The sequence below is a fragment of the Barnesiella sp. An55 genome (assembly GCF_002161555.1).
In the GTDB taxonomy this organism is placed as follows: domain Bacteria; phylum Bacteroidota; class Bacteroidia; order Bacteroidales; family Barnesiellaceae; genus Barnesiella; species Barnesiella merdipullorum.
Window position 1 is genome coordinate 1 of the sequence record NZ_NFHZ01000004.1, and the last position, 57,671, is coordinate 57,671.

The 57,671-nt window shown below is 49.8% G+C and carries 39 protein-coding genes and 1 pseudogene (1 of these 40 running past the window's edge); 33 read left to right on the forward strand and 7 right to left on the reverse strand.

What is annotated here, in order from left to right; all coding sequences use genetic code 11:
• The 17 genes and pseudogenes from B5G10_RS03350 to B5G10_RS03435 all read left to right on the forward strand — a co-directional run.
• Positions 1-1,080, forward strand: a pseudogene (locus tag B5G10_RS03350) (hypothetical protein); the annotation flags it as partial.
• A 4-nt stretch (positions 1,081-1,084) separates the two neighbouring features.
• Positions 1,085-4,255, forward strand: a complete 3,171-nt coding sequence (locus tag B5G10_RS03355; protein ID WP_087423344.1) for a S8 family serine peptidase — start codon at positions 1,085-1,087, stop codon at positions 4,253-4,255.
• 20 nt (positions 4,256-4,275) lie between these two features.
• On the forward strand, positions 4,276-5,454 hold the full coding sequence (locus tag B5G10_RS03360; RefSeq protein WP_087423345.1) for a hypothetical protein: 1,179 nt from the start codon (positions 4,276-4,278) through the stop codon (positions 5,452-5,454).
• Between the two features lie 22 nt (positions 5,455-5,476).
• On the forward strand, positions 5,477-7,261 hold the full coding sequence (locus B5G10_RS03365) for a hypothetical protein (RefSeq protein ID WP_087423346.1): 1,785 nt from the start codon (positions 5,477-5,479) through the stop codon (positions 7,259-7,261).
• Positions 7,262-7,266: 5 nt separating this feature from the next.
• Positions 7,267-9,129, forward strand: coding sequence for a hypothetical protein (locus B5G10_RS03370; protein ID WP_087423347.1), 1,863 nt, complete (start codon positions 7,267-7,269; stop codon positions 9,127-9,129).
• Between the two features lie 13 nt (positions 9,130-9,142).
• Positions 9,143-10,174, forward strand: coding sequence for a hypothetical protein (locus B5G10_RS03375; protein ID WP_087423348.1), 1,032 nt, complete (start codon positions 9,143-9,145; stop codon positions 10,172-10,174).
• Between the two features lie 15 nt (positions 10,175-10,189).
• The gene (locus B5G10_RS03380) at positions 10,190-10,996 is read left to right on the forward strand and encodes a hypothetical protein (RefSeq protein WP_087423349.1); all 807 of its coding nucleotides are present in this window, start codon (positions 10,190-10,192) and stop codon (positions 10,994-10,996) included.
• A gap of 4 nt (positions 10,997-11,000) precedes the next feature.
• Entirely contained in the window at positions 11,001-11,375 is a 375-nt protein-coding gene (locus tag B5G10_RS03385) for a hypothetical protein (RefSeq protein WP_087423350.1), read from the forward strand.
• Positions 11,376-11,387: 12 nt separating this feature from the next.
• Complete coding sequence (locus B5G10_RS03390) at positions 11,388-11,672, forward strand: DUF1294 domain-containing protein (RefSeq protein WP_087423351.1); 285 nt, start codon at positions 11,388-11,390, stop codon at positions 11,670-11,672.
• A gap of 13 nt (positions 11,673-11,685) precedes the next feature.
• Positions 11,686-12,255: a hypothetical protein gene (locus B5G10_RS03395; protein ID WP_087423352.1), complete on the forward strand. Its 570-nt coding sequence runs from the start codon at positions 11,686-11,688 to the stop codon at positions 12,253-12,255.
• Between the two features lie 27 nt (positions 12,256-12,282).
• The gene (locus B5G10_RS03400; protein ID WP_087423353.1) at positions 12,283-13,512 is read left to right on the forward strand and encodes a PrsW family glutamic-type intramembrane protease; all 1,230 of its coding nucleotides are present in this window, start codon (positions 12,283-12,285) and stop codon (positions 13,510-13,512) included.
• Position 13,513: 1 nt separating this feature from the next.
• Positions 13,514-14,404 (forward strand): BACON domain-containing carbohydrate-binding protein, encoded by an 891-nt coding sequence (locus tag B5G10_RS03405; protein WP_087423354.1) that lies wholly within the window; start codon positions 13,514-13,516, stop codon positions 14,402-14,404.
• Positions 14,401-15,000 carry a sigma-70 family RNA polymerase sigma factor gene (locus B5G10_RS03410; RefSeq protein ID WP_087423355.1) on the forward strand — a complete coding sequence of 200 codons (600 nt, stop codon included), beginning with the start codon at positions 14,401-14,403 and terminating at the stop codon, positions 14,998-15,000. Before B5G10_RS03405 ends, B5G10_RS03410 begins: the two co-directional genes overlap by 4 nt.
• A 161-nt stretch (positions 15,001-15,161) precedes the next feature.
• Entirely contained in the window at positions 15,162-15,467 is a 306-nt protein-coding gene (locus tag B5G10_RS03420; protein ID WP_087423357.1) for a hypothetical protein, read from the forward strand.
• 44 nt (positions 15,468-15,511) lie between these two features.
• Positions 15,512-16,870: a M48 family metallopeptidase gene (locus B5G10_RS03425; protein ID WP_158098764.1), complete on the forward strand. Its 1,359-nt coding sequence runs from the start codon at positions 15,512-15,514 to the stop codon at positions 16,868-16,870.
• Positions 16,871-16,921: 51 nt separating this feature from the next.
• On the forward strand, positions 16,922-17,269 hold the full coding sequence (locus tag B5G10_RS03430; RefSeq protein WP_087423359.1) for a hypothetical protein: 348 nt from the start codon (positions 16,922-16,924) through the stop codon (positions 17,267-17,269).
• Between the two features lie 245 nt (positions 17,270-17,514).
• Positions 17,515-18,666, forward strand: a complete 1,152-nt coding sequence (locus tag B5G10_RS03435; RefSeq protein ID WP_158098765.1) for a WG repeat-containing protein — start codon at positions 17,515-17,517, stop codon at positions 18,664-18,666.
• A 41-nt stretch (positions 18,667-18,707) separates the two neighbouring features.
• Here B5G10_RS03435 and B5G10_RS03440 read toward each other — a convergent pair whose 3' ends face one another.
• The gene (locus B5G10_RS03440) at positions 18,708-19,898 is read right to left on the reverse strand and encodes a Gfo/Idh/MocA family oxidoreductase (RefSeq protein ID WP_087423361.1); all 1,191 of its coding nucleotides are present in this window, start codon (positions 19,896-19,898) and stop codon (positions 18,708-18,710) included.
• A gap of 280 nt (positions 19,899-20,178) precedes the next feature.
• On the opposite strand from B5G10_RS03440, the gene B5G10_RS03445 reads away from it, so the two are divergent.
• The 3 genes from B5G10_RS03445 (at position 20,179) to B5G10_RS03455 (ending at position 21,445) form a co-directional block, all read left to right on the forward strand.
• Positions 20,179-20,493, forward strand: a complete 315-nt coding sequence (locus B5G10_RS03445; protein WP_087423494.1) for a type II toxin-antitoxin system RelE/ParE family toxin — start codon at positions 20,179-20,181, stop codon at positions 20,491-20,493.
• Positions 20,494-20,500: 7 nt separating this feature from the next.
• Entirely contained in the window at positions 20,501-20,842 is a 342-nt protein-coding gene (locus B5G10_RS03450; RefSeq protein ID WP_087423495.1) for a HigA family addiction module antitoxin, read from the forward strand.
• Between the two features lie 90 nt (positions 20,843-20,932).
• Positions 20,933-21,445 carry a ferritin-like domain-containing protein gene (locus B5G10_RS03455; protein ID WP_087423362.1) on the forward strand — a complete coding sequence of 171 codons (513 nt, stop codon included), beginning with the start codon at positions 20,933-20,935 and terminating at the stop codon, positions 21,443-21,445.
• 94 nt (positions 21,446-21,539) lie between these two features.
• On the opposite strand, the gene B5G10_RS03460 is transcribed toward B5G10_RS03455, so the two are convergent.
• Positions 21,540-23,462: a hypothetical protein gene (locus tag B5G10_RS03460; protein WP_206396543.1), complete on the reverse strand. Its 1,923-nt coding sequence runs from the start codon at positions 23,460-23,462 to the stop codon at positions 21,540-21,542.
• Between the two features lie 308 nt (positions 23,463-23,770).
• On the opposite strand from B5G10_RS03460, the gene B5G10_RS03465 reads away from it, so the two are divergent.
• Positions 23,771-24,373 carry a porin family protein gene (locus tag B5G10_RS03465; protein ID WP_143241042.1) on the forward strand — a complete coding sequence of 201 codons (603 nt, stop codon included), beginning with the start codon at positions 23,771-23,773 and terminating at the stop codon, positions 24,371-24,373.
• A gap of 71 nt (positions 24,374-24,444) precedes the next feature.
• Here the strand turns inward: B5G10_RS03465 and miaA are convergent, their stop codons facing one another.
• The 3 genes from miaA to B5G10_RS03480 are packed head-to-tail and all read right to left on the reverse strand — an operon-like array spanning position 24,445 to position 28,862.
• Positions 24,445-25,362, reverse strand: a complete 918-nt coding sequence (gene miaA / locus B5G10_RS03470; RefSeq protein WP_087423364.1) for a tRNA (adenosine(37)-N6)-dimethylallyltransferase MiaA — start codon at positions 25,360-25,362, stop codon at positions 24,445-24,447.
• Entirely contained in the window at positions 25,355-26,662 is a 1,308-nt protein-coding gene (locus B5G10_RS03475; protein ID WP_087423365.1) for a hypothetical protein, read from the reverse strand. The genes miaA and B5G10_RS03475 overlap by 8 nt, the downstream gene beginning before the upstream one ends.
• 22 nt (positions 26,663-26,684) lie before the next feature.
• Positions 26,685-28,862 (reverse strand): S9 family peptidase, encoded by a 2,178-nt coding sequence (locus tag B5G10_RS03480; protein ID WP_087423366.1) that lies wholly within the window; start codon positions 28,860-28,862, stop codon positions 26,685-26,687.
• Positions 28,863-29,258: 396 nt separating this feature from the next.
• Between B5G10_RS03480 and ruvA the strand changes: the two genes are divergently transcribed.
• Together ruvA and sprA are read left to right on the forward strand one after the other, a co-directional pair.
• Positions 29,259-29,840: a Holliday junction branch migration protein RuvA gene (ruvA, locus tag B5G10_RS03485; RefSeq protein ID WP_087423367.1), complete on the forward strand. Its 582-nt coding sequence runs from the start codon at positions 29,259-29,261 to the stop codon at positions 29,838-29,840.
• 58 nt (positions 29,841-29,898) lie between these two features.
• On the forward strand, positions 29,899-37,341 hold the full coding sequence (gene sprA, locus B5G10_RS03490; protein ID WP_087423368.1) for a cell surface protein SprA: 7,443 nt from the start codon (positions 29,899-29,901) through the stop codon (positions 37,339-37,341).
• Positions 37,342-37,403: 62 nt separating this feature from the next.
• On the opposite strand, the gene B5G10_RS03495 is transcribed toward sprA, so the two are convergent.
• Positions 37,404-39,989 carry a hypothetical protein gene (locus B5G10_RS03495; RefSeq protein ID WP_087423369.1) on the reverse strand — a complete coding sequence of 862 codons (2,586 nt, stop codon included), beginning with the start codon at positions 39,987-39,989 and terminating at the stop codon, positions 37,404-37,406.
• Between the two features lie 349 nt (positions 39,990-40,338).
• Here B5G10_RS03495 and B5G10_RS03500 point away from each other — a divergent pair, with 349 nt between their 5' ends.
• Positions 40,339-41,238 (forward strand): exopolyphosphatase, encoded by a 900-nt coding sequence (locus B5G10_RS03500; RefSeq protein WP_087423370.1) that lies wholly within the window; start codon positions 40,339-40,341, stop codon positions 41,236-41,238.
• An 8-nt stretch (positions 41,239-41,246) separates the two neighbouring features.
• Here B5G10_RS03500 and B5G10_RS03505 read toward each other — a convergent pair whose 3' ends face one another.
• A complete protein-coding gene (locus B5G10_RS03505) occupies positions 41,247-41,897 on the reverse strand; it encodes a cytidylate kinase-like family protein (RefSeq protein ID WP_087423371.1) in 651 nt (216 codons plus the stop codon).
• A gap of 181 nt (positions 41,898-42,078) precedes the next feature.
• Between B5G10_RS03505 and B5G10_RS03510 the strand changes: the two genes are divergently transcribed.
• From B5G10_RS03510 to B5G10_RS03550, 9 genes are all read left to right on the forward strand, one after another.
• Positions 42,079-42,456 carry a hypothetical protein gene (locus tag B5G10_RS03510; protein WP_087423372.1) on the forward strand — a complete coding sequence of 126 codons (378 nt, stop codon included), beginning with the start codon at positions 42,079-42,081 and terminating at the stop codon, positions 42,454-42,456.
• A gap of 448 nt (positions 42,457-42,904) precedes the next feature.
• The gene (locus B5G10_RS03515; RefSeq protein WP_087423373.1) at positions 42,905-46,570 is read left to right on the forward strand and encodes a choice-of-anchor J domain-containing protein; all 3,666 of its coding nucleotides are present in this window, start codon (positions 42,905-42,907) and stop codon (positions 46,568-46,570) included.
• A 19-nt stretch (positions 46,571-46,589) separates the two neighbouring features.
• Positions 46,590-49,172 (forward strand): choice-of-anchor J domain-containing protein, encoded by a 2,583-nt coding sequence (locus B5G10_RS03520; RefSeq protein WP_158098766.1) that lies wholly within the window; start codon positions 46,590-46,592, stop codon positions 49,170-49,172.
• 125 nt (positions 49,173-49,297) lie between these two features.
• The gene (locus B5G10_RS03525; RefSeq protein WP_087423375.1) at positions 49,298-51,883 is read left to right on the forward strand and encodes a choice-of-anchor J domain-containing protein; all 2,586 of its coding nucleotides are present in this window, start codon (positions 49,298-49,300) and stop codon (positions 51,881-51,883) included.
• A gap of 369 nt (positions 51,884-52,252) precedes the next feature.
• Positions 52,253-53,026, forward strand: coding sequence for a peptidylprolyl isomerase (locus tag B5G10_RS03530; RefSeq protein WP_087423376.1), 774 nt, complete (start codon positions 52,253-52,255; stop codon positions 53,024-53,026).
• 2 nt (positions 53,027-53,028) lie between these two features.
• Positions 53,029-54,282, forward strand: a complete 1,254-nt coding sequence (locus B5G10_RS03535) for a pitrilysin family protein (protein ID WP_087423377.1) — start codon at positions 53,029-53,031, stop codon at positions 54,280-54,282.
• 26 nt (positions 54,283-54,308) lie between these two features.
• Entirely contained in the window at positions 54,309-55,151 is an 843-nt protein-coding gene (gene cas6 / locus B5G10_RS03540) for a CRISPR-associated endoribonuclease Cas6 (RefSeq protein ID WP_087423378.1), read from the forward strand.
• Between the two features lie 82 nt (positions 55,152-55,233).
• Complete coding sequence (locus B5G10_RS03545; protein ID WP_087423379.1) at positions 55,234-57,036, forward strand: DUF349 domain-containing protein; 1,803 nt, start codon at positions 55,234-55,236, stop codon at positions 57,034-57,036.
• Between the two features lie 134 nt (positions 57,037-57,170).
• On the forward strand, positions 57,171-57,671 hold the start of the coding sequence (locus B5G10_RS03550; protein ID WP_087423380.1) for an undecaprenyl-phosphate glucose phosphotransferase. Its footprint extends 882 nt past the window's final position; only the first 501 of its 1,383 coding nucleotides appear in the window; its start codon is at positions 57,171-57,173; its stop codon lies beyond the right edge, outside the window.

Genomic DNA, 57,671 nt, shown 5'->3' on the forward strand with positions numbered 1-57,671 from the left:
ACCCATCTCAGCGAGCTTAGGGTTTTGATGTATCTGGAAGAACTAAGAACTATTAAAAAAGAGATACAGGACACGTTGAATGGGTATTATGAGCCAGACTCCGATGAGGATAAATTGAAACGGACACAGTTGGTGATGAACCGGGTTCGGGCCAGGATGCTCCTCAATATGGCAAGTGACCCTCAAGTATTTGGGAAGATTCTTGATTGCCTGATGATATCGCCTCGTGAAATTCGTAAGATAGCCAAAGACATCATCGTTCTCAAAAAAGATATCCCCAAGGATATCCCGGGCATTAACCTTATTCGGTTTACCGTGGGTATAACCCCCGACGATAGCAAAGAGGTTCGACTGCAAAAACTCTTGGCGTATAATGCCATGTCAACGAAAGAAGAGTTGGACGAAGAGTATGCCGATAAAGATTATAGTGTTGATGACATCATATCGGGCGAAGAGGAGTTTTGTGCAACGGTCTCGGATGTGTTGACAAAACATATTATTGAGTTCTGGATAGATTATTTGAACTCTTCTATCTCGGCTCTTGGGAAATACCTTCCGTTTACCGAAGAGATTGTACTTATGTATCAAACCCTTTTGCAAAAGTTGGGTGTCAAGAAACGGATATCGGAGAATATTGCCCGGTATGATAAGATGTTTGAAACCAAAGAACGACTCAATGCAATTGCCGACTATGCTTCACTTGAACTGAACAATTTTATATCGACTGTTGGCCGCAGGTATATGTCGGAAGAAAATTTGAAAGAGATTTCAGAGAAGGCATTGAGATGCAATGTAAACCTTGATCTTACAGCCCAAGGCATTGAAGCTACGCGTAAGAAACAACCGGTTGTAGATGCATTGAATGCTTTGGATGAGTCTTTTGATATCATGCGCAAGCCGGGCTTTAACGAGTCCGATATGCAAACCTTGCGGCGTTTGCCTTTGTGGGATAATTTCCAGCGTTGGCAGAACCTTTTGTTGATAGGCCTGCTTCTGGCCAGTGGAGTCTCTACCAAAGATCCTGCCGAGAATCAAGCCGTGAAAGAATTGATAGAAAAAATAAATTTGTTATATTCATAATGTCATGATAGCAGGGAAAAAGAAACTGTGTTATGTCGAGGTGTCGGACTTTACCAACATTCAAGGGGTTGGAAATGATCCGATGTATAAGAGATACAACAGTGTATATGCAATTGTCAAGCAGCATATAGATGAGCCTTATCATTCGTTCCTGGCCGAGCCTGAATATTCGGCCGAGGATGATCGAGTCTATTGGTACACCGAGGAGTGGGGATATGATCTTGCACCGATCAAGATAACCGATCTGGATCCTGAGGCACGTCAAATGGCCGAACGAAAGTTGACAAACATTGTCAATCACTATAAACAGGCGATAGCTTCGCTTTCGGGCGAAACGAAACGGATACTCGAATCGGCCATCAAGTTTGTAAATGTCGATTTCGTATATTGCATTGGCGATAGGTTGGTACTTGCCGTATGGGGTATGGAGCCCGATATTCATCGGCACAATGCCACGGGTGTTATCATGCATGAACTGGATTTGACCGAGTATCACACTATCGTTTTTGATCCCGGTAAGCATGGAGCATTGATAAATAAGTTCGACGCCAAGGTGAAAAGGCGTAAGGGCGGTAAGTTGACGTCCAAAGACTTGCCTAAAATCAAGGCTCAGGAAGGGTTTGAACTTGAAGGGTGGAACCCCGATCCCATAGGTGTGTTGGTAAACGAGGATTTGACTTTCGTGGCCCGTTACCGCGAGATAGAAAAACCCAAATGCAACGTATGTTTTGTAGCTGGCGAGAATTGTACCATAACGGGTACTGATACTTTACAGGTAGAGCGGGGTACTATCTTGTCGGAAGACCAAATACCTCAGGTTACGGCTCGCGAAGGATTCGAGTTTACCGGGTGGGACCGGGATCCTCATGAGGCAATTGACGAGGATACTACGTTCCATGCCGTTTGCCGAGAGAGTACATCGCACACATGCCACATTCGGTTTATATCGGATGGCAATTGCGAACTTATGGGGCCGCTCGATTTCGATATTCCGCAAGGCGGGTTTATATCCAGTGAGCAGATTCCCGATATTCAATGTAATCCCGGCTATCGATTTGCCGGATGGTCGGCCGATATTACTGCTGCGGTTACAGGCGATATGCAGATATATGCCAAGTGCGAAGCGTTGGAAGAGGATAATATTCATGTCAATTTTGATGCTGGAGACTACGGCACGATGGAGGGGACCTCGTCCTATTTGTTGCCTCGAGGCTCAAAGCTCCTGAACTCCCAAGTCCCGCAAGTGAAACCCTATTCGGGATATAAGTTTGTAGGGTGGGATATCAATCCTTTGGAATCGGCTTTGGACAATGATATCACTTTCCAAGCTGTTTATAAAGAGCGACGTCCCTGGTGGAAGGGGCTGTGGCCCTTGTCGTGGGGCTGCTTGTGGAAGTTCCTCTTGTTCCTGCTCCTCTTGTTGTTATTCTTATACCTCTTGTCGTTGTTGAGAGGATGCGATGGTTCGGTACTTTCGCCTGGCGATGTAGAGAATGGTCCGGCCTTGGTAGATATTGGCGACTCTACAAGTGATCAGTTCAGGGATAATCCCGGTTTTGCCGATGACGGGCAGATAGGCGACGTTCCCTCCACGCCAATCGATGAGCCCGATTTGGGTGAGGATGTCGATCCCGGTAATGGCGATAGCGAGTATCATGTGGGCATATTGCCTGCCGATCCTTCGATACCGCCAATCGACAATCCCGACAATCCTCAGGGACCGCAGATTATACCCAATATAATCAATGTCTTTTTTACCGACGATAATGCCAATTTGAATGCGTTTGCCAAAGATTTCAGAAGCATCTATCCCGATACGCAGAAGTACAAGCTCGATTATGACGACCTGGTAAAACGCGTCAGCATCATGATGCCGGTCGAGGAGCGTGAGGCCATGAAGCGGGAGATTGAGCGGCGATTGGGAGAAAAGTATTCATTTTTCATTGTCGATGAGTATGCGATACAGCAAAATGCGGCGGTAGTGAAGCGCACCTCTGAGGCTGATGCCGGTTGGCATTTGTTGGCTGTAAATGCGCCCAAAGCCTGGACCATCACTATAGGGAATCCCGAGATTACGGTTGCCGTGGTCGATGATGGTTTCGATACTACCCATGATGCACTCAAAGACAAGATTGTCTCACCGTATAACGTTTATACCAAATCACGGGAACTCACCAATGGTTCGGGACATGGTACCCATACTGCCGGACTGGCCGTGGGACTGGTGCGTGAGGATGGTAAGGCCGGTGGCCTGGCTCCCGGTTGTAAGTTGATGCCGGTCCAGGTGTTCGATGGAGAGACCAGTTCCCTCTCGGCCGAGATAAGTGGCATTGCTTATGCCATTCACAATGGAGCCGATGTAGTGAACATCTCGATGGGGTGCAGTTATGCCGGGTACCGCGATGTCCCGGCCGAAGAGCAGCTCGAGATTGCCAAGCAAAAGGGCAAGGTAGAGGAGCTTCTTTGGAAGCGCGTTTTCAGAATGGCTCAAGAGAGAAAGACCATACTGGTTTTCTCGGCCGGAAACGACAACGTAGTCTCGTACCTGAATCCGCAGAACCGACATGACAGCCTCATTATTGTTACAGCCGTGGATAAAAATCTGAATAAGTCGATCTTCAACAACGATGGCGCAGGTTCCAACTACGGGTTGGGCTCCAAAGTGGCTGCTCCGGGGTCCGAGATATACAGCACTGTTCCCGTCAATGACTATGCCATGATGCAGGGCACCTCGATGGCTGCACCTATCGTGACAGGAGTAGTAGCGTTGCTCAAGAGTATAAACCCCGATATTACGGGAGGTGAAGCTATCGATATACTCAAGCGATCGGGCCGACGATTGTCCGATTCCTCGTTAGGTCCCTTGGTGCAAGCCGATCGGGCGTTGGCCCTCTTGCAGTCTGGCTCTTTGCCTGGCGACGGCGATAGCGATAGTGGTATCGGAAGCGGGGGCGATGACAGAAGCGGAGGTGATGACAGAAGCGGAGGCGATAGAGGAAGTGGAAATGAGAATGATTGGGGCAGTGACCCTGCTAATCGGGATGACGGGCATTCCGGAGGCGGAGATACAGCAAAAGACTACTCGGATATCTTCCGGCAAATAGCCGAACACCAACGGGCAATTGTCGATTTAATCAAGAAACTACCCCCCGAAGAACAGGAAAAATACAAATAGGATCATATAAAGCAGAGATTATGTATAAAAACTTAAAATTCTCGTGGGCGCACATTGTGGCCTTTTTAGCCTTGATAGGTATAGGCTATGTCTCTTTTGTTGGGCTAACATATGCTATCGACGATGGATTTCTCAAGCCGATGCTTGGTACATTGGCTATTTTGATTGTCTTGATACTTTGGTTTATCGGGGCACAACAATTGAAAGGTATTGATAATGATTTCGATTTCGGCAAATGCATTTGGTGGGAACGTTTTTTGGTATTCACTTCACCGTTGATACTTGTGGCCTGCCTCATTCCCTTCAATCATGCCATGAATGTGGCCAGCGAAAGCAAGCGGATAGAAGAGACGTTCAAGCGAGCCATTGATTCTTCTACAAAATTGTTTGATGATTATGATGCCTATGCCGAACAGCGCATCGACAATTATGCCGATTTTCTGAAGCGGGTCAAACAAAATAAAGATATACAGCCTACCCTGTATCAAGAGATCGGTTTCGACGGGACCAGCGACAATAAAAAGGTTGCGATGGAGGTAGAAGCTCTCACCTTGCAATTGACGGCAAATTATGACAGCCTGAATGTGGTAGCGCGAGAGTGGATTGACCGAGCCAATCAAAAGACCAGTGTATGGAATGTCTTCCTGGTGGGTAACATCAAGGAGATCGAGGCTTCGATTTTGGAGTGGAGCTCCAGCCTCAACAAATTCTCGAGTGTAATCCTATCGACCGAAAAGATGGAGGAGACTGAGGTGCGACCCTTCGATGCCGATGAGACACACCTCCGTGCAATTATCGGCGATTTGGACAGCTTGAGCAATATCTATAAGCCCGAGAATCGAGAGTTCACGATCAATTACTATATCATTATATGGGCAGTGGTGTTCTATCTGTTGTTGATGTTCCCATATTTCATTCAGGAGCGTAATGGCGTGAGTACCTATACCTTGTTTGGCCGTCGATTTATGGATATAGGCATCGATACTTCCCGGGGAAAAGGTCCCAAATCTTTTGACCCGATAGAAAAGAAGCATGAGGTTACTCATATTGAAATAGATATGTCTTCTCCCATATCAGGCGAGACCCATTCGGAAGATACCCCGTATGAAGTTGATGAGTCGGCATTGACCAAAGAGGAACGGCGTCGGCGCCGAGAAGAAAGACGAGCTGCCAGAAATAAGGAGAATGAATCTTTGTAAATGATAAATATTATATACACACATGGATAAACAGAACATATTTGACAACATAGAGCAATACTCTCCCGAGGATATTGTCCGTTTGATCAAACAAGGAGTTGTGACCCAAGAGGAGTTGAAGAATCCTGACAATACCGGGGGATACTATTCGGCCGAGGTCAGGAATAAAGTTGATGTACTGCTTCGTAGTGCAGAGCCTAATGACTGGGCTGCAGCGCAACAGGCGGGTACGGTAGAGGCTTATCAGCGTTATCTGGAAGCCTATCCTGCCGGGGCACATAGAAAGGAAGCCGAGGAAGCTATTCTTCGTTGTCGTCAAGATAACGAGGATCAGGTTTGGAAAAAGATTGTAGCAACCAATACAATAGAGGCTTATCAGCGTTATTTGGATGACTATCCCGATGGGGAGCATCGGGATGAAGCCCGGGATAAAAAGGAGAAATTGAGAGAAGCTGCGTCGTCGGCCGAAGATAAACGGGTTTGGGATGCGGTCGATAAAGACGATATTGATGCGGTGCGAAAGTTCATGAAGAACAATCCCCAAAATATCTATTGCAAGGAAGCTCAGGAGCTAATCAACGACAGCATCAATAGCAGTTATTTCGATTATACCGTAGAGGAGCTGTTGCACGATATTGATCAAGTGGTGACCGATAAGACGATTTCAGATCCTCAGCTGCGTATGTATGAGCTGATTAAAAAGGCGTTGGACGATAAGAAGGGCAAGATTGAGGTTGACGATATACTCGATATCATAGAACTTGACAATAATCGGCTCCCTTCGTTGGTTATAAGCCGTCTGATACAGGATAGTTATTTCTCTTATGAGGATTTGGAGGATCTGGGTATCAGTCGAGAGTTCGTTCGGCAGTTGGCAAAAAATACCCAGGGAGCCAAGTTTGAAGCATCGGATAGCCCGTTGAATATCGATCGGGTATCGACCGAGCTGTATTTTTGGGGTATCCCGTCGTCGGGCAAGACGTGTGCCTTGGGTGCTATCCTGCGAGTGGCCGGTAGTGGTACCGTGGCCAGAACGATGATGATGGATCCCAACTGTCAGGGGTATGATTATATGAACAGGCTTCCCCAGTGTTTCGATTCCTTTAATGGAGTAGCGATTCTTCCGGGAGGAACTCCGGTTGCTTCGTCATACGAGATGGGATTTGATCTGATCGATGACAAGCATAAACGGCATCCGATTACCTGCATCGACTTTGCCGGTGAGTTGATTCGGTGTATGTACAAGAAAATAAGTGGAAAACCTCTGACCATCCAGGAACAAAAAGCTTTACAGGATTTAACGGATGTACTGGGAGGTAAAGATGAGAACGGGAATACGATGGGAAACCGCACGAAAAACCGCAAAATCCATTTCTTTGTGGTGGAGTATGGTGCCGAGAACCGGATGTACGAGGGGCTGCCTCAGCGAAATTATTTGGATGCTACCTTACAATATATCGATCAGATGGGTATATTCAAGACCAATACCGACGCCATCTTTCTTATTGTGACGAAGGTCGATAAGATAAAGGCTCGCAATGACGAGGAGCGTAACCGCTTGTTACTCCAATATATTAAGGAAAAGTATGCGGCGTTTTATGGTGGTCTTGAGCAGATATGCATCACCAATCGTATTAACGGCGGTATCGTACGGGTTTTGCCCTTTTCGGTAGGAACGGTATGTTTCCAGGACCTGTGCAAGTTTGATGCCCGGTATGCAGAATCGATAGTCGATATAATTCTAAAGCGCAGTCATGGAGAAGCAACTGGGAAAATTGGTTTTTTGAGTAGAATATTTAAAGGATAATCGAGATGGAACAGATTGGGAAAATAGGTATGATGGTAGGACGTGTGAGTGCAGGGGCCGAACTCTTGCATGCTACACCTTCGGCCAAACGGTGGGAAAATTATTTTATGGACCCGCGAAATGATCTTAAGGAGATTCAGGCTACAGCAAAAGATGGCGTCTATTTTGTCGATTTTATCTGCTATGGCGACAAGGTGGCCCTGTATGTGATTTGCCGAGTGATTGCCGGGCGTGCAGGCGATTGTGTGATGGCCATGATAACGATACCTTGTAACGTGGCTATTCCGGGGGAGGAGTTGGCCTATATTATTGACAAGACCAAGGAAGAGTTGGGTAAGACTCAACTCGATTTTAAGGCGTTTGACCAATTGTGCGATACGGAATATAAGCTATTGACTGCACCTCCTTATGTGAATAGTAGTTCGTTTAGCCGTCAGCAGTATGCCTACCAGTTGTATGGTCGAGGTACCGACTATCAGTTGAAAGAGATTCTCTCCAAGAATCTGTTCAATCCTTGCTACAATGGCTATAAGGCTGTGTTCTTGATAGACAAAGCCAGTTTGGATGTAATGACTCCCGTGGAAGGTGTTGTAGAATTGCAACAGAGTCAGGTGGGGCGGTATGCTGTCTTGAAATACCCCGTGGGCTACCGTTATAAGTTGACGATTAATGGGCAGGCGTTCACCGCCGATTATCCTGCAAAGTTGGGCGATACCGTTACGATAACGGCCTCGCGGGAAAGTTTTGTAGCCCAATCGATTTCGGTAACCATCAACTCGCAGAGTGAAGACCCCACGTCGCAACTCAATGCGATTAAATGGAAAACCATCATTAAATTATCTATGTTTGAGGTATTGGATCAGGAAAAAGGTACCCCATTAAAAGATATTCAGGTTCGGATTGGTGATACTGAAATAAAGCCCGAGGGCACTCCTGTTCTCGAAAGTGTGTTGCAGAATAACCCCACTGTAACAATCGAGTGTAAGGGATATAATACCGGGACGTTCTTTTATAATACCTTGAGAGAGAACCAGCAAAGAGGACGGAAGATAAAACTTACCCGGGCTCCCAAGACCTATACCTATGTGGTCGATAACCGATTGGAAGAGGGGCGCAAGATAACATTTGCCATAGAGGATGCCCGTTTTGATATTAAGCGTTCGCCTTTGGCTTACTATGAGGTAGAACCCTCGACTCTCAATAGCGAAAAGATTTATCTGAGGCGGAGAAAACAGCGGTTGACCAAATCGCAACTGTATGTAATCTTGCTGATATCGATAGTAGTCTTCCTTTTGGGCGGCTGGGCCGGTTGGGGCCTCAGCGGAGTGATAGCTAAATACCAACAACGAGAGACTGTTGAAACCTATGCTGTAAAGACTCAATCCAATGATCCTGCTCGTGCCGAGAAGTCGGGAAGTTCCACCTCTGATGCAGAAAAAGAGCAGGCAGATACAAAACAAAAGATTAAGGAGTTGCTGAAAAATACTCTATGGAGCAGATCTGAATTTAAGGAAGCTGGCTATGAAAACCTCTATGATGCATTGAATGGATATGATTTTACAATTGTATTGGCGATATACAATTCTTTGGGCGTTGACCCTGATTCTGTGGGCAAGACTTGGCGTAGCATCATAGAGAACATGACAGAAATAAATGCTAAAGGCATTAACGTGACTCGTGATCCCATAGGAAATGCGGGGGCAATCGATCTAATTCAGTATAATAATATTTTGAAAGATATTTTGAAAGCTAAGCCTAAGCCATCCACTGGTGGCAGTTCTTCCAAGAAAGATGGAGCTAAGAATTCTCCTGCTAAGCCCGTGAAACCTGAGACTCCGCAGAAGAAAGAAATAGGTGGCCTTGAATAACGAAAGGACAATTATGAATAAGACATTGATAAAGACGGCTATTCTGATATTTTCGGTGGCCTTGTGCGTATATGGGGTGCTTCATTGGAAGCATACGGTGGTAGATCCGCCCCGGGAACTCGAGTTTGAAAATGCTCACGACCAGGCCTTGCAATCTTCGATAGAAGAGATGGAGCAATCCAGCGATTTTGAGTCGGTGTATAACGAGTGCCTCTACAAGCTCAGGCGTTATGAGCAAGAGTCGTTGATAAGTGACGATATGCGTATTCGCAGAACCGAAGATCTGCTCAATGCCTATCTGCCCAAGTTTATGCTTCGATGCGGTAAGGCTTTTGAGAGATCGGAGTGGGATGAACCCGATTGGAGCCACCGTTTCATGCGGCAGAGAATTGCTTCGATAAAGGAGATGAAAAAGAGTGATGGCAGTCCTATCATAGAACCGTCGTCGAAGTTTGTCTCGCAGATGGATGGTGTGCTCAAGATTCTCGACAAGTACGATGCAGCTTGGGCGGTTGCCCGGCAAACCTCGTTCTACTCGATCGCTCGCACCAAGGACCTTGTCAGTCAAGCCAATATATATAAGAGCGATTCGCATTTGAAGAATTGTAGTGCCTTGATGTCGGCTCTTGATGAGCTGCCGGTCCAAATCAAAACCAGTCATTTGCACTATCTGGATTACTCGGCCCGGAATCTCTCTTGTGCGGGATTGGAGTATTACGACAATTTTAGTCAAAAGTTATCCAATCTCTACAATGTCAAGATCAGGGAGTATGAGACCTATTACAACTCCACTTCCGAAACGGCTGCTGTGAGATCGATTCTGCTCGACAAGCAGTATAGCTATCTGAAAACCTATTCGGAGTATGTGATGAATGTATTCCACTTCGATTCGTGGGATGAGTATGTGGCACAAAATGAAAAGGTATATAGCTATTTTGATAAATGTGTGGGTAACGATGGCCGGATAGACAACTTGAAAAGCACTCAAAGACAGGCTCTGAAGGACCAGTCGGACTTTGATGCGGCAAGATACCGGTATTATTAAAAAAAAGAGATTGTTATGAAGAAGATATTTGTGATATGCTTGTGTATTGTCCTTTGTGCAGGAACCCGTACGATGGCCAAAAAGGATAAAGTTACGGTTAATGTTCCTATTGAAAAGTGGGATGGGCTGCGCAATGAAAAGGAGGCTTTGCTCGATTCGGTAACCCGGTTGAACGATACGATTGCCAGTTACCGGCAACAACTGTTGGTCGATGCCGATAAGATGGCCCAATTGAGTGCCGATGCCGATTCGATGAGTCGTGTTATCGACAAGTTGCAGTTGTTGGAGTCGAGGCGGGTGAACGACTCGATTGCATTTGTCGAGGATAGCCTGCGGTTGCACCAGCAATACCAAAAGCGGGAAGCCGAAGTAGCTGAACAGCTGCATCAGGCCGAATTGAAATCGGCCAGGGCCGATACGATTGCCATTCAGATGATGATTACCTATCTCGACCTCAAGTGCAAAGAGTCGCGGGTGATTGCTCTGCGTCAGAACTTCCAGAGCATAGCCAACGATACTCTCAAGCGGGATTATAAGGAGATAGACAATATTCTGGCTCTATATACCGAGACTTATCAGAAGGTGAAGTCGTTGGCGCAAGACGAGTTGAAGACAAAGAAAATAGCCTCGGCCACATCGTCACTGACCCGGGATATTGCCATCGATGATTATAAAAAGAGTCTTGATGATCTCGATTATGTGAAGAAATACTATCGCAATCAGGAGAATACGAGTCCCTATTTGAATCAGATGCTGGATATTTCGTATAAGGCCTTGAAGGAAAAGGATATTGAGCTGCTGAATAAGATTCTGGAACTGTGACGGTATGACAACGGATTCGAAAGACTGGATATTGATTGTCAATGGGGAACCAAAGCCTTGGCCCATAAAGGATTATCTCGATCGTGAGATAACAATCGATCTCAACTGGGGCATCGATACAACCATTTACAAATCGGAACCGCTTACCTTTTGTGTGTCGAGACTATTGGACGGAGTTAAGGTTGAGGGGGTTACTGTCGATATGGAAAATCGTGTCGTCAAGTGCGAAATCCCCATAGAGGAACGCTCGAAAGATGTGAAGGTCATTGTCGATTGGAGTGCACTGAAAAAGAGTATAAAGAGCGACCTTAAGGCGGAGGTGGACGGCAAACCGATGCCTGTGAAGAAGGAAGCAAGAAAAATTGGAGGTTTAGAATAAATGTAGAAGAATATGATAAACATAGATATAGACTTACAGATTTTATTTATAGCCAACGTAGTAACCTTTATTCTGTATGGGCTTGACAAACGCCTGGCAGAATGTGGCAGATGGCGTATTCCCGAGTTCATACTGCTCCTGTTTGCCTTCTTGGGTGGAGCGTTTGGTGCCTTGTGCGGCATGATTCTCTTCAGGCACAAAACGAAGCATAAGGTTTTCAAGATATGTGTGCCTCTGTTCCTGTGCATACAGCTTGCGATAGAGATCTTGTATCGAACGCAGTTGTTTGGCTTTTAATGGAATAAAGGGTATGAAGTTTTTAAAGGCTGTATTGATCTCGGTATATGTCATACTGCTTTTGTTGGTTCTTTTACCCCGCCTGGATAATTATTGGGGACGGAGCCAACATGCGCGTGTGTTTGAAGAACTTGTCGAAGATCCTACTAAAGATCCTGCTGAAGATCCTGCTGAAGATCCTGCTGAAGACGATCTCATCGATCGGGCTGAGGATATTGGCGGCCGAGGTGCGTTGAAGGTAACTTTGCTTTGGAATTTCTCCGCCGACTTGGATTTGCATGTGATAGAACCCAATGGAACAGAAATTTATTTCCGTAATAAGAAAGATATTGAGACCGGCGGCTATCTCGACGTGGACAACATGGACGGAGGTAGAGGTTCGGCCGAGAATATTTACTGGGAGAATCCACCGGCTGGGGAATATATGGTGGAGGTGGAATACTATAAGGCAAAGGAGAATGTCGTGCGGAAGGGCCCGTGCCAGGTGGTTGTTTTTAAGGGCAACGAAGAGCCCGTTGTATATAATCTTGAAATGAAAACTGTCGGGCAGAGAGAGCTGGTTGCACGAATCGAGATAGAGTGATGTTTTTATAATCAAAGGATAAATAAAATGAAGTATTGTGGTATTTGTGGTCATGGCAACGACGATGATGCCAAGTTTTGCGGTGGTTGTGGTCGTCCCTTGCGGTCGGTCCCGAAGGTAGGAGGTGATCTCTTGCCGGGGATTGATGCCGATAGCAGCAACAGCACTTCGACTCGTATCGGGGGTGAGGAGAGTAACGGCACGCCTCCTCCACGAATTGAAGTTGAGAATAACAGTAGTAATACTTCATCGCATGGCAATGCAGGGGAGAGGCCAGGTAGTTCTTCGTCGTGGGTTGATCATATCAACGAGTATATGGGCAACGACCGTCCGGCCGATTTGAATTGGCGAGTCTTGTTTACCGATGTGTTCAAGAGGCATACCAAGGATGAGGCCGAGGAGATTTTTATTTGCGGGACTCGCACCACGACTCCCAGTCTCGAAGATGTGTCGCAGCGATGGCCACATCCGTGGCTTTATAGCCGGGTGTTTTTGTTGTTTATGTTGGCATTTGTATTGCTGTATATCTGTTGCACCTCTTTTGATAACGAAAAAGCACTTCCCGGTTTGATGGTGGTGGGGTCGTTTACCGTACCACTCACAGGGGTAATCCTGTTCCTTGAGCTCAATGCGTTTCGCAACATCAGTCTCTATGATATTGCCCTGATATTTTTGGTGGGAGGGTGTGCCTCGCTGGTGGTTACTCTCACACTGTATTCGCTGGTAGTTATTGACGATTTGGACTATTGGGGTGCCTTACTTGTGGGTATTGTAGAAGAGACGGGCAAAGCTGTCATTATTTATTATTTTATTAAGAAATTGGGCAAAATGAACATACTCCCGGGTTTGCTGATAGGTGCTGCCGTGGGTGCGGGTTTTGCAGCGTTCGAGTCGTCGGGGTATGCGATGTCATATTTGCTGATAGGTGGCTGGGATGGGATGATGGATGTCATTCAGGTAAGAGGAGTACTTACTCCCGGTGGCCACATTGCCTGGTCGGCCATAACCGGTGCGGCCATGGTTATTGCATCCAAGGAGTATGGCCGTGTGTGCGTCAATATGCTTGCCAGTAAAAAATTTCTCAGACTTTTTATCATACCCGTTCTGTTGCACATGCTGTGGGACTCGCCGTTGACGAATATAGGGGCGGAGATTTATTTGGGTCAAATCGTATTGACTTTGCTGGTGTGGATTGTGGTATTGATTCTCATAAACATGGGGTTGTCTGAAATAGCCAAGTATAAAAGTAAGTATTGATATGAAATATTGTAAACATTGTGCAAAGGATTACCCCGACTCGATGAACTTTTGTACAGAGTGCGGGGCTGCGTTGGAACGTAAGGAGGCCGAAGTGCCGCCGGTGAACGTGGCTGGTGGTAACGCTCCCGTTCGTCGGGTCAAGAAGCGCCGGCCTGTTTGGAAGGTGGTACTGATTGTCTTGGCCGCTTTGGTGGGAGGCTTTTTTATCTTGTTGAATTACCTGAACAATGTCGCGACCTACTTGCGTATGGAGCCCGACCATCTGATTGCTCCTAAGGTTGGTGGCAGCACGACGGTCGATATCGATTATGACGGGTATATCTGGCATATCAACCATGTGCCCGATTGGGTCGATGTGGTCGAGGATGAAGATAAAATAGGTGTAGAGGTACGTAAGAACACGACCGGTGTGCCTCGGGAGGGGAGTATAACGGTACAGAGTGGGAAATGTCTGGCTCAGGTGATTATCACTCAGGCAGGAGTCGCTTCGTATATCAGCCCGTCACAAAGGGTAATCCATTTCGACAAAGGTGGAGGAAGTCGTGATGTGTCTATCGATACCGACGGGGGCGATTATCAAATTGACCGTCCTGACTTTGTTTCGGTTTCGGAAGATGACGATAGTGAAATATCGATAAGAACTGGTCGCAACACGGGTGAATACCGGTCGGGGTATGTGCGTATCAAAGAGGATGGCGTAACGGCTTCGATTTATGTGTCACAAGGCGGAAAGTGCAACGATTGCCACGGCTCGGGCACCCAGTTGTGTCCGCAGTGCATGGGCCAAGGCGGCTGGGGGTATGGCATGTTCTATACCAAGTGCTGGGGCTGTGATGGCAATGGCCGTATAAAATGTGGAACTTGTAATGGCTCTGGAGAGCGAGAATGATGATGACAGATGAGGAGATTGTAGCAGGCTTGATTGCCTCGGATGCGCGGGTGATTCAAGAGTTTTTCTTTGTGCGGTGTCGCCCGGCCTTGAGCTATATAGGCCAATATTTTTGCCACGACAGGTTTACTCCCGAGGAACTTATCGGTGAGTTTTATGAGTTTCTTGCTGCCGATGATTGGCGCAAGTTGCGTATCTTTAGATTCACGTGCTCGTTGAATTCATATATTACGATTATTGCATCGAGGTATTTCCAGCACAAACGCGAGAAGGAGTTGTTGCCACTGGACGACAATATTGCCGTGGTCAAGGGGTTGCAGGACGACAGCCGCAGCGACACCTTCGTGATGGAAGATTTGCATAAGATTATGAACCGGTTACAGCCGTTTGATAGATTCTTGATACAGCGTATTCTTATAGATGGAGAGAAGCCGGGCGATATACTCGATGAGGCCAAGGCTTTTATGGAGAAGGATAAAACCTTGAATACCGAGGCTCAGAACAAAGCTCAGTTTGCCGGGTATGTCTATACAAGATACAACCGGGTAAAGAAAAATTTACAAAAACAAATGGTCGCGATAGGATATGGGCAATAATACAATTTGTAACTTTGAACTGCTCGGACGCGTACTTGACGGACGGGCAACCGACAGAGACCGAAAGATTGTGCTGCGTGGCTTGACCGATTCGGTTTTTGAAGAGTGTATTCTGGTGGCTCTCAAGGCATCGGTGTTATATAACGAAAATGGCAAGGTGTATGAAACAGTTCAATAAAATATCAGACGAGGAGTTGGCAGCTTATCTCGAGGGAATGCTCTCGAAGCAGGAGGCTTCGCGGGTAGATGAGTCGATGGATATCGATACACTCGAGGTGTTGAGTGTGTCGCGCAAGGCATTGGAGCAGTTCCCTGCCGACAATGTCGTGCCTCTTCCATCCTGGGATCATGTCGAGGCTGCATCGACGAGGCCCTTGTATGAGCCTTTGGCTATGGCTGGTTTTTTGGGAGAGAGTAATGTGGATGATAATCCGGAAGAGGAATCGAACGACGATAACGAACAATGAGCGAGGAGGTAGAGTCGCTGAAACGAAAAATCAACAGGTCGGTTATGATTTACATAATCGGGAGCTTGGGTTTTGTCTTGCTGGCTCTGGCTTCTCTGTGGTTGGGCTATTATGTGATTCGGTATCACGAAGAGCATGACTGGCCTACCCAACTGACTATTTTTTCGTTGGGAGGAGTTTGGCTTTTGGGGGAGATGGTGAAGGCGTTTCGTTTCAAAGCGACGATTCCCGCTACATTCAAAAAGATAACCGAGCAGGATGCACCCGCCTTGTTCAGGCTCATCAATGAAGTAACCCAAGACTTGGGTCTGTCGCCCATTCGCGACGTCTATATATCGCCCGATGCCATAGCGGCTGTATTCATCCAGCCGCAAATGCGCAATTTCTTGAGCGGACCTAAACGCGACCTGGTCATGGGTCTTGGCTTTTTGACCCAGATGGACGATGACGAGATACGGGCGATACTCTATCACGAGTTTGGCCACTATGTACAGGACGAGATGAAAAACTCTATCTCGGTCTATACGATTGGGCAGTTTTCCAAATCGTTTGTGGCCATCAAGGAACTTAAGAAGTTGGGCGCTATTGAGACTCAAATGAAAAGCCAGTTGCTGTTTTTTACCTATTTTGCCATATGGATATGCAATCGCATCAACAGTGCATATTCCCGGTTGGCCAAGCAAATGGAGTATGATGCCGATGATGTGGCTGTGAAGCATGTGGGAGCCCCGTTGTTGCAAAGGGCCTTGATTCATGCCGCTTGTGTGCGATACAACTACAACGTGGTCATGTGGGGGGCACAGCAATTGAAATCGAACGATACACGAGTCGATGATATCTATCGGGCCCTTCGGTTGGTAGGACGGTATTCACGTCCCTCCCGGCAGTTTCTGTCGGCCGAGGTGCTTAGGCGGGTCGAGCGGCTGGGGCGGCTGGAACAGGAGATAAAGGTGGGCACCGATGACATTCGCCAATCGGCTGTTGCTTGGTGTGAACCAATGGATCAAGGGGCTTCGCGCACTTGCTCGGCTGCGCAATTCGCCAATTGGTTGCGCGAGGGTTTTGCCCTCTATGCCCAGCATCAGTTGTTGGCTACATCGGTATCCCTGGAAATTCATCTGGCGAAGAGGCGGCACAAGCTGCCGTTGGTCGATGTCAAGTATAAGATCTTGCTCGACGGGAGGATAATAGGATCTGGAAACTTCCTCAAAGGTTATACGCTCAAGCATCGCATCTCGCCCGGGAAGCACACGATTTCGGCCTATGCCCCGGCGGGACTTATATCGACCCCGTTTGAGTTTGTCGTGGAGAAAGATAGGTCGTATCGGGTCGAGATGGATTATAAGCTCTATTTCAGGCACGGTATCTATGATGTCTTTGGTGAAAAGATAGCCCCGATATGATAGATTTCGTATCGAGCCATATTCTTTAATAGAAAAGAAATTATGGCTGTTATGAAACAAATTCTGTTGCTGTTGTTATTGACATTGTCGGCCTTGGCATTTGCTCAAGACGATTACTACATGAAAAAGGCCGAGAGCTACCAGCGCGAAGCTGAGTATTACCAGAAAAAAGCCGAAGGCTATCGCCGCGAAGCTGCCTACTATCTGAAAAAAGCCGAGGGCTACCAACGCGAGGCGGCTTATTATTCCAAGCGGGGCGATCTCGACCGGTCCCGAACATACATGCGTTATGCCGAGGATGCCATGGACCGGTATAAAACTCAATTGAAGTATGCCTCTGATGCCGATGATCGGGCGGCGATGTATTTGCGTTGGGCGTCTGATGCGTTGCGACGATAGCTTTTCGTAGAGAATAGCGATTCGGTTTTTCCCGTAACTCTCGGGGGCCCTTGGCCGAATACTGAAAATAGGTGGAGAGTCTGGGGGATAGCTCTACCGGATAATGCATGATGCGAATTTTTTGATGAATCTGCCTGTTGGGTGATCACAGGCAGATTTTTTTTTGCGCCATGATAGAACGTGCCATGGGCTTTACTCTTATTGTGAAACAATCAAATGTATCAAGTAATAATTGTAGAACGACTATGAAATGGTTGACTCGGATTTTTCAGGCTCTGCTGGGAGTAGTAGCCTTGTTGTGTACATCGCTTGTCGTTATGGGACGTTGGGCGTGGAGTGTGTTGAAACGGTGGTGGAGACGGTGCTCTCGATGGGTGCGCTTCTCGATAGCAACTGCTTTTCTCTTGATCGGTATAGGGTTTGCAACGCTTGTCGGATATATCATGTATGACGATTCTTTCGGGCGAACTCATTGGGGCGACGACCAGATATCGGAAGCCGTGGTTGTTCACCTCTTCCGGGACGACACCTATCGGGTATATAACCAGTTAACAGGCCGATACACTACCCCTAAGCTCAACTGGGTATCGGTACCTCCCGAAAGAGATACGTTGGCCGTTATTGCCCGTGCAGGAAAGAGAGGCTTTATCAGTATCAATACCGGCGATATGATTATCGAGCCTCAGTATCAAAAGGCCTGGGTATTTTCCGAAGGATTGGGGGCGGTTGTCTCTAATGGAAAAATCGGCTTTATCAATGCCCGTAACGAGGTGGTTATACCTTTTCAGTATGACTATGTCGCATCACGAGACCAAGACATAGACTACCTCTTCCGCAACGGCTATTGTACCATGACCGACTCGAAAGGACGTTGTGGCCTTATCGATACAACGGGCCGTTGGGTAGTGACACCGGCGTATGACCAGGTTTGGACTCCGCATTGCACTGGGTACCGCATTGTCATCAACGATTGTAAATATGGCTTGCTTGATCCCTCGGGTCGCCTCGTTTATCCAGCCGAATATGATCATATCGATCTTGCCGACGAGGGCACGGGCATCATCTTGGCCAAAGACGGGAAGAAGTGGCAAGTCGATTTCGATGGCCATGTTGTGCAACCTTTTATGTATGACGAGTCCATTTTACTGGATTATCCGGTTGGTTACTCCGAGAGTGGTGAGGTGCTTTATGCCCATTCCAATTACTTGATTTATGAGGTCTCCTTGATGTATGGCATCATGAACAGTATCACAGGGCAGCCTATTACCCCGGCTATTTATCTGAATGTCGCCATGTTGTCGCCCACCCTGTTTGAGGTGGAAGACGCTCGCCACGACAAGCATTTGTTGGATACTCACGGGAATGTAGTCGCTAAAGAGATAGCGACTACTCGATAAATAGGGATGGGAACGATCGCCTCGGACTGGAGGCGGTCGTTCTACTGGTCATACCGGGGGAAGGGCAGGGTGCGCTGTTGTCGTATCGACTCTTTGGAGTAGGGCGATACAGCTGCCCAGATAGCCATGTCGATGAGAGTAGCCGGGTAGGTTTCGCGACCGAGCAGCGCTTCGCCCAACACCCGTAGCATGATGTAGTCCATGCCTTGGTGATGGGCATCATATCGAAGGGCTTCGGATTCCCATTGCTGCCAGTACCGGTGTTTGTACCGGGCTATGTAGCCGTTCTCGGGCTCCCACTCTTCGGCCGGGCTCTTCCCTTCGATGTAAACAGAGTGCTTGTCGGCATTCCAGACTCCGCCGGTTCCCTCCACTTCGTAGTTGAGTGAGCGGGGGCGGGGCAGGGTGGTGTCGTGCAGCAGAGTGATTTGTGCTCCCGACTCGGCTTGTAGAATCGAGGTGACTACGTCGCCCATCTCGAAGGTGCGATTTATCTGGTCGGGGTTGATGCCTTTTCGCCGGGCGATGCAGGAGCGTAGCCCCAGTCCCGGGGTAGTGGCAAATGAGGTGATGCTTTTGATGTGGTCGGTGCGGTTTATGCCGAGGAAAAGACAGAGGGGGGCCAGTCCGTGGGTGGGGTAGAGATCGCCGTTTTGGGTCTCGTAGTAGTGCGATCGCCACTCGGCCTCGGTGCCGTTGTGAGCCCCGAAGTTTCCCTCTTCGTCGATGAGTATGTGGGTGAGGTCGTGCCGGTAGCCGCCTTGCAGGAATACCAGTTGACCGAACAGTCCCGCCTGCACCATGTTGTAGATGGCCAGTATGTCGTCCATGAACAGGGTATTTTCGAGAGGAAATACCTGTCGGCCGCATTGTTGGCTTTGTCGGATGAGTTCGGGGTATTCATCGGCCGTGAGAGCCCCTTTGACCTCCAGGGCCACATGGCTGCCCGCTTGTAGTGCATAGAGCGCCTGTGCTTTGTGCAGATGCCAGGGCGAAGCGACAATCGTGAGATCGGGGTGCTGCTCGTCGAGCATGCGACGATAGTCGTCGGCTCCCGTATTGTAAACCGGAGGAATAGGTTGTTCGGTAAAAAGCGTGGCGAGGGTCGCGGGCAGACGGGGCGACAGGTCGCTCACGCCTACGATTTCGAATACTGCGATATGTTGCAGTAGAGATATCAGGTACCGTCCTCGATAACCGGCACCGATAACGACAGTGCGTATCTTTTTCATGGCACGATAAAATTGCGTATGTGTGTGAATTCTTTACAAAGGATAAGTTCATCATGGACAAACTTTATCCTATCTTTTTCAAAGATACGAAAAGAAGAGTGTAGAGACAAATGAGAAATGAAGTTTTTAACATAGGTTTGTTCTTCTGTTCTTGTGTCGAAACTAAAAAGTAAGAGAATAGTGGGGAGCTCCCGTTAGAGATCCTTTATATAATATATATTCGCTTTTTTTGCGAATTTTCCGAAAACTATTGTATCTTTGTTGTTGTAAAATGATGATGATGGAAGTTAATTTTAAGGAAGAGTATTTGAAACGATTATATACCGAAGGGAAATCGGATAAGAAGCATCGCTATCAACCTCATGTTATTCGTAAGTATATACGTGTAATTGCCTTGATGATAGAGTTGCCCGATGTACTGTCTCTATCGACGTATAATTCGTTGAGATATGAACGATTGAAAGGAGATAAAGCGGGTCTTTCATCGGTGCGGGTTAATGACCAATATCGAATAGAATTTGAAGAATTTACCAAAGATGGAGAAACTATTGCAACCATATGTTGTATAACTGATTTGTCGAACCACTATGAATAGGATGATTATGAATACTGAAAAGAATAATATTGAAATGTGTGCGAATAAATTGATTCCTGCCTATCCTACTCATCCGGGTGAAATATTAAAGGAAGAGATTGAGTACAGAGGGATTTCACAACGTAAATTGGCTTCACAAATGGGGATGCAGTATTCGGTCTTGAACGAGATTCTCAATGCCCATCGTCCGCTGACAGAGAAAACTGCTTTATTGTTTGAGGCCGCATTGGGGGTGGATGCCGAGCCATTGATGCAGTTGCAGCTAAAATATAATATGCAGGCGACCAAAAAAGATAAATCGTTTATGAAGAGGTTGGCCCAGGTTCGTGAGGTCGCTGCGATTCTTTAGATTTTAGACCTTTCTATTGAGATAGTGGCCGTGAACTAATGGCGACAGTCGATTGTTATAGGTGGAGTTTAATCTAAAAAAAGAAGAACTATGGCAAAAGAAAGTGTCGCTATTTTGAAAGGAAAGATTGATGTGGTAGAGGTCCTCGCTGAGTTGAACGCGGCTCTGTCGGAGGAGTGGTTGGCATTTTATCAATACTGGGTTGGTGCCTTGGTGGTGAAGGGAGCGATGCGGGGCGATGTGCAACGCGAGTTTCAGGAACACGCTTTGGAGGAGTTTGAACATGCCAAGTTGTTGGCTGACCGCATTGTCGAACTCGAGGGGATGCCGGTGCTCGACCCCAAGCAGTGGTTCGAGTTGGCCAAGTGTCCCTATACTGCGCCTACCGATACCGATGTTGTCAAGGTGTTGAAACAGAATGTGGCAGCCGAGCGTTGCGCCATATTGCGCTACCAAACGATTGCGACCTTGACCGATGGTAAGGATTTCACGACGTGTGATATGGCCAAGCATATCCTGGCCGAGGAGGAAGATCACGAACAGGATTTGCAGGACTATCTCGACGATATTGCACATATGAAGTTGTATGTGTCTGAGAAATAGATTTTTGGTTTATTTTTAAGGTTAGAAGAACAAAGGCAGAATCCCCGGATTGGGGACTCTGCCTTTGTGTTGTGTAGAATTTGTTTCGTTTCGACTATCCTTGCGTGTATTCTTGTATGGGAGGCAGGTTGCTGCCGCTCGGAGCCGTGGTGTTGGCCATATTGTTGGCCTCGGCGGCTGCCTGCATCTGTTCGAGCTGGCTTTGCCGAATCGATTGCAACAGTTTGTCGGCAAAGGGGAAGGCTCCGTTTTCCAGCAACATTTCGAGCGAAATTTTTCCGCTGCGGAACAGCTCCATGAGAAACTCGTTTGAGGCCATGCGCAGGGCCGGGGTCGAGAGGGCTTCGGCAATGGAGAGGTCGAACTCGGTATTGCGCACCTCTTCGGGGGTGTAGGTCGAGGCATCTTTGCCCAGGCTATTCCCTACGATGGTTTGGTAGCGGGCATCGGTGTAGAACTGCTGGATCGTTTTCATGATTTTGATATCGCGATCTTCGCGGAATGTCTTGAACGACTCGAAGAGGTCGAGCAGATTGGCCGAGGAGTATTGTATCTGTTGGGTGTAGAGCGACGAGGGGGTGCCGCTTGGGGCTGCTTTCCCTTGCATGGCGCCGTGGACTCCCGAGATATCTTCGAACAGTCGCATTTGCAGCGAGAGCATTTCATAGGCTCCCACCTGGGTGGCATTGACGGCAATCTGCTGGGGCATGGGTGAGCCGGGGCGTGGCCTGAAGAGGATGATGCCGTTGTATTTGGTCCATTCGTCGGCAATCTCCTCGATCGTCATGCCGTCGGGGATTTGGTCTTCGGGGAAGAGCAGAACGCCCTTGGCGCTCGACCCCATGATAAAGTCGATCATGGTGATGAGGCGGTTGATATAGCGCTGCTGGTCGATGACATCCTCGACAAAGGCATGTACTTCGCCGTCGATGAGGGGATAGAGTTTGAACACATAGGGGTGTTCGCCGTGCCAGTAGGGAGTTTCGCCTTCGTCGAGCAGATCGCCCAGCGGCGAGAAGAATCGGTAACGCCAGGTTTGGGTTACGCCCCACTCGGTTTCGATAAGAGGTACCGATTCTTCTGTCCTACCCATTTGTCGGGCCGATTCCTTGCGGGCTTTATTTTCTTTTTCGATGGATGAGGCTTCGGAGGTGGGCAGACTGTAGTATTCGCCCGAGGCGAAGTCGTGACAGTTGATTACCTCGCGGCTCTCGAGTTTCCACACTTCGATCACGCGGCACATGTCGGGGACCGATGGCATGAAGAAGTCGAGTCGGTCGATAGCTCGGGCTGTGAGGTTTTCGAAGTTGTGACGCACCGATTCGTTGCTGGCTTCGGAGTAGATATTGCGTAGCTGGACGGCTCGTTGTCGCGACCCGAACGAGAATCGCGATATAACCTCGGCGATGGTCATGTCGTGCAGTTCGCCAATGAGGGTGCAGTCCCAATGGCGACTATCCTCCATGGCATTGAAGAATATGCGGTTGGGATTAATCTCGTCGATCCATACATCGGTCTTTCCCCGACGATAGCCGTAGCCTATCTTCTGGAAGCAGATGCCCGAGATGAGAAACTCTTCGAGGGTGCGGCTGTCGAGCTCTTGCAGCCGGTTGTGCTGGTAGGCATATTGCACAGCCGCACTCATGAGTTCGCCCAGATTCTGCTCTTGCCGGTCGCGGGCCACGCACACGGGTTGAGTCTGATTACTTCGGAATTGACCCAGCACAGCCTTGACCATTTGACGGATGAGATTGTTTTTCAACGGCACTTTGCCTTGCTGTCGGATATACTCCTCTTCACTCATTACCCGGCCATCGGGAAGTTTTATCAGGTCGTTCCACTGTTTCCCGTAGGTGTAGTCGCGGTTTCGTTTTCGTTTGAGTCTGAAATGCTCTATCTCTTCCCAAGCCTTTTGCGCTTGCAGCAGGATGGGATAGTCGTCCCGTTTGATTTCGGCATTGGCCTTGGAGCGACTCTTTTTCCCCATCGTTGGGACTTTGTACGAATGATTTGCCATAGTTGGTCTTGTTTTTTAGTTTGATGCAAAGAAAACAGAGAAGAGTCGTCTTTTTTTGGCGTGATGATACAATGTGTGTATGGGGAATTTTGTCGGCTTGGGTACGAGGACCGTCTGGATCGCTTTTTAAAAAAAGGAATAAAAAATATGATGAAATGTTTCGGGAATCGATTTTTTAATCATTATATTTGTTCCTGTTTCGTATGCGAGGCGGTGGACTCTTTTTGGGGGGTTGGCCGTAGTTCTCCCCCGCAGAGAAAAATAAAAATACCCTTTGGAGAACCGGGTATAACAAATGATTGAAAGCTATGAAAAAGATTTTGTTGGCGGCTTTTGCCGTCGTGATGTGTGTAGGCGGAGCTTTTGCCCAGTTGTCTATGGGTCCGAAAGTGGGGCTCAATGTAAGTTCGGTAACCGGTGACGGTACCAACTATCGAGCCGGTGTAAACGTGGGTATCTTTGGTAATTATCGCATCAATAATCTGTTTGCGATTCAGCCCGAGTTTCTCTATTCGATGCAGGGTACTGCATTTGATGATGTGACTATTGCCCGGAAAACATTGAAATCGAGCTATACTTCCCACTATCTCAATATTCCGGTATTGTTGAAAGTCTATCCATGGCGAGGCTTGAATGTGCAGGTGGGGCCCCAATTTGGATTCTGTGTTGACGATGAATATAAATTGAAGGTAGGCGATGAGGAGATTTCGTCTAACGACCTTAAACAGTATGGTTATGACAGCAAAGCCAACGTCTTTGATTTTGCTATTGCCTTGGGTTTGGGCTATGAGTTCGATTTTGGAATGACGATAGATGCCCGCTATAACTTTGGCTTAACCAATATCTATGAGAATGAAGATGGCAAGAATACCATGTTTATGCTCTCACTGGGATATAAGTTTGATTTTTAAGGGTCTAAAATATATAACAAAAAGGAGGAAGAGCATAAGGTTCTTCCTCCTTTTTGTTTGTCAGGTGCCGATTATCGTTTGGCTATCTCTTCGTCGATACGTGCTAACTTTTCGGACAGGGGTAGGAAGGCATCGAGCCAGAAGATTGAGAACCCTCGGCGTTCCATGCCTCGGAACCAGGTCATTTGCCGTTTGGCAAACTGGTGAATGGCTATCTTGAGAAGCGAGACCATTTGGTCGTATGTGGTGCGACCGATGAGGTATTCGGTAATGTATTTGTATTCCAGCCCATAATAAATGAGAGCCTCGGGGTCGATACCTTGGTCGAGCAAGCCTTGTACTTCGGCCACCATGCCTTGGTCGAGTCGGTCGTGCAATCGTTGCGTGATGCGGGCACGACGGCTTTCCCGATCGATGTTTACTCCAATGATAAGAGCGTTTTCTACCGGGTGGGGAATCAATATGGATGGTTCCTGCCGAGAGTAATATTCGGCAATCTCGATAGCTCGTATGGCTCGTTTGCAGGTATCGGTATCGGTTTGGTTATGCAGGGTTTTGTAGGTTTTGAGAATTGCCTCTAATTCGGGTAATGACTTGTTGGCCAGAGATTCGCGTAGAGGCTTGTTTTCGGGAACAGGCGGCAGGGAGTATCCCTTGAGTACGGCTTCGATGTATAGACCGGTTCCTCCGCAGAGAATTGGTGTTTTTCCACGGGCGACAATCTCGTCATAGGCTTTATGATAGTCCCTGATGTATTCAAATAGGTTATATTTATATCCGGGGGGGCAGATGTCGATGAGGTGATAAGGTATCGTTTTACCGGCAATGGTGTATTCCGAGAGATCTTTCCCGGTACCGATATCCATCGATCGGTATATTTGGCGAGAGTCGGCACTGATGATTTCGGTGTCAAGGTGATGGGCTAAAGCTACAGCCAAGGAGGTTTTTCCCGAGGCGGTCGGGCCCAATATGGTAATTAGGTCAAGCATCGCAACAGTTTGAAGAATGATGTTTACTGAATATTTTTTGAAGCCACCGGTCTATGCGATATGATAGGCGATCTTCGTTGTGACGACTTACATAGAGCCATATAGGATCGTCGAACTCGATATTCATTAAATCGATATGTCGCAGAGTGAACGCTGGCTTGTAACCGGGTATGGAATACCTCCTTCTTCCATTGGGATAATAGGTGAGAGCTGTGCGCACGATTGTGTGGAATCGGGCGTAATTTTCTTTGAAGAGAGGGTATAACCGACCGATGCGAAAGAGCCGGACAATCTCTTTGGTCGTGTACCAACGTCCAGGGTATCGATTGATTTTTAGTAGATTTTTGTCGTCGAGAAATAGAATGTAATGACCGACTCTTCTGTTTGATTCATAGGATATCGCTGTGCTTAGACACCGCAACTCTGGTTTGTCGATTTGTAACTCTTCTTGTACGATTTGTAGAGCCTTTTTGAATTCACTCTCTCGAGTCAAGAATTGGTAGAAATAACGGTGTATGGGGACATCAAGTCCTGTCCCGCTATCTAGTTCATTTTTATCGCCATAATTTTCAATAAGGAATATTTTCTCTTGGGCTATAATCATGATACGAATTACAGAGAAAAAAACGTTTTTTGAGTTGTCATTTTCTTGATTAAGAAAATGTTTACTTTTCTTTTCGTGGCTGTCTATAATATTTTGGATAAGCCATCGGCGTGATACCTCAAATATAACAATTGCAATGCTTAGTCCTAGAGGGAAGTAGAAATAAAAATAGGTGCCGGTTCGATTATATATATCTATACCTTTGAAAAATAGGATCCATGAGAGTATAGCAACCAATATGGCCCCAATCAGAATTATTCGTATTGTATAATAAGCCTCATAGCGGCTAAAATCTCCTAAAATATGTCGCTCCCGTATTCCTCCTCTTTGGAGTATGCACTGATGGCAGAATGGAGGTTGTATGTTGCGATGTCTGAATAGATAGGCTAGAAGAGCGATGCAAGGGGCTTCAAAAAGAATCATGGGAATGGAGACATTCCACAAGAGTAACAACCCGCATAATAGACCACTCAACAACAAAGCCCATCCTGTAATCCACCCGATGGTTCCGCAACCTCTGAACAAGCGTGTAGAAAAGAAGGAGTAGAAGATCCAGATAATACCGATAATTATCGAGACAATGATAATTGTTCGCTCATTGAGGACTGGTGAGAGTCCCCACATAATAATAGCGGGTAACAGTCCCAGTGAGTAGATATTGGTCCAACTCAGTTTATGTCTTCTTTTCTTTTTCATGGAAAGGTGCTTTACAGACTTGTTATTTCAGTTTGTCGGTAAAGAAGTTGCATACTCGAGTATAGAGGTGAAGACGAGTATTGCAACCTCGTATGTGGTGATCTTTGTTGGTGTAAATTTGGGAATCGAACTGGATACCGGCTTCAACCAGAGCAGATGAATATTGCAATGTATTGAGGTAGTGTACATTGTCGTCGGCTGTTCCCGAGACAATGAGCAAGCTGCCTTTTAGTTTGGCTGCATGGGTGATGGGGGCTGACAGGCGGTAGCCGTCTCCGTTTTCTTGGGGCGTACGCATGAATCGCTCAGCGTAAATGGTGTCATAGTAGCGCCAATCGGTTACCGGGGCAATGGCGACACCTGCGCGATAAATACCGTTGCCGGTGGACATGGCCATCAGAGTCTCGTAGCCGCCGTAGCTCCATCCATATATACCTATGCGGTTCCCATCCACATAGGGAAGGGTGCGCATATATTCGGCGCCGGCTACCTGGTCTTCGGTTTCAAATTTGCCCAATTGCATATACACGGCCGTTTCATAAGCCCGACTACGTCCGCCGGTACCACGGCCATCGACACAAGCTACGATAAATCCCTGGTTGGCCAGGTAGTACTCCCAATCTACTTTCCAGTCGTCCAAGACCGATTGCGATCCGGGGCCGCTGTATTGCGACATCACTACCGGGTAGCGTTTCGACGGGTCGAAGTTGGCCGGTTTCAGAATATATCCGTTCATCTGCTCTCCAGCGTTATTGGGGCAAGTAAAGAACTCTTTTTTAGGTAGATTGCTCTGTGCGGCAAAAGTTTTGAGAGCCGCATTGTCTTCGAGTGTGCGCAAGGTTTTGCCTCGGGCATCGCACACGGTTACGACGAGGGGTTCGTTACTGCTGCTGTATCGGTTGATGAAGTAAGTGCACGAGGGGTTGAACTCGGCACTATTGGTACCGGTTTGAGCCGACAGCTTGGTTTCGACACCTTTCGCATTGATTTTATAGATGGCCTTGTAAAGAGGCCCCTCTTGATTTGACTCGTAGAAATAAGATCCGCTGTTGGCATCGTAGCCTAGGAATTTCGACACATTCCATTCCCCTCGGGTGATTTGCCGAGCCAGTGTACCATTATAGTTGTAGCGATAAAGGTGCTGGTAGCCACTGCGGCAACTGGCCATGACGAAGAAGTCGTTGTAGAAAGCGAGGTTGTCGAGTATGGGTTCATCGATCCAGGCTTTATCGGTTTCGCGCAACAGCAGTTTCGATATGCCCGATTTCGGGTTGACGGCATAGATATCCATCACGTTTTGAGTGCGGTTGAGAGTGACGACTGCCAATCGATTGGGGGCGGGTGTGAATTGGATTCTTGGTATATAGCTGTCGGCCGAGACTGGTAGTTTCATCTCTTTCAAGGCACGGGTATCGACGGTATAGGTATAGACCGATACTCGTGCGTTAGTCTCACCGGCTACCGGATATTTATACGAGAAGCTACCCGGGTAGAATCTGTATTCGGGATAGCTCGGGCAATAGCCTTCATAAAGTTGGAAAGAGTACATGGGCACCTGGCTCTCATCGAATTTTACAAAAGCCAGAGTCTCGTCATTGGGCGACCACTGCAGGGTCGAGGTCGTGGCAAACTCCTCCTCATATACCCAATCGGGAACACCGTTGATAATCTTGTTCCGTTCTCCGTCGCGAGTTACCGCCACTTCTGTCCCGTAGTCGAGTTTCTTGACATAGATGTTGTTGTCTCTTACAAAGGCAACCATGCGGCCGTTTGGCGAATATACAGCCACCTGTTGTTTTCCCCCCTCCGAGAGAGGTTTCAGCAGATTACGACGTATTTCAAAGGTGTAATAGGTAGCTTTGAACGAACGGCGGTAAATCGGTTCCGAGTCGGCATAGATAAGCAGATGCTTTTCATCGGGGCTAAGCGAGAATCCGTCGAAACTTTTCAGGTCACATTCCCGGGCCGTCTTCACGTCGAATAGCGTATCGACTTCATGCCCGGTGCGATACTCACATTTGACGATGCGGGTATTGCCGTTTGTGGCAGCATAGTAGTGGACTCCGTCGGTCGAAGGGTAAGTCTCGGCTACATCTTGAGGACGGAATTTTTCTGATGTGATATCTTCCAACGTAAAAGCATTGGCCGGAAGCACAAACAGTGCGATGGCACACAAGAGGGTAAAGGTTATTTTTTTCATTGTGCGAAAGGTGATAAATTCATGATTCAGTTTTCAACATCTTCTCCTCTTTCAGCCTTTTGGGGCGGTCGAGGGCAGTCTGTCTTTTTCCATTACAAAAGTAGAAAAAATACAATAAAGAAAAGTATATCTATAAAGATTAACAAATTTCATCTCCTATTTGTTTCACTACACGGCTTTTTGTTCCCTTTTTTGTAGGAGGTAGGGAAGGTAGTGAATTCCGGGGTAAAAGATTTGCTGCAATCAGATTTCCCCGATTCCCGATAAATTGCTAAGTTTGCATCGTATAAGGCGTGAGAGTAGGGTGGCGCATGTCGAGTCAGAGATAATAAATCTCGATTGTGGAACCCTGGAGGTTGTCTCGCACCGAAAAACAAGTTGCAAAAAGAGGAAATTATGATCGAATATATTACCGGCGAGGTAGTCGAACTCACCCCAGCCACCGCAGTAATCGAGTGCATGGGCATAGGTTATTTGCTCAATATCTCGCTCAATACCTATTCAAGCCTGGGCAAGGGCAAGTCGGCCCGGCTCTATGTCTATGAGGCCATTCGCGAGGATGCCTATCAACTCTATGGATTTGGCGACCGTCACGAGCGAGAGTTGTTTATAGCGCTCATCTCGGTTTCGGGGGTAGGGCCCAATACGGCACGTATGATTTTGTCGTCGCTCAATCCTGCCGAACTGGAGCAAGCCATTGCCTCCGAAAACCTTAATCTGTTGAAATCGGTCAAGGGGATTGGAGCGAAAACGGCCCAGCGTGTAATTGTTGACTTGAAAGATAAAATAAAACCTACCGACAATCCGTTAGTAATAAGTACGCCCGCAGCCTCCGAGGTTTACGAGGAAGCCGTGGCTGCGTTGGTGATGCTTGGATTTTCACAGCCTCAGTCGCAAAAGGCAGTTCAGAAACTGCTGCGTGAAACCCCTTCGATGCGGGTCGAAGAGGTCATCAAACAGGCTCTGAAAATGCTCTGATACCGACGCGGCACCCTTTTGTCCGAGTGGTGTGTGGGATTATGTGCAGGAGTATCGAATGAGAAAACGGATAAGGATTGGAACGATAATTGCATTGGCTGTAAGCGGATTAGGTGCCTATTCCGCTTTTGCCGCTTTGCAGGTGGCCGATCCGCAGAATCCCCCCCGCAATACCGTACAGGCAACACAGAATAGCCAGTCCGGGCAGCCGGCATCCGATTCCATTGAGATGCGTTTCCCCGTAGCCAAGACAGTTCCCGAGTCGTATGACGAAATCGATCAGAAAGCTCCGGTCGATTTGAAAAAACCCTCGAACCTGAAAACCGAGGTCGAGTATGACCCCGAGACCAATTGCTACGTAATCCACACCCGGGTAGCGGGAGTCGATGTAACTACTCCTTTCATGCTCTCGGCCGACGAGTACAACGACTACACCCTGCGCAAGTCGATGCAGCAATACTACCGGGAGCGTAACGCTCAGAATTTTGCCGAGAACAGCAAGTCGGAGTTCAACTTCCTTGATATGAATTTTTCGCTCGGACCTCTCGAAAAAGTCTTTGGTCCGGGTGGCGTGCAGTTGACCACGCAAGGTTCTATCGAGTTGAATATGGGATTGAAATACAACAAGCTCGACAACCCGGCTCTGCCGATGAGCTCCCGTAAAAAGACCTATTTCGATTTTGACGAAAAGATACAGGCTTCGGTCACAGCCAAGGTAGGCGACAAGATGTCGTTCAACATGAACTACAACACCGATGCTACCTTCGACTTCGACTCCAAGAACCTCAAGTTGCAATACCAGGGCAAGGAGGACGAGATTATCAAGAACATCGAGGCCGGTAACGTGAGTATGACCACCGGATCGTCGCTGATACGAGGCAGCACGGCTCTCTTTGGTATCAAGACGACCATGCAGTTTGGCAAACTCACGGCCACGGCCCTTATTTCGCAACAACAGTCCGAGTCAAAGACCGTCAATGCCAGCGGTGGTGCTCAAACCACCCCTTTCGAAATCCGTGCCGATGCCTATGACGAGAACCGTCACTTCTTTTTGGCTCACTTCTTCCGCGACAATTACGACAAGTTTGCCTCCAAGTTGCCCTATGTTTCGTCGGGTGTAAGCATCAACCGCATCGAGGTGTGGATTACCAACAAGCAAGGCACCTATGAGGAGTCCCGTAATATCGTGGGATTCATGGACCTGGCCGAGAATACCCACATTGGTAACCAGCACTGGATATCGACTACGGCGCAGCCCAATCCCATGAACAACTCCAACTCGCTCTACTCCGAAATTAAAAACGGTTACCCCGATGCCCGCAACATCAATTTGGTGACCCAGGCGCTGGAGCCCCTCTCGGCCTACGGTATCGAGGGTGGGCAGGACTATGTAAAGATTGAGAGCGCCCGCAAACTCTCCTCGTCGGAATATACCCTGAACGAGCAGCTGGGCTATATCTCGCTCAAGAGCAAACTCAACGCCGACGAGATGCTGGCCGTAGCCTATGAATACACCTACAACGGGCAGGTTTATCAAGTGGGTGAGTTTTCGGGCGATGTGACCGATACCGACCAGTGCCTCTACCTGAAGATGCTGAAAAGCTCGACCATATCGACCTCGCTCCCTATCTGGGACCTCATGATGAAAAACGTCTATTCGCTCGGAGCCTACCAGGTACAGAAAGATAAGTTCCGGCTCTATATCAAATATCAGAGCGACTCTACCGGTGTGGCCGTCAACAATATCCCCGAGGGGAATATCGCCGATAAGACCCTGTTACAGGTGATGAATCTCGACCGCTTGGATGCCAACGATACCGAGTATTCCGATGGTATCTTCGACTACATCGAGGGCTATACCATCCAGTCGTCAAACGGTCGCATCATCTTCCCGGTCATCGAGCCCTTCGGCAGTCACCTGGCCGAGCAGATAGGCAATGCGGCTATTGCCGAGAGGTATGTCTATCAAGAGTTGTACGACTCGACCCTCACGGTGGCCCAGCAGGTATCCGAGAAGAACAAATTCATCATGACCGGCGAATACAAGGCCTCGTCGGGAGCCGAGATCAGCCTCAACGCCATGAATGTGCCGCGGGGGTCGGTAGTCGTGACCGCCGGCGGTATGACCCTGGTCGAGAACTCCGACTATATCGTCGATTATGCAATGGGTGTCGTTACCATCTTGAACCAGAGTATCATCGAGTCTGGTACCCCCATCAGCGTTTCGCTCGAGAACCAGTCGATGTTCAACATGCAGCGCAAGACCATGCTAGGGCTAGATCTGAATTACGCCTTCTCCAAAGACTTCAACATAGGGGCCACCATCATGCACCTCTCCGAGAAGCCCTTGACCGAGAAGGTGAGCATGGGCGACGAGGTGCTCAACAATACTCTGTGGGGTGTGAACCTCTCCTACAACACCAGTTTCCAGTGGCTCACCAATTGGTTGAACAAAATACCCACCGTCAATGCCACGGCCCCCTCGACCCTGGCCCTTACGGCCGAGTTTGCCCAACTCGTTCCCCATCAATCCAAGACCGGTAGTTCGCAAGGAACCTCCTATATCGACGATTTCGAATCGACTCAAACAGGTCTCGACCTCAAGTCTCCCTATTCCTGGACTCTGGCTTCGACCCCTTACGATACTTCGTCCGATGCCCTGTTCCCCGAGTCGCGCTACTCCAACGACGTGCGCTACGGGCAAAACCGGGCTTTACTCTCGTGGTATTATATCGACCGCATGTTCACGCAGAAGAACTCCACCCTCATACCCTCGCACCTGAAAAACGATTTGGACCAGCTCTCCAACCCCTACGTGCGTGAGGTGAGCGTGCGCGAGATTTTCCCCAATAAGGAGATTAACTATGGCGAATCCACCACACTGCAAACCCTCAACCTGTCGTATTATCCGCAGGAGCGTGGCCCCTACAACCTCGATGCCGACAACCTCGACGAGCAGGGCCAGTTGCTCAACCCCTCGAAACGTTGGGGCGGTATCATGCGCAAGATGGACTATACCGACTTCGAATCGTCCAATATCGAGTATATTCAGTTCTGGCTCATGGATCCCTTCCTCGACGAGACCCAGACCAACCACAAGGGGGGGGACCTCTATTTCAACTTGGGTGAGGTCTCTGAGGATATTCTCAAGGATGGTATGAAATCATTCGAAAACGGTTTGCCCATCGATGGTGATACTACTCAAATTGCCACGACGGCTTGGGGTAAAGTCTCCAAACGTCAGTCACTCACCTATGCCTTCGACAACACGACCGGGGCTCGGGCCATGCAGGATGTAGGTCTCGACGGTCTCTCCAACGACGAGGAGTATGGCTTCTCTTCTTACAAAGATTATCTGGCCAAACTCGAGGCCAAACTCTCGCCGGCCGTGGTCGAGGCCATGCGGCAAGACCAGTTCTCGCCCTTCAACGATCCCGCTGGCGACAATTACCATTTTTATCGCGGTCACGACTACGACGATGCACAAACTTCGATTCTTGCCCGATACAAGCACTACAACGGTATCGAGGGCAACTCGCGTTCGACCGAGGAGGTAGAGGATTCCTATTACCAGTCGTCCAAGAGCGTGCCCGATGTCGAGGATATCAACCAAGACAATACCCTCAACGAGTATGAGCGTTACTACCAATACCGCATATCGCTCAACCCCGACAGTCTGGTCGTGGGTAAAAACTACATTACCGACAAGCGCGAGACGACCGTACCCCTGCGCAACGGGCAGGAGGGTCGGGCCGTGTGGTACCAGTTCAAGGTGCCCCTCTCGCAACCACAAAAGAAGGTGGGTTCTATCCAGGACTTCAAGACCATCCGCTTCATCCGCATGTTCCTGACCGGTTTCGAGGTCGAGACCCATTTGCGCTTTGCCACTCTCGAACTGGTGCGGGGCGAATGGCGTACCTACGACTACGCACTCAATCAAACGGCCAATGCACCGGCTCAGGGCAATCTGGACGTATCGGTAGTCAATATTGAGGAGAATGCCGGGCAGGTGCCCGTGAACTATGTGTTGCCCCCGGGGGTAACCCGTATCATCGACCCGGGGCAATCGCAAATTACCCAGCTCAACGAGCAGGCCATGTCGCTCAAGGTGACCGACCTGCCTACGGGCGAGGGGCGTGCCGTCTATAAAAACAGCGGTATGGACATGCGCACCTACAAGCGGTTGCAGATGTTTGTCCATGCCGAGAAACTCATCGACGATGTCACCAACCTGCGCGACGGCGATGTGTCGGTATTCCTGCGGTTGGGGTCGGACAGCAAGTCGAACTATTACGAATATGAAATTCCGCTGTCGTTGACCGAGCCGGGCAATTACAGCACCTACAACACCCAGGACCAGGAGGCCGTTTGGCCCTCGTCCAACATGTTCGACTTCCCGCTGTCGGTCTTCACCGACCTCAAGTTGGAGCGCAATGCCAAGAAACGGCAAGACAACTCGGGCGTCACCTATCAGACCCGTTACTCGATTTATGACCCCGACAAGGCCCAGAACAAGGTGACCATCGTGGGTAACCCCTCGTTGAGCGACGTGCGCACCATGATGATTGGTGTGCGAAACAACTCCAATGCCACCAAGTCGATAACCATCTGGGTGAACGAGATGCGACTCACCGACTTCGACCAGTCGGGCGGTTGGGCGGCCAAGGCCAATGTGAACCTGGGCCTGTCGGATATCGCCACGCTCAACGTGGCCGGTCATGTCGAGACCGTAGGCTTCGGTGGTATCGATCAGAGCCTCACCGAGCGCCGTCTCGACGACTACTACCAGTACAACATTGCCACCATGGTCGAGCTGGGTCGGTTCCTGCCCGAGAAGATCAAACTCAAGGCACCCCTGTTCTACTCGCTCACCGAGCAGCGCACCTCGCCCAAGTACAACCCTCTCGACCAGGATATTCTCCTCAAGGATGCGTTGAGCAATGCGGGCAGCAAAGCCGAGCGCGATTCAATCAACAATGCCTCGATCGAACGATCGACGGTCGAGAGTCTCAGCCTCTCGGGAGTGATGTTCGACATTCGCAGCAAGAATCCCATGCCATACGACCCGGGTAACTTCTCGCTAAGCTACTCCTACAACCGGCAGTCCAACCAGGACCCCACGACCGAGTTTGAGAATACCTACGACTACCGAGGCAGCTTCACCTACTCCTATACCCCCTTTGTGAAACCGTGGGTTCCCTTCAAGGGGTTGAAGAGTAATTCGAAACATCTCAAGTTTCTCAAAGAGTGGGAGCTCAATTACCTGCCCAGCAACATAGCCTTCAACACCAACATGTCGCGCTACTACTACGAGCAGCAGATACGCGACGTGAGCGGTTCGGGCGGTATGGCCTTGCCCACCAGCGTGAGCAAAAATTTCCTGTGGGACCGCCAGCTCTCCCTCACCTGGAACCTCACCAAGTCGCTCAACTTCTCGTTGCAGACGATGACCAACGCCCACATCGAGGAGCCCGCCGGTGTCGTCAATCGGGAGCTCTTCCCCGATGAATACCAGGCCTGGAAAGATACCGTGATGTCCAGCATCAAGAACCTGGGTACTCCCTGGAACTATAACCAGACGTTTAATGCCTCTTACACGGCCCCCTTCAGCAAGATACCGGTGCTCGACTATTTGGCCTTTACTGCCAAATACAACGCCACCTATACCTGGGACCGTGGTGCGCAAATCTCGAGCGATATCGAGTTGGGCAATACCATCAGCAACCAGGGGCAACTCAACTTCGACGGGCGCTTCAACTTCGAGCAACTCTATAACAAGTCGAAATATCTGCAAAAGATAAACCGCCGTTTCTCGTCGAGTAACCGGTCGAATAATATGAAGAAGAAAGAACGCAAGTTCGAGCGCACCATCCTGTTGCGCGAGGATACCACCGTGACCCTGCGCCACAACCTCAACAACAAGAAGGTGAAGGTAGTGGCTCGCGACGACCAGGGCAAGCGGGTAGCTTTGCGCACCAAAGTCATCGATGCCAACAACGTGATGATTCTCGACAAAGGAACCCAGCGGCTCAATGTGGTGATTACTCCCGGAAAGGAGAAACCCAACTTCTGGAAAGAGGCGGCCGAATACTCGTTGCGCGGGCTCATGATGGTGCGTAATGCCAGCGTGCGCTACCGCAAGACCAATACCACTTCGTTGCCCCTCTTCTCGCCCAATGTAGGCGATATCTTTGGGCAATCGACCTCCTATGGCCCCATGTCGCCCGGCCTCGACTTTGCCTTTGGATTTACCGATGAGAACTATGTCTATCGGGCCAAAGACCGGGGCTGGCTGTTGTGCGACTCGACGCAGATAAGTCCGGCCGTCATCGGGCACACCGAGGAGTTCAGTTTCGAGATAGCCCTCGAGCCCATACGGGGTCTGAAGATAAACCTCACGGGCAACCGCACCGATACCCGCAGTTCGCAGATGCAGTTCATGTATGACGATATGCCTACCACGCGAGGCGGAAGCTATACCAAGACTCACATCGCTTTGAAAACCGCCTTCAAGAGCAGTTCGTCGAAAGACGGCTATGCCTCGCAGGCCTTCAACGACTTCCTGCGCAACCGCGAGATAATCGCTTCGCGGCTCGAGGCTCGGTATGCCTCGGGCAACTATCCCAACAAGGGATTCATCGCCTCGACCGGTTTGGCCGGGCAGCCCTACGACGCGGCCAACGGTGGGGTAAATCGCAGCTCGGCCGACGTGATGATACCGGCCTTCCTGGCAGCCTATTCGGGCATCGATGCCCGCAAAGTGGGGCTGTCGCCTTTCCCCAGTCTGGCTTCGATTCTGCCCAACTGGCGCATTACCTACGACGGCCTCATGCAGGTGCCTCTGATCAAGAAACACTTCAAGGCATTCACCTTATCGCACACCTACCAGTGTACCTATTCGGTAGGTTCGTTCTCGTCCTACCTCAACTGGGTTGAGTCCGATGGCGACTTCGGTTTTATTCGCGACGAACTTTCGGGCAATCCTATTCCCTCGTCGCCCTTTGACATCTCGTCGGTCATGATTACCGAGCGGTTTGCACCCCTCATTGGCCTGTCGGTTACGCTGAAAAACAACGTGACGGCCAATATCAAGTACAACGATACTCGCACTCTTACCCTCAACTCGGCCGCCGGCCAGATTGTCGAAGCCACAACGACCGACTTTACCATCGGAGCCGGCTACAAGATTGCCAACTTCAATACCATACTCAAGTTGCGGGGATCGCAAACCGGTGTCAGCAACGATTTGACGCTCAATGCCGACTTCTCTTTCCGCAAGAACCAGTCGCTCATTCGCCGCATCGAACAGAACTTTACCCAGGCCACCAGCGGAACCCGCTCGACCATGTTTGAGTTCACGGCCAACTATGTGTTGAGCAAGCGCATCACGGTAGGGGCCTACTTCGACCACCAAATCAACACCCCGCTCGTCTCCTCGTCATCCTATCCGATAACCAACAGTAACTACGGTATCTCGGTGCGCTTGTCGCTGGTGAAATAAGCAGGCTTGATGCTTGCTCTTCACCACCGGTATATGCCCCCATCGAAGAGCGCGGGTGAGGGTCAGCGCAGTCGGTTGTTGTAGTTGATAAACTCGACAAGCACGTCGGCAGCCCACAAGTGGAGGTCGGTTGACGCCTCTCCCGAGAATACGATGCGGTAGAACTTGTAGGCCGGTCCGATGGCCTGCAAAGTGAGTCGGCCCGGTACATTCCCCGCACTTGACAATAGTCCCACAAGATTAAACAGATTCTCGGCCTCGTTACCTCCCCAAAGAGACAGGTAGAGAATTTGCCCTTGAGCCGCCACTCGCAGGGTCAGCTCTTTCCACCGCTGGTAACTCCCGCTTTGGAGCGAGATGGGGCGGGTGAGCAATGCCACTTGAGTGGGGGTGTCGTGATTCTCTTTTTGCAGGTTATAAATGCCGTTCTGAATATCTTGCCCCAGCAGGTGCGTAGAGTCATACAAAAAAGAGGTATAGACTTGTGTCGTGCGATACATGTAGAGAGTAGGCAGATGAAGTACAATGGTATAGGGAAATTTGGAATGTCCGAAAATTAACTCTTTCTCGATAGGATTGTAAGCAACCATACTTTGAGGAATGAACTCCGAGAGAGGGGTAAGGTCGTAGGCGGCCTTCAGCACATTGGATGCAGAGATCTGATTCAGCACATACTTGTTGTTTTCGTAAGGCATTTCGTCGAACGACAAGATTTGTTGTACTGTTGCTCCTTGCAGAATCGACAGCCCCTTGGGGGTGGCAAATGCAATGGTATCTTCCAGTGGAATGATGGGGTATCCCTTGGCAATAGGCTCGCGGCTCAACTGGTGCTGGGCACTGTAACAAACCGACTCAGTCCCGTTTTGCAGGGCCCATATGCCCTCTTCGGTAAACAGGTAGAGGGGAAACTCGCCAAACTGTCCCTCCGACAAAGCTGTTGTGATGCTCGCTATCCCGGTGATGGCTCCGTTCGAGACCGAGTAGGTCTGTTCGGCCGGGAATATGAAAGGATTATCTACTTTCGATACCCGCAGGATATTTTCCTGAGTATAGACATCGTTGACGGGCTTGGGAACCTGTAGCGGCGTAGAGGCATCAACCGAGTCGTTGGGTAGGGTGATGGACGATAGCGACACGTCGAGATAGTCCGACCGGTTTTCATACTCCGAGGGGGTGAGCAGGAACGAGCCCTTGTATCGGGCCGTCGGGCTCTTCACGACAATCTCCATCTTATAGGCATTGCTGTCGGGGTAGGAGAGAAAGGGCGACAGCTGGTTCGAGAAGTTCTCCAGTTCGCCGTACCATACGACCATGCTTTCGCCGCGCTCGGTTTTGAGATAGGTCGAGATATAGGCCAGGACAGATTCCGTACCCTTTTCGCCCGTATCAAACAGGCTTAGCGGAAATCCGGTAAACAGTTTCTTGTTCAAGTTGGCCAGGTGCAGCCGCTGGTTGTGTACATAACTGATTTGGGCTCCGGTCGATAACAAGGTGGTATTGTCGGGCGAGAGGGGCTCTTCATGCACCAGCAAGTCGGTTCGCACCTTGTTCTCGATGTCATACCACTGCCCGTCTTTCAATTCGTCCCAATTTTCGATTGACGTGATTTTATAAAAAAGAGGACTTTGCAGGTAGCGTTTCTTGACCTCTTCCCGGTCCAGGAACGTAATTTCGCCTTTGAGCGAAAACGTAACCGTTTCGTTCGCCTCGGTGCGCTCGATGTCAAACACGAATCCCTCTCGCTTGGCGTCGGGTTCAAATATGGTGGCTTCGGGGGTAACGAAGATGTCGATACTGCGCACGATATCTTTCCAGTTCTCTAAATTCATTTTGTGGATAAAATACCGAATACAGTAGTTGTTGACGACGATGTCGCCCGCATGGGTACCTATACAGACGTTATTGCCATTGGAGTTGTTGATTCGTAGTTCTACCTTGTAGGGTTGTATGGGGTCGGGCTGCGAGAGCATGACGGGTACCGACGAATATATGCGACTGCCATCGTAGAGGGTAATCGCGTAGCGTACGAGAATAGGTTGTATGAAATAGTGCCGTTCCCAGGCCCGGTCCTGCAACTCAAAAAATGCATTGTAGTATTCCAGACTGTAATAGTCGGCATCGACCAGCTCGAGACGCTTGGGGTTGACATATACGTCGTGAAAGTTATGTTCTTCCAGGTGGTAGGCGTCGGTTTTCATGGGGTGGATCGAAAACGAAATCTCGGGAATCTCGGGCCTCTCGCCCAGGAAAATATATCTACTCTCTTTATATAGCAGGTAATAGGTATTCTCGGCACAGATGACAATGAGCGTATTGCCTATCGACTGCACCCCGATAACCTTTTGGCCGTTAAGCGCAAACAACTCTTTGGATTGAGGCGCTATCTTTTCTGTCTCCTTATAGACAAGAGCTTCGTAGTAAATGGCCAGGTCGTCGGTCGTGATATGGTGCTCTCCGTCGTAGCAGGTGTGCACATAGAGCAGGCGGCTGCCTTTTTGAGAGAGGGTGTACAGCAGTTCGGGTTTTCCCACGGGAACCAGGTGCCCCGATTGGTTGCGCAAATTGATAATGGCCGAGCAATCGCCCGGCTTGGCTATCTCGGGCGAAGCCTGTCGGTTCATCCCGTTAAAGATTATACTCGATTTCATAGGACAGAAAATTTTCGGTAAAAGTAGTACCGAAGCTCAATCCTGTTTTGGCATGATGATACTCTTTGCAAGAGGGAGACTCCACCCGGTTGATTGATTAAATCCCTGATAATAAAAAGCGGGGGAGAGTCTCCCGTTCCCCTTGTGAATGAGGGGAAAGGCGCATTTGCCCAAGCATAACCAATCACTTTATTTTTGCGCCACAAATACAACATACGGCCAGGCACAAAGGTTCGCCCGCGAAAGACTGAAAAAGAAAAAATAGATTTCTGGTATCGATATTCTCGCCCGATAGCGAAAAAAATACGCGATATTTGCGTATCTTCGCTTGGAAAGAAAGATAGGCGCTATGGACAAACTCAATTTTGCTGCAATCGATATTGGATCCAATGCCGTGCGGTTACTCATCAAGGGAATTTCCAAAGGCGAGAAAGTCACCGACTTGGCCAAAGTTTTCATCGTGAGGGTACCCCTGCGGTTGGGGCAAGACACCTTTACCAAAGGTCGCATCTCGACCGAGAAGACCGAGAAACTGTTGCGACTCATGCACGCCTTTTCGCAGCTGATGCAGGTATATAACGTCGTCGCCTATCGGGCCTGTGCCACCTCGGCCATGCGCGACTCGTCAAACGGAGCCGAGATTGTGCGCTACATCTCCGAGAAAAGCGGTATCCATATCGAGATTATCAACGGCCTCGAAGAGGCTCGCATCGTATATGACAGTCATATTGTGGATGAGTTTGAGCAAGACGGCAACTTTGTCTATGTCGATGTAGGCGGCGGCAGTACCGAGGTAAGCATCATCAGCAACCGGGCGCTCTTGCAGTCACAGTCTTACAACATAGGCACGGTGCGTATTCTCAACAAGAAGTTGAGCCGTAGCGAACTCTTCCGCATGTATCGCGATTTGAAACGGGTCAAAGAGGCATATCCCCAAATCTCCATCATCGGTTCGGGAGGCAACATCAACAAGTTGCACCATCTGGCCAAGATTCCTTCGCACGATCCTTTGACCGTCGAACGGTTGCTCGAGTTGAGAAACGAACTGAACAGCTATCCCATTGTCGATCGCATCGAACGCTTCGGGTTGAAGCCCGACCGTGCCGACGTCATTGTGCCTGCTGCCGATATCTATTTGCAGATTGCCACTCACATAGGGGCACAAGAGATATGGGTACCCACTATCGGCATTGTCGATGGTATCATCTACTCACTCTGTGCCGACTATCTGAAGGAACATTACAAGTAGCCGCCCTGTTATCGGGCAGCCTTGTCCCACTTGGGCTGTTGGTCTTTCTTCAAGATAAAGTCGCGAATGAAGAGGGCCGTCTCTTCGCTGCCCAGAATCGAGGAGTCGATCGACAGGTCATACGACGAGGCCACCCCCCAACCCTTATCGGTATAAAAATTGTAGTAAGAGGCACGCAGCTTGTTCTTCTTTTCGGCCAGCTCGATAGCCTCTTTGCGGGTCAAATTCTGCGAACGGCTCAAAATGCGGGCAATGCGGTCCTCGAGCGGAGCATGTATAAACACATTGTAGCATCGCGGGTATTGACGCAGAATATAGTCGGCACAACGGCCCACGATTACACACGATTGAGTCTCGGCCAGTTGCCTGATGACATCGGACTGAAACTTGAAGATATACTCATTTGACAATCCACCGTCGCCCCACAGCCCGCCGGCACCCGTGAGCCAGTTGATCGAAAACGAATTGAGCAGCGCACTCGGGGCCCGCTCGTCGGCCTTTTCGAAATACTCGGTACTGAGTCCGCTCGATTTCGAAGCTTCGTTAATCAATTCTTTGTCGTAGTAAGATATGCCGAACAAATCGGCCAGGCGACGGCCTATTTCCCGGCCACCGCTGCCAAACTGCCGGCCTATCGTGATGATGAGGTTATTGTTCATGGTGCCTTTCTCTATTCGATTATTCAACAAACATACATTAAAAAAATAGGAAATCCTATATTCCTCTTCGTTTTTTTACCCTTCTGTACGCTTTTTAGCCGCTTCTACAAACTGTTTTTAAGAAATATTTTGTGGCGACAAAAGTTTTTATTTAATTTGTATCATTCAAAATAGGCAAACTATGAATAACGAGTTGAAAAAAATATTGAGCAGCGACACCGACGGGTTACTTACCTATGAATACATAGCCAATCACATGGGTGCCTGCGACGACGATATGCCAGCTCTTGCCGACAATATCATCCGGGTCGATCTCACCGGCCAGATTACGGTGAGTGCAGCCCTCTACCTGCATGCTACCGGGCCCGATAAATATCGAGAGGTAATCGACAAGCTTATTGCCGCCTCTTTGCAGAAAGACCGCGAGCGCAAGTATATTGGCGATTTGCTGTCGGGCATATGGGGCGAAGACTATAAATCGCACGTCGAAGAGTTGAATCGGCAGAGCGACAATTTCAGGCGCATTTACAAGCGGGTTTATGCCAACGACATTATTTAATAGGTATTCCCGATAAAAATAAGATAATGGCACGCCGCCTCTTCCCTGAAGTAGGGGAGGGGCGGCGTGCTGTTTGTTTTGAATGGGATAATGAACCGACATGGTTGTATATCAATGAAATAGAAAACGGGGAAGTGAATCGTAGAAAACCTTTTGCCCATCTTATGCCGATTGAGTGGAGACACTATAGTGTATGAATCCTTGCTCAATAAAGTCTCCGCACAGGGTTGTTATATGTTAATGTTATACAAAAATGACTATTGTTGATTTTTGTATATATATTCGAAATTTGTAAAAAATCAATCTCTTTATGGTAATATTTCGCTAAAATGTATGGATATTAATAACAAATTATTATATTTGCCAATGATGAATTAATGGTCGTGATATTTTTGATGTAGGTACATGTAATGTGATTTTTCATAATAAACCTAATAATATATTTACGATGGCAAAGAAAATTACGCTTATTTGTGCATTCTTCCTATTTATGGTAGTAGGATTGCGAGCAGAGTCGTTGTTAAATGAAGGTTTTGAAACCTGGACAGCGGCTAATTTCCCGGCGAATGGCTGGACAGTTGTAAATGATACCCAAGAGGGTACGGTCAATCACTGGACTGTAGAGACAGGAAATTCGGTTCTCTCCGGTTCGGTGAATCTTTTTTGTAATGCGGGCTCATATGTAACCGTGGAGCCTGTCAAGGAAGAGTGGGTAATCACGCCGGCTCTCACCTTGGGTAATACCAATTACAATCTTAAATTCCTGTGGGAAGGCGCCTCGGCCGCAGCCTTCAAAAACGAGTATGATTTTCAGGTGCGTGTGACCGATAACGACGGTGAGACGTGGACCACCATCTTCTCGTTCCTCAATCAGGAGCAGGTCGAGAACAGTGGCGTCGTGTATCCCTGGACCGGTTGGACCGCAAACTCGTCGTTGCTCAGCCTGAAAGCCTATGCAGGCAAAACGATAAAGATTGCCTTTGTACACTGCCTTCTGGTAAGTGGCGAAGGTAAAGGCAACTGCGTGAGACTCGACGATGTGGTAGTTGAATCGGGCGCAGCCATCGATGCTCCCATAGCCGAGGTTACTCCCTCCTCTTATATCTTCCCGGGCTCCTACATCGGTGTAGGCAAGTGGTCCGAGAAGTTTGCCCTTAGCAACAAAGGTGTAGGCGAACTCACCGTGACTGGTATCTCGGGCCTTGAGGGTACCGATTTCACGACCAATCTGGATCCTGCTGCGGTATCGATAAAACCGGGAGCCGAATATGAGTTCTATGTATGCTATACCCCCTCTTCGGCCTTGAGCCCCAATACGGCCACAATGACTATCCATACCAACGGTGGCGACGTCTCCATCGCTTTGGAGGGCACAAAAATTATTCTCCCTGGCGAGTACAACCTCGAGAGCTTCGAGAGCGGCACATTCCCGCCGTTGGGATGGACTGCCGACGAAGGTTGGACCCAGGGCAGCGCCTATGCTACTTCGGGTAATTATGCGGCTGCCTGCAGCTTCGCCGAGAATAACCCCACGTTGGTAACACCCCGTCTCGATTGTTCGGAGGGCACCTATGAATTACAGTTCAACTATGCCAATGTGTGGGAACCTTCGGCCGACGATGCCGTAGCTCCCGAAAGTGAATTCGAAGTCTATTTCTCCAAAGACGGAAAAGCAACCTGGAACAAGATTGCCTCTTGCGATTCGATCAACCGGTGGGAACACCTTGCCATCGACTTGGGCACTCCCGCTTCGGATAACTGCTATGTCATGTTCAAATACGTTCTCGATGTCGATTTGTCCAGCAGCGGTTGGGACGATCTGCCCGAGTACTCCACGACATTCCTCGACGATGTGATATTGCCTCCCTACTATGGCAGCAATTCTGCCCCCGGAGCCGCAACCACACCCTCGCCCGAAAATGGAGCAACCGATGTATTTAATGAAGAGCTCACGCTCACCTGGAGCGGTGTACAGTTTGCTCAAGGCTACAAGGTATATGTAGGTAAATCGGCATCCGACTTCTCGGTTGTCAATGGCGCCGAGGTGACCGAGTGCAGCTACACCATCCCCACGCTCGACTATGGCACCACCTACTACTGGAAAGTCGTAGCCTACAACGACATGGGCGAAACCGCTTCGCCCGAAGTATGGAGCTTCACCACGCTCGCCGACCAAACGGTAAGCACCTATCCCTGGTCCGAAGGTTTCGACGACGAAGTATTCCCCCCGCTGGGCTGGCGCAGCATGGGCGAAGGTTATACCGAGTGGGATCGCACCGACTACACGACCTTCGATGGTAAAGGTTCGGCCTACATCTCGGCCGGAGGTTCCAACGAGCAAGGTATCTTGCAAACTCCATCCTTTGTATTGCCTGCCGATAAAGACATGCAGGTCAGCTTCTACTGGGGCAATGCCGTACCGGTAAGCTTGACCAAGTCGGTTCAAGGCACGACCACGATCAACAAAGACACCCTTTACTTCGAAATCAAAGCCGATAACGTTTGGCAAGAACTGGCCCATATCTCTTCGGCACAGGCCGAGGGTCAATCGTGGGAACGTCAGCGTATCGTCCTCTCCGACTATCGTGGAAAGACCGTCAGCTTCCGTTGGCGTTACAGTGCAGTCGATTATATGGGTTCGGGTGCGTCACTCGACAAGATTCTCATCGAAGAGGCTCCCACTGCCGGTAAGGCCGTTATCAACGTCTCTTCGTGGGCAGCAGGCGATGTCAACTACAACAAAGCCGTTACCTCGCCCATGCTCAACCTTTTGAACGATGGCGAACAAACCATGACTATCACGGGCGTATCTTTCACCAATAGCAACTTCAGCACCTCGCTGCATAAAGATATGGTACTGGATAGCCGCGAAAGCGTCGATTTCAACATCACCTTCGCCGCCGGTGAGACTTCGGCTCCCGTAGAAGACGAGTTGGTAATCACCTTCGACAACGCCTCTACCGTTACATTGCCCGTGTCGGGTACGGCTCTGGGCAAATATACCCGCTATTTCAGTTTCGAAGACGATGAGTTCGGATCCATCGCACCCAAGGGCTTTACCACGGTCGATGCCGATCACACAGCAACTGTTTCGCCGGTAATGATCGACTATCCCAATATTGGCAACGCCTATGCCTACATCGTTATCAACCAATTGCCCGCACCCAATGGTGCCGATTGGCGCAACATCTATCCCCGTTCGGGCGACCAGCTCTTGGCAACCATGGCATCGGCCAATGAAACCGAAGCTGTCGATTGGCTCATCAGCGACCAGATGACGGCACGCGACAACGCTCACTTCCGTTTCTATGCCAAGTCGTATGATGGCGATAACACCTATCACCCCTTTGCCGCTCTTACCGTACTGGTAAGTACAACCGACAATGCCGTGTCGAGCTTCACACCTATTTCGGGATTCAATTCGGTACAGGTTCCCTATAAGAACAACAGCGACAGCCAGACTTCTTGGACCGAGTTTGATGTCGATTTGAGTCAGTATGCCGGACAGCCCATCTATATAGCCGTGCGCAACAACACTCCGGCCGATGGCTTTGTAACCTTCTTCGACGATTTCTATTTCGAGGACTTTGAGTATGTAAACAGCGACAACAACGCGCCCTACTTTACCACCGTGCCCGATACCAACGCTACCGTGGGTAAGAAGTGGACCTACAACTATGCCGTAGCCGATCCCGATGGTGATCCCTTGACGGTTACTCTGCAAGGTAAACCCTTCTGGATTATCCACACCACGGGTACCAACGGCGGTTCATTGTCGGGTATCCCCGGACAGGTCGAAGAGATCATCATGAAACTCTCGGTTACCGATGGTTCCAAGACTACCGTACAGGAGATTGTGCTCAACATTACCGACGGTTCGGGTATCGACGAGGTCGATGGCTCTGCACTCAAGGTTTATCCCAATCCTGTGGTTTCTACACTCTATCTGAACGAGACCTGCGACCGCATTATCGTTACCGATATCACGGGCAAACAGGTATTGGCAGCGCAGCAAGTCGAGACTCTCGACATGTCGGCTCTTGCCCCCGGTGTATATCTGGTAACGGTACAAACTGCCGGCGAGCACTATACAACCCAAATCGTTAAACAATAATCACAAAACTATGATGACTATGAAGAAACTTATATTCCCCCTGGCGCTGCTCCTTTGCGGCGCGGGGGCCATATCGGGCCAGAATCTCGTGTTGAACGAGAACTTTGAGAGCCAAACCTTTCCGCCGCAAGGGTGGACTGTAGAGGGTACCGAACTCCCCGATAATCTGGATTCGAAGGCATATGCCCATTGGTCTCTCGATTGGAATGAGATTTCAGGTTCTGCCATTGCCGGTTCGGGTTGTGCCGAGGTGATGAGTTTCTACGATGAAGGAGCCGCCAACATTGCCAAGCAAGAGTGGCTCATTACCCCCGCGGTAGAGGTGAGCCAGGGTGCTACGCTGGCGTTTACCTTCTGGTGTAATGCTTCGGCCTTTCTCCCTTCCGAGAAAACCTATGGCCGTTTCCTGGTAAAGGTATCGACCGACGATGGTGCCTCGTGGAGCGACCTGTGGAATGTGGCTTCGCAAGAAGATATCGAGGCCTCGGGGTTACCCTGGCCTTGGAACAAGACTGCCACGGGTGCCGAATCGAATTGGCAAAAGCTTACTCCCAGCATCAATCTGGATGCCTATGAAGGTCAATCGGTCAAGTTTGCCTTCTACTTCCAGGCCGTGTTGGTCAATAACTATACTTCGGCTACTTTGGCGGTTGACGATGTAAAAGTAGGTGTACAGGAGATGGAGAAACTGCCTCAGGTCGAAGGTTCTACCTCCTATGCTTTCTCCAACTCCTATATAGGTTATCTGGCACAGTCCGAGCCGATGACCCTTCGCAATGTAGGGTATGGTACCTTGACCATCTCGAGCATCGAGGGACTCGATGGTACCGACTTCTCCACTACCATCGATCCCGCATCGGTGGCTTTGGCACGGGGCGAAGAGCTCACCTATCGGGTAAACTACAACCCCACCGTGACGGGAGCCCGCAGCACGGTGATGAAGATAAATACCAATGGCGGCACTCTCTCGGTCGATCTTTCGGGAACCAAAGTCGTACTCGAAGAGGGATATACGCTCGAGAGCTTCGAGGGCGAGATTTTCCCGCCTGCCGGTTGGTCGCGCAATGAAGGCTGGCGCACTATCGATGGTATAGCCACGTCGGGGGTGAAGTCGGTAACCGTGGGCGGTATGACCACCTGCGACATTGTTTCGCCCCGTCTCGACCTTTCGGCCGGTAACGCTAAAGTAAAATTCGATTACCTCGAAGCTACCGGCGAAGAGTATATCGACGACTCGTTCCTGCCCACCACCTACTTTATCTGCTACTACAAGAAAGGTAGCGATACCGATTGGACCGAACTTTGGTGCTCGCTCGACGACAGCCGTTACAACGAATGGGTACAGAAAGAGATAGAGATTAAAGACAAGAACGGCAACTTTGTGGTGAGCGACGATGTCTATCTGCGTTGGACCTACGAGTTTGAAATCGGTGACGGAGGTCTCGACAACATGGTTGTGACCGATATCTACTTCGACAACGTGGTGCTGCCCAAACTCTATGGCGAGGGTGGTGTCCCCATGGAGATAACCGTTCCCTCTCCCGTCAATGGCGAGACCGATGTCGATTATTCACGCCTCACCCTTTCGTGGGAACCCGAACTCTTTGCCGAGGGCTATGAACTTTCGGTAGGAACCGATCGGGAGAATCCCACCTCGCTCCTCAATCAGGTACGCCTCGAGGGGAATACCTCAGTCTCCTATACGATTCCCGAGTTGACACCCGCCACCACCTATTACTGGCGCGTCGTTCCCTACAACTCGGTAGGCAAGAACGAGGAGGGCGACACCTGGTCGTTTACCACCATGGCCGACCAGTCGATTCGCAACTTCCCCTATACCCAGGATTTTGAAGCCGGAGTCATGCCGCCTATGGGTTGGCAATCCAATCATCAGGGCGATGGTATCCAACAGTGGAAAATCAACGAGATAGGTCCCTTTGCCGGGGAATATTCAGCCTCGGTATGGCACAATGGAGCCGGCGAAGAATCGACCCTTGTTTCACCGGAAATCGCACTCCCCGAGAGTGGCGACATGGTAGCCTCGTTTGCATGGGGTGGCGCTTTGTGTAATCGTCTCGAATACGGATATGAAAACGAGGCTGTCACCGAGGTTCCCTTCGATCAGGTCGATGATACCGATGGTACTCTCTATTTCGAGATTCGTGCCACCGATGCCGACGAATGGACTCCGCTGGCCTATACCCAGGATCGCACCAAATGGCGTCACAAATATGTATCGTTGGCCGCCTATGCCGGCAAGAGCGTAAATCTGCGCTGGCGTTTCGTGGCTACCAAGAATGCCGGTTCTTCGACAGGCGGTTCGCTCGACGAAATCTACGTTGGCGACATTGCCGAGATGCCTACCTTGGCAGTCGAAGAGGTCGCTCTGTCGGGACTGTCGGTATATCCCAATCCCACGACCGATAATCTCTATTGGACAGGTGGAACCGCCAACGTACGGGTCTATGACCTTGCGGGTAACTGTGTGAAAGAGGCGGCCGATGTCGAGTCGATATCGATGCGCGATTTGAGTACCGGTATATATTTGGTAACCGTTGTACAAGGCGACACCGTTGTTACGACACGTGTCATGAAACGTTAATACACATTCCCCGCAGGGTGGGGAGTAATATCGCAGAGGGCTCCGTTTACGAGAGCCCTCTGTGTCCCTCCCGGGGAACGTAATTTTACAGAGATACACCAAACACAACTTTTATCGAAAAGCAAATGAAGAAAAAATTTTTAGCGCTGGTAGCGCTCCTTGTCGCATGGGGTGGGGCGGTGATGGCTCAACAGACCGTATCGCTCTCCTTGCAGGTGACCGCTGTTACCGGCGAAGACATGGGCGGGACCCCCTTCTACCTCGAGCGTACCGAGTCGGGGCTGGTCTATGAACGGGTGTTGAGTGCAAACGGCACCTATACCGAGCGGAATATATATCCCGGTATCCACCGCCTGGTCATTGAGAAAGATGGATTGAAAACCTACGACAATGCCGCGCTCGACATACAAAGCGATACCGTTCTCAAGATTGTGATGGAGGAGCCGGTGCGCACCCCCTACAATTTGCAGGCGTCACTCGCTCATGATCCCAAGACCGGCACCAACGATGCCTCGCTGGTGTGGAACGAAGAGACCGATTACTTCTTCGACAACTTCGAAGATTACACCTCGTTTACCCTCGACCTCTCGCCGTGGACCGGCATCGACAAAGACCAGGAGTCGGCTGCCGTTCTCATGCAGGGAGGGTATCCCAATAGCGGGCTCAAGCAGTATGCTACGATAGTCTCTCCCGATGAGGCCTATGTAAACGTCTCCGACGGGGGCGACCCTTACCCCCTATCGTGGTGGTTCTATGCTCCTCAACTGCGGGCATACAGCGGTAAGAAATACATGGGCTTTATCCGCACGGCCAGCGGTACCACCAACAACGACTGGGCCATTACGCCCCAGATACACGTGGGGGTGAACAATGTCGTGCGTTTCAAGGCCAAGGCGGCCGATGCTCCCACCGAACGCTTCAAGGTGTGGATATCGACCACAGGCACGGACGAGAGCAATTTCATGCCACTCACCCAAGGCAATTACGAGTCGGTCGAGTGGAGCACATGGAGCACCATCGAGTACGACCTCTCGAAGTATGAAGGGCAAGATGTCTATATTGCCATTCAGTACATCACCCAGGCCGGATGGATGCTGATGGTCGATGATTTCTTCGTGGGGCCCTCCAAACTGAACCCCTCGCTGGTGAAAGCCCGGTTGCCGCGAGCCATACGCCACCGCAGTGTCTCGGCAAACGACGACCCTCAAAGCTATACGGTCTATCTCGACGACCGCGAGGTAGGGTCGGTCCAGACCAACTCGTTCTTCTTCGAAAACCTCGCTGCCGGCACCCATACCCTGGGTGTGAAAGCGATTTACAAGGTATCCGAGTCGTCCCTGGCCACCACGCAAATCGAGGTACCCGAAGCCTCGGCCTATGCCGATGTCAAGGTGCAGGTTTCGGTCAATGGAGGTTCGTCCGAAGGCATTGCCGTGAGCTACCTCTCGGGCAGCTATCAGGTGACCGACACCCTTGTGTCGGGGCTCTCGCACTTCGCCTCGTTGCCCAAGGGTGAGTATGTGATAGGCATCAACGACGACCGCTACCAGCCCCTGGATACGCTCATCAATATCGACCGTGACATGACCGTCGATTTGGCGCTGGTCGAGAGAATTACCAACCCCTATAACCTCTCGGTCGATTTTACCTATCACGACGACACCGAGACAACCGATGCTACCTTCCGGTGGAATCAAGACCTGGGTTGGAGCGACAGTTTCGAGGAGTATGACGATTTCGCTACTCACTTTGGCGATTGGGTCACCTACGACCTGGACCGTCTGCAACACTATATGCTCTCGGTCAACGGGCAGAATGTTACCTTCCCGGGATTCGACGACGGTGAGTCGCCCGTCTTCATCTTCAACCCCGAGGCCACCACGCCCCCGTGCAATGTCGATGGATACCTCAATACGCTTTGGGGAAAGAAATACGTCATGTTCTTCGGCGTGCAGCGGGCCACCTCCAACGACTGGCTCATTGCCCCCAAACAGAAAATCAACGAGGGCTATGTGGTGCGCTTCTACGTTCACGTCTATGGTAATCCCGGCGAAACCACCGGTATCCCCGAGACGATAAGAGTACTGGCCTCAGAGACTTCGACCGACGATTCGTCGTTTACCGAGTTGTATAAGTGCACCTTCGAAGAGGGCGGCTGGTACGAAGTCACCGTCGATTTGCCCGATTATGTCAACCGCGAAATCTATCTGGCCATCAACTATGTCTCCAACGACGGCTGGATGCTCAAGGTCGATAACTTCTACGTAGGGCCTGCCGACGATGCTCCCGCGCCCGAGGTAGGCAATGCCACCTACAACGTATATCTCAATGGCGAGACCAAAGCCACGGCGATAACCGACAACTTCTACACCTTCGAGTCGCTCCCCGACGGCACCTATACCGCCGGTGTCAAGGCTGTTTACGAGTCGGGCGAGTCCGACCTGGTCGAGTATCTCTTTACCATCCAGTACAGTGCTCTCGAGTCGGTTGCTGTCCCGGCTGTGAAAGTCTGCGCGCGCGATCGGGCTATCTGGATCGAGTCGGTATCGGGCGAACAAGTATCGGCTACGGTCTATAATGCCGCCGGACAACCCGTCGCTTCGGTAGCCCATGTCGAGGGAAATACCCGCATCCCGGTCGAAGCCGGCTTCTATTTGGTGCGTGTGACCACTCAAGATGGCCCCGGAACGATAAAAGTGCTGGTGCGCTAATTGCTTTGAAATGAATTGAAAAGGGCGCTTCGTAGATAAAAAAAACGAAGCGCCCTTTTTCGTAAATATAAATTTCTCCTTTTCTATGTTAAGAAATCATTTATTTTTGTATCTTTGTAAATATTTGAAGTAGAGGAATAGAAGCCGCTCGGCCCGCTCCATACGGCCGATGTTTTTTTATTTGCTTGCTTTCATAATTAGATTAGAGAGAATATAGGATGCAGTTGGGTATAGTCCCATTTGAACCCATACTTTTTTCATTTGACCAGGCTCGTCTGCGCACTATATCTATGGCTACGGAGCGGCTAAAAGGAAGGATCTATGAATAAGAATATTTGTTTTATCATTTTACTGCTAATAATAATCAACATGAGTTGTGCCTCGAAAAGTCATAAGGAGACAGTCGTTCTTATGGAAACCACTATGGGAAATATCAAAGTGAAACTTTACGACGATACGCCCGCCCATCGCGACAATTTCGTAAAACTGGTCAACGAAGGGTATTACGATGGTACCCTGTTTCACCGTGTAATCAACGAGTTTATGATACAAGGCGGCGACGGAACCTCCAAGAACGCTCCGGCCGGCAAGATGCTGGGTACGGGCGATCCGGGCTACACACTGCCCGCCGAGTTTGTCTATCCCAAATATTTCCATAAACGGGGAGCCTTAGCCGCCGCACGTCAAGGCGACCAGGTCAATCCCCAGAAAGCCTCGTCGGGGTCGCAATTCTACATCGTTACCGGTAAAGTCTATAATCCCCAGCAACTCGACCAGATGGAGCACCAGATGCAGATGCAACAACAGCAGTCGGTATTTCAGGCTCTGGCCGCCAATCATCGCGACGAGATTATCAAGATGCGCAAAGCCCGTGACATGCAGGGGCTGCAAGCCTTGCAAGATACACTCATTGCCCAGATGCAGGAGCAAATCAAGCACGACGGCAAGCGCACCTTTACCCAGGCCCAGCGCGAAGCCTACACGACCGTAGGCGGCACGCCCCATCTCGACGGTGAATACACCGTTTTTGGCGAAGTTATCGAGGGAATGGACGTAGTCAATAAGATACAGCAGGTCGAGACCGGTGCCGCCGACCGTCCCGTGGCCGATGTCAAAATCATAAAAATGAAAGTCGAGGAGTAAGCGTGATACCTTTTCGTCGTCACATACTGTCCAATGGCTTGCGCATCATCCACCACTACGACGGCTCAACCCGCATGACGGCGTTGAACCTGTTGTACGATGTCGGGTCGAAAGACGAGTCGCCCTCCCGCACAGGGTTTGCCCATCTGTTCGAGCACCTCATGTTCGGTGGGTCGTTGCATATCCCCGACTTCGACACCCCTCTGCAAAAAGCCGGGGGCGAGAATAACGCCTGGACCAGCAACGACGTGACCAACTACTACACGGTAGCCCCCACGCACAATATCGAGACCGCCTTTTGGCTGGAGTCGGACCGCATGCTCAGCCTGGCCTTCTCGCCCGAGTCGCTGGCCGTGCAGAAACAGGTAGTCATCGAGGAGTTCAAGCAGCGTAACCTCAACCAGCCTTATGGCGATTCATACCTGTTGCTCCGGCCCATGGCCTATCGGGTGCATCCCTACCGGTGGCCCACGATCGGGTGCGATACGTCGCATATTGCCGAGGCTACCCTCGACGAGGTAAAGTCGTTTTTCTTTGCTCACTACGCCCCCAACAATGCCATCCTTAGCATCTCGGGCAGCCTGCCGTTCGACCAGGCCATGGCGCTGTGCGAGAAGTGGTTCTCACCCATTCCCCGTCGCGAGGTTGCTCCGCGCCATTTGCCGCAAGAGCCGGTTCAGACCGAAGTCCGTCGCAAGTGCGTTGAGCGCGAAGTCCCTTTGGATGCCATCTTCAAGGCCTATCACATGGTCGGGCGTCTTCATCCCGACTACCAGGCCTGCGATGCACTCTCCGATCTCCTCTCTTCGGGGCGCTCCTCCCGGTTGTATCGGCGATTGGTCATGGAGCAAAAACTCTTTACCGAGATCGATGCCTCGATTACCGGCGAAATAGACCCGGGACTCTTCCTGGTGAAAGGCAAACTCTCGCCGGGAGTCACACTCGAGCAGGGCGAGGAGGCCATCGAAACCGAGTTGCGCCGCATCTGCGACACCCCTGTCGAACAACGGGAGCTCGACAAAGTGGTCAATCGGTTCGAGTCGAACGACCTCTTTTCCAACCTGCACTATCTAAACAAGGCGACCAACCTGGCCTACTATGAATTGTTGGGCGATGCCGGCAATATCGATCGCGAGGTAGAACGTTACAGAAAGCTCACACCGGCCGATATACAGCGCATTGCAAGAGAGCTGTTCGTGCCCGGTAATAGTTCGACCCTGTGGTACAAGTCGGTATCCTCCGGAGCATCTTTTTGATGAATGAATGATATAGAGTAGTTGTTATGCGTTTCAAATTAGTTTTGGCAGTTAAGTCCGAAAGTTTTGGCAATGTGTTGCCGGTGAGCTATCAATATGAATTGTCGGCCGCCGTTTATCGGCGCATCCGAGAAAACTTTGAGACATATTTGCATTGGCTCTCCAGCAATGGATTTGCCCCGGTTGACGATTGTCGCAACCGGCTCTTCTCGTTTTCCAACCTCTACATTCCGCGCATCCGGGTCGAGAACGACCGGTTGCATATCCTGGTGAAGAAGGTACAGATGTGGATTTCGTTCCTGCCCGTACGGGGCACTCGCGAGTTTGTACATACCCTCTTCGAGGGAGATACTTTCGTGTTGGGCGATCGCCGCAGTAGGGTCGAGCTGGCGGTAGAAGAGATTATCGACTGCCCCACACCCGAGTTTGGCACCGAAGCCGAGTATCTGGCCCTGTCGCCCATCGTCTTTATGGTAGCCCGGTCGAACCGCAGCATGGAATACATAGGCCCCGATTATCCCCCCTATGCCGACTGTTTCTATCGCTCGATACTGGCCAAGTATGAGAAGATCTTTGGACGCCCCTTCGAAGGCAATGCCGACTTCTCGTGGAACCTCTTGTCCGAGCCCAAGCGAAAAGGCATTTTCATGATGCGTTTCACCCCCGAAGAGTCGAAAGTCATCGGCTACATGTATAAGTTCAAAGTCTCGATGGACCCTCTGTTACACCAGATTATGTACGAAACCGGCATAGGCGAGAAAGTAAATCTGGGTTTCGGCTGTGTAGAAATACTCCGCCGGGGAGCCACAGACGAAGGAAAAGCAGCCCCTTCGTCCGAAAAAGAGGATACGCCGATGAAAATAATCTGACATTTTTGTATGAAATGACAAAAAAATTTTTTTAATTTGTATAGAGAATAAAGATTTTATCCTTCATAAAACTGATTATACTATGACAACAGAGCTTGAAAGACCTGATGTGAATGGAGAAGAACCCCATGCAGGTCAAACTATGACTCCGGCCGAGGAGGAACAAAACTCGGCACAACCGGCATCGAAACTTTCGAGAGAAGAGATTATCGAGACCTTGAGAAAGTTGGTCGAGGGCCCGGTTGAAGAGGTTAAGGAAGAGGTTGATGAATTGAAGCAAGCCTATTATAAACAGAAAAAAATCGAAATAGAAGAGGCTCGCAACGCTTTTGTCGCTGCCGGGAACCCCGAGGCCGACTTTGTGCCCACCCCCGACGAGCAGGAAGAGACCCTCAAATCGCTGTTGGCCGTATTTCGCGAGAAGAAGGCCCAATACACGGCTACGCTCGAGAAACAGCGCGAGGAGAATCTGGCTCGCAAGCAGCAGATTTTGGAAGAGATGAAATCTATTACCTCCGATTCCGACAACATCAACAAGCAATATACCCGTTTCCAGGAGTTGCAGCAGGCTTTCAAAGAGCCGTGCGAGCTCCCTTCGGCCGCCGTGTCGGGATTGTGGAAGAGTTTTCAAGCCTGTGTCGAGAATTTCTACGACCTGTTGAAAATCAACAAAGAGTTGCGCGACTATGACTTCAAGAAAAACCTCGAGCAGAAAACCGCCTTGTGCGAAGCTGCCGAGGCCCTGCTCACCAACGACGATGTGGTCGCTGCCTTCAAGCAACTGCAACTGCTCCACGACGAGTGGCGCGGTATAGGTCCCGTGGCCAAAGAGTTGCGCGAGGATCTGTGGAACCGCTTCAAGGATGCCTCGACCGAGGTCAACAAGCGCTATCAAAGTTTCTTCGAAGCCCGCAAGGCGGTAGAACACAAGAACGAAGAGGCCAAAACCGCCCTGTGCGAAGAGATCGAAGCTATTGATATGAACGCCCTCTCGTCATTTGCACAGTGGGACGAGGCTACCAAACATGTGCTCGACCTGCAAAGCCGTTGGAGAACCTTGGGATTCGCCTCGCGCAAGATGAACAACCTGCTCTTTGAGCGTTTCCGCAAAACCTGCGACGAGTTCTTTGCCCGCAAGGCCGAGTATTTCAAAAGCGTGAAAGAGAAGATGGCCGCCAATCTCGAGAAAAAGAAAGCCCTTTGCGAGAAGGCCGAAGCCCTCAAAGACAGCACCGACTGGAAAGCCACGACCGATGTTTTCGTGGCCTTGCAGAAAGAGTGGAAGACCATTGGTCCCGTGGCCAAGAAACACTCCGACGCTATTTGGAAACGCTTCGTAACAGCCTGCGACTACTTCTTTGCCCAGAAGAACAGCCAGTTGGCATCCACCCGCCAGGCCGAGCAGGAGAACCTCGAAAAGAAGCGCGACATCATAGCCCGTCTCAAAGCCATCGACGAATCGGTCGAGCCGGCCGAAGCCGAAAAAACCGTGCGCGAGCTCATGGCTCAGTGGAACACCATTGGCTATGTGCCCTTCAAGGAGAAAGACAAAATCTATAAAGAGTATCAGGCACAGCTCGATATCCTCTTTGCCCGCCTGAACATGACCGAGACCCGCAATCGCCTGAGCAACTTCTCGGCTTCGGTACAGCAGATGGCCGACGGCAATCACGACAAACTCTATCGCGAGCGCGACAGACTTCTGCGCATGTATGATCAGAAGAAAGCCGAGTTGCAAACCTACGAGAACAACATCGGCTTCCTGAACATCTCGTCGAAAAAGTCGAGCGGACTCTTGAAAGAGATGGAACGGAAGATGCAAAAAATTCGCGAAGAGATGCAGCTTATCGAGCAAAAAGTACAACTTATAGATAAGAGCTTGTAGCGAATATAAAAGTATAAGATTTGACAGGGCGGCCCCATAAAACCGGGTTGCCCTGTTATTTCCCCCACAGTTGGCAATCTGCCGGGGAAGAACGACTTTGCCGAATAAAGATAGACGATAGCAAGAGAGAAGAAATGGCACGAGGTAGATATGGACATATGATAAAATCGCTGATTGTTATTGGTGATTTCTTCTGTTTGAACATTGCCTATGCCGTCGTTTGTCTATGGGGTGGGGGCCTTGAACAGGGCTTTGCCGAGAAAATCATCTGGCTGTTGCTCAATCTCTCCTATTTTCCCGTATATCTCTTCTTCTCCAAGATTCACGAGCTGCGTATCCTCCATGTCGATAGAGTCTTGATAAAGGTTACCCAAGCCGTGTTGAGCCATCTGGCCGCCTTCCTGCTGCTCATCTTCTTCCTGCAAATCGAAGATATAGGCTCGATGGTATTGCTCAAGTTCTATCTGCTCCTCTCGCTCTTGCTGGCCATTTGGTGGGTAGGGTCGCGCAAGCTGCTCAAGTACTTTCGCCGCAAGGGCTACAACTTCAAGCGCGTGGTCATTGTGGGAGCCGGTACGATGGGCACAAAGCTGCTCGACGAGTTGCGCTCCGATGCCGGGTATGGCTACAAGTTC

Coding starts and splice junctions, on each gene's coding strand:
- B5G10_RS03425 (WP_158098764.1), top strand. CDS start 15,512: ATGATTTACATAATCGGGAGCTTGGGTTTTGTCTTGCTGGCTCTGGCT.
- B5G10_RS03385 (WP_087423350.1), top strand. CDS start 11,001: ATGACAACGGATTCGAAAGACTGGATATTGATTGTCAATGGGGAACCA.
- B5G10_RS03440 (WP_087423361.1), bottom strand. CDS start 19,898: ATGAAAAAGATACGCACTGTCGTTATCGGTGCCGGTTATCGAGGACGG.
- B5G10_RS03460 (WP_206396543.1), bottom strand. CDS start 23,462: ATGGCAAATCATTCGTACAAAGTCCCAACGATGGGGAAAAAGAGTCGC.
- B5G10_RS03465 (WP_143241042.1), top strand. CDS start 23,771: ATGAAAAAGATTTTGTTGGCGGCTTTTGCCGTCGTGATGTGTGTAGGC.
- miaA (WP_087423364.1), bottom strand. CDS start 25,362: ATGCTTGACCTAATTACCATATTGGGCCCGACCGCCTCGGGAAAAACC.
- B5G10_RS03390 (WP_087423351.1), top strand. CDS start 11,388: ATGATAAACATAGATATAGACTTACAGATTTTATTTATAGCCAACGTA.
- B5G10_RS03395 (WP_087423352.1), top strand. CDS start 11,686: ATGAAGTTTTTAAAGGCTGTATTGATCTCGGTATATGTCATACTGCTT.
- B5G10_RS03445 (WP_087423494.1), top strand. CDS start 20,179: ATGGAAGTTAATTTTAAGGAAGAGTATTTGAAACGATTATATACCGAA.
- B5G10_RS03525 (WP_087423375.1), top strand. CDS start 49,298: ATGAAGAAAAAATTTTTAGCGCTGGTAGCGCTCCTTGTCGCATGGGGT.
- B5G10_RS03515 (WP_087423373.1), top strand. CDS start 42,905: ATGGCAAAGAAAATTACGCTTATTTGTGCATTCTTCCTATTTATGGTA.
- B5G10_RS03510 (WP_087423372.1), top strand. CDS start 42,079: ATGAATAACGAGTTGAAAAAAATATTGAGCAGCGACACCGACGGGTTA.
- B5G10_RS03500 (WP_087423370.1), top strand. CDS start 40,339: ATGGACAAACTCAATTTTGCTGCAATCGATATTGGATCCAATGCCGTG.
- B5G10_RS03475 (WP_087423365.1), bottom strand. CDS start 26,662: ATGAAAAAGAAAAGAAGACATAAACTGAGTTGGACCAATATCTACTCA.
- B5G10_RS03430 (WP_087423359.1), top strand. CDS start 16,922: ATGAAACAAATTCTGTTGCTGTTGTTATTGACATTGTCGGCCTTGGCA.
- B5G10_RS03360 (WP_087423345.1), top strand. CDS start 4,276: ATGTATAAAAACTTAAAATTCTCGTGGGCGCACATTGTGGCCTTTTTA.
- sprA (WP_087423368.1), top strand. CDS start 29,899: ATGAGAAAACGGATAAGGATTGGAACGATAATTGCATTGGCTGTAAGC.
- B5G10_RS03505 (WP_087423371.1), bottom strand. CDS start 41,897: ATGAACAATAACCTCATCATCACGATAGGCCGGCAGTTTGGCAGCGGT.
- B5G10_RS03545 (WP_087423379.1), top strand. CDS start 55,234: ATGACAACAGAGCTTGAAAGACCTGATGTGAATGGAGAAGAACCCCAT.
- B5G10_RS03520 (WP_158098766.1), top strand. CDS start 46,590: ATGAAGAAACTTATATTCCCCCTGGCGCTGCTCCTTTGCGGCGCGGGG.
- B5G10_RS03375 (WP_087423348.1), top strand. CDS start 9,143: ATGAATAAGACATTGATAAAGACGGCTATTCTGATATTTTCGGTGGCC.
- B5G10_RS03530 (WP_087423376.1), top strand. CDS start 52,253: ATGAGTTGTGCCTCGAAAAGTCATAAGGAGACAGTCGTTCTTATGGAA.
- B5G10_RS03365 (WP_087423346.1), top strand. CDS start 5,477: ATGGATAAACAGAACATATTTGACAACATAGAGCAATACTCTCCCGAG.
- B5G10_RS03380 (WP_087423349.1), top strand. CDS start 10,190: ATGAAGAAGATATTTGTGATATGCTTGTGTATTGTCCTTTGTGCAGGA.
- B5G10_RS03455 (WP_087423362.1), top strand. CDS start 20,933: ATGGCAAAAGAAAGTGTCGCTATTTTGAAAGGAAAGATTGATGTGGTA.
- B5G10_RS03495 (WP_087423369.1), bottom strand. CDS start 39,989: ATGAAATCGAGTATAATCTTTAACGGGATGAACCGACAGGCTTCGCCC.
- B5G10_RS03480 (WP_087423366.1), bottom strand. CDS start 28,862: ATGAAAAAAATAACCTTTACCCTCTTGTGTGCCATCGCACTGTTTGTG.
- ruvA (WP_087423367.1), top strand. CDS start 29,259: ATGATCGAATATATTACCGGCGAGGTAGTCGAACTCACCCCAGCCACC.
- B5G10_RS03435 (WP_158098765.1), top strand. CDS start 17,515: ATGAAATGGTTGACTCGGATTTTTCAGGCTCTGCTGGGAGTAGTAGCC.
- B5G10_RS03400 (WP_087423353.1), top strand. CDS start 12,283: ATGAAGTATTGTGGTATTTGTGGTCATGGCAACGACGATGATGCCAAG.
- B5G10_RS03450 (WP_087423495.1), top strand. CDS start 20,501: ATGAATACTGAAAAGAATAATATTGAAATGTGTGCGAATAAATTGATT.
- cas6 (WP_087423378.1), top strand. CDS start 54,309: ATGCGTTTCAAATTAGTTTTGGCAGTTAAGTCCGAAAGTTTTGGCAAT.
- B5G10_RS03405 (WP_087423354.1), top strand. CDS start 13,514: ATGAAATATTGTAAACATTGTGCAAAGGATTACCCCGACTCGATGAAC.
- B5G10_RS03410 (WP_087423355.1), top strand. CDS start 14,401: ATGATGATGACAGATGAGGAGATTGTAGCAGGCTTGATTGCCTCGGAT.
- B5G10_RS03420 (WP_087423357.1), top strand. CDS start 15,162: ATGAAACAGTTCAATAAAATATCAGACGAGGAGTTGGCAGCTTATCTC.
- B5G10_RS03355 (WP_087423344.1), top strand. CDS start 1,085: ATGATAGCAGGGAAAAAGAAACTGTGTTATGTCGAGGTGTCGGACTTT.
- B5G10_RS03370 (WP_087423347.1), top strand. CDS start 7,267: ATGGAACAGATTGGGAAAATAGGTATGATGGTAGGACGTGTGAGTGCA.